Below are 56,269 nucleotides of genomic sequence, written 5' to 3' on the forward strand. Positions count from 1 at the left end.
TTCTCCCCCGCAGCCGTCTCAGGGCGCCGCGTTCCCTGCGGGGCCGCCCTTCGCTGCGCCCGGCGGGGCGGGGGCCCGGGCGCGGGCCCCCCCCCCCCGCCGGGGCCGCCTGCCGCCGGACGGCGGCCACCAGCGGCGAGTGGCGCAGCGCCAGCGAGATCCGTACGAGGTCACGCGGCCCGTCGGCGGTGACGAGCACCCGCTGACCGTCCGCTTCCTCCTCCTCGCCCCCGGCCGCCGCCTCCGGGTCGGCGGCGCAGACCAGCACCGCGGCCGCCACCATCGCCGCGTCCGCGACGGCGCGGGCCGTCTCCTCGTCCGCGCCGGCCTCCAGCGCGCTCGCGTAGGCGGTGTCGCGGTGACGGCGGTCGAAGCAGGGGCCCAGCCGCAGGAAGCCGTCGTGGATGTCGGACTCCCGCTGGATCACCCGGATGGCGGCCGGTGACCACCAGGACATCCGCACCCCCGGGGTGCCGCTCGGCGCGGTGCGCTGCACCTCGTGCCACAGCGCGCCCAGGCTCCGGTAGGTGCTCCAGGTCCGCCAGCTGTCCGACACCCGCTGGTAGAGCAGGGGCAGCACGAAGCCCGCCGAGCTGACCAGCGCGCCGGCGGAGGCCAGCGGCGGGGCGACGAGCGTGCTCAGGAAGTCCAGGTCGCGGCCCACCCAGCGGGCGGCGACGGCGGACATCTTCGCGGCGTCGTAGGCCAGGCTGATGGCGTAGCCGGAGACGATGATCAGCAGGCCGGCCCGGAGCCAGCCGCAGACCTGGAGCGACCACCGCCAGCACATCGACACCATCATCATCACGGCCACGTTGTGCGCCAGCAGGTAGGCGGCGATCATCAGCCGGATGTAGGGGGTGTTGGCGTAGTAGGTGTCGAAGTCGCGCAGCCGCTCGACGGGCGCCGAGCCGGCGGCGAACAGGACGACGATCGCCGCGATGACGACCGCGTACCCGGCGATCCAGCGCTGCGAGGTGTGCCGGATCTCCTCGGCCGGGCCGCCCCGCCAGTTGAACACCAGGACCAGGCAGGAGGCGCTGAAGGCGGTCATCAGGCAGTAGACCAGCGGGGCGGAGAAGTTGGGGACGCCGGTCCAGCGGTTGACGGCGGCGATGGTGGGCGGGGCGGCGAAGGTGAAGACCGAGCCGGCGAGGAAGAGCAGGAAACAGACCGACCGCAGGAGCGGATCGCGCCAGTTGGTGCGCAGGGCCGGCAGCTTGCAGACGAGGGAGATCGCCATCGCCGCTGCCGGGATGTAGTAGTCCGGTCCTTTCAACGGTCGTTCCTGTGCCCCCGGTAGCCGAGGGAGGTCTCGATCCGGCTCGCCAGCTCGTCGCGCCCGTCCGACGGCCGCCGGCCGGAGGAGCCGGCGAGCCAGGTCCGGCACCTGCTGCCGAGCAGGAGCCCGAAGGACTCGGCCTCCGTCTCCTCCTGGACGTCGGCGCGGGTGCGCGCCGCGACGCTGCGGACGGTCTCGCCGAGGTCGGCCTCGTCGCTCAGCAGCCGGGCGGCGACCGCGGCGCCGTCGACGTGGTGGCTGCAGTGGCCGGCCTTCATGTGCCAGAGCTCGTGGCCCAGGATGACCAGCTGGTGGTCCGGCGCGGTGCGCTCCTCGATCACGACCAGGTCCCGGTCCGCCATGTCGAGCCACAGGCCGCTCGCCGTCCCCTGCGGGAAGGCCGCCATCCGGAACTGCACCGGGCGGCCGCGGTGTCTGCTCATGCCGTCGCAGAGGGCGGTGTAGAGGTCCACGGGTTCCACGGGGGCGGCCAGCTTGATGCCGGACACCAGCTCCGCGCACAATCGCCGCTGCGCTCTGCCTATGCTCACCGTTCTCCCCGTCGACGCGGATCCGGATCAGGACTCAAGGATCAGATCCAGACTTTCGACTGGGTCATGATTCGTTCGGTTTGACGCTTTCGAGAAGCATGTCCAGCCATTCGGTCACCTTGTCCCGGTGCTTGTCGCTGGGCAGTTGGGCCGCCCGCCAGGCGATGCCCCGCACACCGTGGTTCTGCAGGAGCCGTGCGAGCGGATCGCCGGCCGCGGCGGCCTCCGCCGGTACGGTCTGCCGCTCGCGCCCCGCGAAGTCCTGGAGGAGCTGCTGCTCCGTGCGCTGGAGGGCGTCGGTGAGGGCGTCGGCGTCATGGGCGGTGAGGAAGCCCGCGTGGACCCCGAAGAAGCGCTGGATGGCGTCGCAGTGCTCCATGGTGGGCCGCCGGTCGCCGTTGATGAGGGCGCCGGCCTGCTGCCGCGACATCCCGGCGCCGTCCGCGATCTCCTGCTGGGTGTAGCGGCGGCCGTTGGGTTTCACCCGGGTCCGCCGGAGCAGGTCGAGGCGCTGGAGGAAACGCGCCTGGAGATCGGGTTCGCCGGCCCGCCTGCCGTCGAGCAGGGATCTGATCACGTCCGTGGGAACTCCCGAAGCCTCCGAGAGGCGGCGGAGGTCGAATACCTGGTTCGGGTCGCGGCCCATTTTGTTCGCCAGCTCGGCGACCCGCGTGACGGTTGCCGCCAGGGGCGCGTTGGCCACCGCGACGGGAGCCGGGAAGCCGTCTGTCACCAGTGGTTCTCCTAGATCGCGCGAGGTCAGTGGGCACGTGGTCGGCCTCAGGGAATCTATCCGGTTTGTTTTGGGAGAGCCAGAACTTGCCACAGCTGTGGCGCGAATGAGCTGTCGCCAGGCTGGAATTGCCACAATAGTTGACACTCGAATGAAGTCGGTAGCAGGATCGCCACACGGAAATGAAGATCCAGACCGTTGAGGAGGGGGAGCTCTCGGTGCCACATCTCGCAGCGGTGGGCCCGTCTGATGGCCTCGTCCGAGCCGGTGAGGAGCGCCTGGCGGGCGACGAGTCCGCCCGCGGCGCAGTGCGGTCGGAGCGGCGCAAGGAGATTTTGCGCCAACGCCGCGAAGAACTGGGCCTGAGTCAGGAAGACCTCGCGGCGCGCCTGCGCATCAGCGTACGCGCGTACGGGAACTGGGAGCGCGGGCTCGTCAAGGAGTGGACGGACCGCAAACTCCTCGCCCTGGCCGAGGCCCTGGAGATGAGCGAGCGGCAGTGCTTCTGGCTCTTCAGAATCATGGTCGACCGCGACCCGCCGCCCACCTGGCGCGCGGCCGAGGAGAACCGGCTGCCCCAGGACCCGGCCCAGCGGGACTACCTGGTCGACTACGCGGCCCTGATGGAGGCCGTGCCCTATCCGAGCTTCCTGGTGGACCACCGCTGGGACGTGGCGCTCACCAACTCGGCCTTCGACCGGCTCTTCCAGACGGTCCGGCCGCACCCCACGGCCCTGCCGGACGACAACTTCCTGCGCTTCGTGCTCTTCCACCCGGACGCCGCGGCCGTGCTGGAGGACCACGAACCGGCCTGGTGCGTACCGCTGCTGGCCCAGTTCGCCACCGCGCTGGCGGCGTCCCCGGAGGACGAGGGGCTGCGGAGCATCCGTCAGGAGGTGGCGCGCGACCCCTTCATGGAGGCGGCCTACCGCTATGGGGTCCCGCACTGGCTGACCACCCACGGGCAGGAGGCCGCCGAACAGGACGGCGCCGTACGGACGGTGCGCCACCCCGACCCGGGCTGGGGTCTGGTGCGCTGCCGGATGATGGCCGAAACCAGCCGGATGCTCGACGGGATGGGGCTCACCCGGATCACCCTGGTGCTCTCCGCCCCGCAGGGCCTGCCGGCCGGCCCGGTGCGCGGCGACGCGGGGTTCCCACAGGCGCCGGGGGCCCGTCTGCGGGCGGTTCCGGCGCTGGGCGACTGACGCGGCGGGGGGCACTACGCTCGTGGCGGCCGGATCCGGCGGGGCTCCGGTACGCCGCCGCCGGACTCCGAGGTCCGGGTGCCACGATCGGCGACATCGAGCGGATGTCGCCGATCGTGGCATTCGGGCCCCTGCCCGGGGCACGTGCCCCGGGCGGTGGCGGCGGTCGGTACCTCGAAAGGCCGGAAGGACGGTAGGGGCGTGCGGTTGACCATCCTCGGCGGGGGCGGATTCCGCGTCCCGCTCGTCTACGGAGCACTGCTCGGCGACCATGCCGAGGGCCGGGTGACCCGGGTGACCCTCTACGACGAGGACCCCGTACGGCTCTCCGCGATGGCCCGGGTCCTCGCCGGCCAGGCCGCCGCCTCCGGAGCGGCGGACGCCCCGGAGGTCACCGCCACCCGCGACCTGGACGAGGCCCTGCGCGGCGCCGACTTCGTCTTCTCCGCCATCCGCGTCGGCGGCCTGGAGGGGCGCGCGGCGGACGAGCGCATCGCCCTGGCCGAAGGGGTGCTGGGCCAGGAGACCGTCGGCGCGGGCGGGATCGCGTACGGGCTGCGGACCGTGCCCGTGGTCCGGGAGCTGGCGCGCCGGATCGCCCGTACCGCGCCCGGCGCGTGGGTCATCAACTTCACCAACCCGGCCGGGGTGGTCACCGAGGCGATGGCGGAGGAGCTCGGCGGCCGGGTCATCGGCATCTGCGACTCGCCCGTCGGCCTCGGCCGCCGTATCGCCCGGCTGCTCGGCGTCGCCCGCCCCGAGGAGGCGTGGATCGACTACGTCGGCCTCAACCACCTGGGCTGGCTGCGCGGGCTCCACGTCGGCGGGCGCGACGAGCTGCCCCGGCTGCTGGCCGATCCCGAGGCGCTGGAGTCCTTCGAGGAGGGACGGCTCTTCGGGGCCGAGTGGCTGCGCTCGCTGGGCGCGATCCCGAACGAGTACCTGCACTACTACTACTTCAACCGTGACACCGTACGGGCGTACCAGGAGGCGAAGCAGACGCGCGGGGCCTTCCTGCGCGACCAGCAGCGCGGCTTCTACGCCGAGGCCGGCCGGCCGGAGGAGCCCGCCGGGGCGGCGCTGGCCGCCTGGGAGCGGACCCGGGCCGAGCGTGAAGCCACGTACATGTCCGAGAACCGCGAGGTGGCGGGCGTCGGGGAGCGCGAGGCGAGCGACCTGGAGTCCGGCGGCTACGAGAAGGTCGCCCTCGCGCTGATGCGGGCCATCGCCCGGGACGAGCGGGCCACGCTGATCCTCAACGTCCGCAACGGCGCGACGCTCTCCGTGCTCGACGCGGAGGCGGTGATCGAGGTGCCCTGCCTGGTCGACGCGAACGGGGCCCACCCGGTGTCCGTGGCCCCGCTGCCGCTGCACGCGGTGGGGCTGGTGACCTCGGTGAAGGCGGCCGAGCGGGCGGTCCTGGCCGCCGCGGCGAGCGGCTCGCGGGCGGACGCGGTCAAGGCGTTCGCGCTGCATCCGCTGGTCGACTCGGTGTCCGTGGCCCGGCGGCTGCTGGACGGGTACGCGGCGGAGCACCCGGGGCTGGCCTACCTGCGCTGAGCGGGGGCGTCCGTTCACCCGTACGGCGGCTTGCGGCGTGCGGGGCGGGCGGGTGGCGGTGAGAGTGCGAGGGTGACCACTGCCCCCGTCGCGGCAGCGCCGCCCCCCGTGCTCGACCGGCGGCGGCGCAACCTCGTCTTCGGGACGGTCATGCTGGGCGTGCTGCTGGCCGCCCTCGACCAGACCATCGTGGGCACCGCGCTGCCCACGATCGTGGGGGACCTGGGCGGCGGGGACCACATGGCCTGGGTGGTGACCTCGTACCTGCTCGCGGAGACCGTCGCGACCGTGCTCGTCGGCAAGTTCGGCGACCTCTACGGCCGGAAGGTCATCTTCCAGACCTCCGCGGTGGTCTTCGTCACCGGCTCCTTCCTGTGCGGGCTCGCCGGGAACATGACCCTGCTGATCCTGTGGCGGGGCGTCCAGGGCTTCGGCGCCGGCGGTCTCATGGTCACCTCGATGGCGCTCATCGCGGACGTGGTGCCGCTGCGCGAGCGCGGCACCTACCAGGGTGCGATCGGCGCCGTCTTCGGCGTGGCCACCGTCGTGGGGCCGCTGCTCGGCGGGGTGTTCACCGACCACCTGAGCTGGCGCTGGGCCTTCTACGTCAACGTCCCCGTCGCGGTGCTGGTGGTCGCGGCCGCGGCCCGCACCATCCCCTCGGTACGGGCCGGCGGCCGGCCCCGCATCGACTACCTGGGCATCGCCCTCGTCGCGGTGGGGTCGAGCGCGCTGATCCTGGCCACCAGCTGGGGCGGGAACGAGTACCCCTGGACCTCCGGGGTGATCATCGGACTGCTGGTGGGCGGCGTGCTGGCGCTCGCGCTGTTCTGCCTGGCCGAGACGCGGGCCGCCGAACCGATGCTGCCGATGCGGCTCTTCCGCAACCCCGTCTTCACCGTGTGCTCGGTGCTCAGCTTCGTCGTCGGCTTCGCCATGCTCGGCGCGATGACCTTCCTGCCGAGCTACTTCCAGTACGTGGACGGGGACTCGGCCACCCTGTCGGGCGTACGGACCCTGCCGCTGGTCATCGGCCTGCTGATCGCGTCGGTGTTCAGCGGCAACGTGACCAGCCGGACCGGCCGCTACCGCGTCTTCCCCATCGTGGGCTGCGCGGTGATGGCCGTCGGCCTCTACCTGCTGTCACGGATGGACGCGGGCACCGGCGCGTGGCTGGAATCCCTCTCCACGTTCGTGCTCGGCGCCGGGATCGGCCTGTGCATGCAGGTGCTCACCATCGCGGTGCAGAACACCGTGGACTACGCCGACCTCGGCATGTCCACCTCCGGGGTCACCTTCTTCCGTACGCTGGGCAGCTCCTTCGGCACCGCCGTGTTCGGCACGATCTACGCCAACAGCCTCGGGCCCGCGCTCAAGAGCGCCGTGGCCGAAGCCGCCCGGGCCACGGGCCAGGACCCGGCCCGGCTCGCGGCCGCCGCGCAGAGCCCGGAGGGGGTGCACGCCCTGGACCCGGCGGCGGCCGCACCGGTCATCGGCGCGTACACCGAGGCCCTGCAGACGGTGTTCCTGTGGACCGTTCCGGTGGCGGCCGTCGGCTTCGTCGTCGGGCTGTTGCTCAAGGAGGTCCGGCTGCGCGACAGCGCCCGCGCCGGGTCCACGGACATGGGCGACGGCTTCGCCTCGCCGGTCACGGCCTCCGGTGACTCGGCCAAGCTGCTGGAGCTGGCGGTGGGCAAGCTGGTGCGCGGCATGGGGCCGCGGCAGGCGCGGGCCATCGTCGAGGGGTCCGACACCCGGCTGGACATCGCCGCCGCGTGGGCCGTCATGCAGGTGGACCTGCTCACGCGGACGGTCGGCCACGCCGGCCTGGGGCTGATCGCCTCGCGCCGGTCGCTGCCGCCGGAGGTGCTGCTGCCGGTGTTCGACCGGATGGTGGAGGAGGGCTACCTGACCCGGCAGAACGGTTTCTTCAGCCTGACCCGGGGCGGGCAGCGGGAGGCCGACGTCATCTCCGCCGCGTGGGCGCGGTGGCTGAGGGACCGGCTGGAACGGGACCGGGGGCGCCCGGGCAGCGGGGAGCTGAGGGCGGCGGCGGACGCGATCGCGAAGCGGCTGCTGGCCGAGGACCTGCGCGAGGGCACCTTCGCGCAGGCGGGGCGGGGGGCTTAGGGGCTGCTGGTGCCGCCGGTCGGGTAGTCGTGACGGGGGACGGCGGGGAGGGTGGGAAGGCCGGGGCGCCAGGCGTGCAGGACGGCCGCCGAGGGGGGGGTACAGGGCGCCGGGGATCTCCGCCGGGGCGAACCAGCGCCACTGGACGATCTTGTGCGGCTCGGTGACGGCCGGGGCGCCCTCGGCGGAGCGGGTCAGGGCGGCCGCCGTCAGGCGGGTGACGCCGGTGTCGAAAGTGATCTGGACGGCCAGCACCTCGACGGCCTCGGGCGCGGTGTGCAGGGACGTCTCCTCCGCGAGCTCGCGCGCGGCCGCCTGCTCGAAGCCCTCCCCGGGATCGACCTTGCCGCCGGGGAGCTCCCAGCGGCCGTCGTGCGCCTGGCCCAGCAGCACCCGGCCGTCGGGGCCGAGCACGACCAGCCCGACGCCGACGACGGCATTGGGCTGCGGGACGGCCCGTGGGGCGCCGGTGGCTTCGTGGTTCCGGTCGGTCACGCGGGCCGTCCTCTTCGCTCGTGCGGGCGGGGAAGGCCATTGTCCCAGCCGGCGAAGGGATGAGACAGGACGTCAACAGGCTCGCGGTCAATCCCTCGGACGGATGTACGAGTTTCGGCCAGGGTCCGCGTGTGCAGGCTCTGTCGGTCCGATCGTCGTACGTCACGTGGGCACGGGGGCGCGCTATGGCACATGTGCTGGTTATCGGCGGCGGGGTCGCGGGCCTGGCGACGGCCCTGCTCGCGGCCCGGCGCGGGCACACCGCCGAGGTCTTCGAACGGGACACCCGCGCCCCAGGCTCCACCCTCGACCAGGACTTCTTCGGCTGGCGGCGCCCGGGCGTACCCCAGGCGGCCCAGCCGCACGTGCTGCTCGGCGCCGCCCGGGCGGTGCTCCGGGACGAGCTGCCCGACGTGTACGCCGAGATGCTGCGCCTCGGCGCCCGCGAGCGGCACGAGCTGGACTGGTTCGACGTACGGCCGCCCGCGCGGCCCGGCGACGAGGACCTGGTGCTGCTCCAGGCCCGGCGCATCGTGCTGGAGAGCGCCCTGACCACCGCCCTGCGCGCCGAGCCGGGGGCGGTGGTGCGGTACGGGGAGCTGGTGACCGGGCTGACCACGGCCGGGGGCCCGTGGCCCGCCGTCACCGGGGTGACCACGCCGGGCGGCGGGTACGCGGGTGACCTCGTGGTGGACGCGGCCGGCCGGCGCGGGGGCTCGGCGCCGCTCCTGGCGCGGGCCGGCTGCCGCCCGGCGGCCGTCGAGCGCCACCGCACGGGCCTGGCGTACTTCTGCCGCTGGTACCGGCTGCCCCAGGGAGTGGACGAGGGGCCGCGCCGGCCCTGGACGGTGACCGGCGGAGCCTTCGCCGGCTGCGCGGTCTTCCCCTCCGACAACCGGGTCTTCGCCGTGACCGTCTTCGCCCACACCGGCGACCCCACCCGGGGCGCCCTGCGCGATCCGGCCGTCTTCGAGGCCGCCGCCCGGACCTTCCCGCCCGGCGCCGCCTGGCTCGGTCTGGGCGCGGAGCCGCTGTCGGGGGTGCTGGTCATGGCGGGGCTGGACAACCGCTGGAGCCCGCTGGCCGACGGGCGGGGCCCGGTGGTGAGCGGGATGGTGCCCGTCGGGGACGCCCTCACCCACACCAATCCGACCCTGGGCCAGGGCACCTCGCTCGCGCTGTGGGCGGCCGACCGGGTGGCGCGGACGGCCCACCGGGACCCGGGCTCCCCGGGCTTCGCCGCCGGCTACCACGGCTGGGCGCTGCGCACGCTGAAGCCGTGGTTCGACTTCCAGGCGGGCGCGGACGCCGCCGTGGGCGACCGCCTGGCGGCGGGAGTGGCGGGAGCGGCGGGGGTGCGGGAGGGCGGGCCGGGACGGGTGCGGGAGGCGGCCGCCCTCTTCGAGTGCGCCCTGGAGGACCCGGAGGTGATGCGGGCCCGCGCCCGGGTCCGGCACCTGACCGAAGCCCCCGGCCGCGCGTACGCGGACCCGCTGGTGCGGGCCCGGGTGGCCCGCTGGCTCGCGGCCCGCCCCGGCTGGGCCCCCCACGCGGTCGGCCCGGACCGCGCCCACTGGGAGCAGCTGACGGCGACCCCCGCGGCCCTGCCCCTTCAGCCGGTGCTGCCCAGCACCTCGGCCAGGTCGTAGCCGACGACCTCCTCCAACTGGGCGTACGTACAGCTCTCCGGAGTGCGGTCGGGGCGCCAGCGGACGAACTGGGCGGTGTGCCGGAAGCGGTCGCCCTCCATGTGGTCGTACCTCACCTCGCAGACCCGTTCGGGGCGCAGCGGCACCCAGGAGAGGTCCTTCTTGCCCGTCCAGCGGCTCTGCGCGCCGGGCAGCCGGGCGTTCTCGTGCGCCGCTTCCTCGGCCCAGGAGGCCCAGGGGTGGCCGGCGGCGTCCGGCATCCGCAGCGGTTCCAGCTCCTCGATCAGGTCGGCGCGGCGCTTCATGGGGAAGGCGGCGCAGACCCCCACGTGCTGGAGCTTGCCGTGGCCGTCGTACAGCCCCAGGAGGAGTGATCCGACAATCGGACCGCTCTTGTGGAAACGAAAACCCGCGAGGACGACGTCGGCCGTACGCTCGTGCTTGATCTTGAACATGAGGCGCGCGTCGGGCCGGTAGGGGAGATCGAGGGGTTTGGCGACGACCCCGTCGAGCCCGGCGCCTTCGAACTGCTCGAACCACTGCCGCGCGAGCGCGGGGTCGGTGGTGGCGGGCGCGAGATGCACGGGGGGCCGGGCTGTGGACAGGACGCGGAGCAGGGCGCTGCGGCGGTCGGTGAGCGGGGTGTCGAGGAGGGACTCGTCGCCGAGGGCGAGCAGGTCGAAGGCGACGAAGCTGGCCGGGGTGGTCTCGGCGAGCAGCTTCACACGGGAGGCGGCCGGGTGGATCCGCTCGGTCAGCCGGTCGAAGTCGAGCCGCCCGTCCTGGACGATCACGATCTCCCCGTCCACCACGCAGCGGGGCGGCAGGTTCTCCTTCAGGGCCGCCACCAGCTCGGGGAAGTACCGGTTCAGGCTCTTGCCGGTGCGGCTGCCGACCTCCATCTCGTCCCCGTCGCGGTGGACGATCGCGCGGAAGCCGTCCCATTTGGCCTCGTACTGCATGCCGGGCGGGATCTTCGCCACGGACTTGGCGAGCATCGGCTTCACGGGCGGCATCACCGGCAGGTCCATGCAGACGATTCTGCGGTGCCGCGTCCGGGCGCGCCCGGTGTGCGCGTCCGCCCGCGTCCGCCTACCGTGGCGCACATGGGCGCTGGCACGGGTGGTGCGATCGAGCTCGACGCGGGCGGACGGGCGGTACGCCTGTCCAGCCCCGACAAGGTGTACTTCCCGGAGCGCGGGCTCACCAAGAGGGACGTCGCCGAGTACTACCTGGCCGTGGCCGAGGGGATCACCCGCGCCCTGCGCGACCGCCCCACCACCCTGGAGCGCTACCCGGACGGGGTGGAGGGCGAGTCCTTCTTCCAGAAGCGGGCCCCGAAGAACCTGCCCGACTGGATCCCGACGGCCCACATCGCCTTCCCCAGCGGCCGTACGGCGGACGAGATCTGCCCCACGGAGCCGGCTGCCGTGCTCTGGGCGGCCAACCTGGGCTGCCTCACCTTCCACCCCTGGCCGGTGCGCCGGGGGGACACCGACCGGCCGGACGAACTGCGCATCGACCTGGACCCGCAGCCGGGCACCGACTACCACCACGCGGTGGCCGCCGCGCACGAGCTGCGCGCCCTGCTCGACGAGGTGGGCCTGCGCGGCTGGCCCAAGACCTCCGGCGGGCGCGGGCTGCACGTCTTCGTCCCGATCGCCCCCCGCTGGACGTTCACCGAGGTCCGCCGGTGCGCGATCACCCTGGGGCGCGAGCTGGAGCGGCGGATGCCGGGCAAGGTCACGACGGCCTGGTGGAAGGAGGAGCGCGGCGAGCGGATCTTCGTCGACTACAACCAGACCGCCCGCGACCGGACCATCGCCTCGGCCTACTCCGTCCGCCCCCGCCCGCACGCTCCGGTCTCGGCGCCCCTGCGCTGGGACGAGGTGGACGACGCGCAGCCGCGCGACTTCGACATCGTCACGATGCCGGCCCGTTTCGCCGAACTCGGCGACCTGCACGCCGACATGGACGACCACGCGTTCAGCCTGGAGCTCGTACTGGAACGCGCGGCCCGCGACGAACGCGACCACGGCCTGGGCGACATGCCCTACCCGCCGGACTACCCGAAGATGCCGGGCGAACCCAAACGCGTTCAGCCGAGCCGCGCGAAACGCGAGGCGTCCGAGGAGTGACCGGCCGTACTCGCGTGCTCGGCGGCCCGCGCGCCGCTGCCGGGCCGTTGGTCAGCCGGCGGTGAGGTGGCGGTAGAGGGTCTCGTGGCCTTCGGGGGTGGGGTGGATGCCGTCCGTGAGGAGGTCGGGGCGGCCGTGGAGGGCGTCCCACACGTCGATGTGGTCCACGTGGTGCTCCGCGCACCAGGCCCGCAGGGCCGCGCGCAGGGTCAGGGCGCGGGACTCGGTGAAGCGCAGGCCCTCGTAGTCGGCCGTGCGGGACTCGTCCAGCCACAGGGGGCCGAGGACGACCAGGCGGGCGTTGTGTTCCCGGGCAGCGGCCGACAGGGCGGCGAGGTGGGCCGCGACCTGCGCCTCCAGGTCACCCGACTCCGCGTGCGGGGCCGAGGCGGGGACGGCCGAGTCGTTGACGCCGGCCGCCACCACGAGGGTGTCGGGGCGGCGCGCGGAGAGCAGGGCCGGGGTCTGCTGGGCGACGTCGGCCAGGGTGCTGCCGGGGACGGCCAGGTTGAAGACGCGGTGGTCGAGCTCGTTCGCGGCGATGTGCCGGGCCGCCAGCCGTGCCGCCCAGCCGCCCTGCGGATCGCAGCGCCCGTAGGCGATGCTGTCACCGGCGATCACGATCCGCGCCGCCGGGCGCAGCGGGTCCGCGTCCAGGTAGGCCCAGGCGGCCTCCCCGGAGGAGAGCAGCACCCGCCGGCGGACGTAGTCGTCGACCTCGTAGGCGTCGGCGGCGGCCAGCTCCTCGTCGGTGAGGCGCAGTACGGCGCCCTCGACCACGGACCCGAGCCGGCACTCCAGGGCCAGGTGGACGTCGAGGCCGCTGGCGGCGATCACCTCGGGGTCGGTGATCTTCAGGGGCCGGGTCGTGTAGCCGGACAGCGCGGCCGGGGAGCTGGGCACGGGCTGCCCGAAGAGGGCCGTCTGGACGCGCTCGTCCATCAGCGTGCCGAAGGAGAACAGGGCGTGGGGGCGTGACACGGTCACCGTGAGGACCGGGGCCTTTCTTCAGCGGATGATCATCACTTCACCCTATCGGCCGCCGGACCGGTGTTGATCGGTCGTTGATCGGACGTCCATCGCCCCCCGCCAGGATCGCCGCATGCCGATGAACACCACCACCACCGCCCCCGCCTGGTACGACCTCGCCCTGTGCGCCCAGACGGGTCCGAGCTTCTTCTTCCCGGAGCCCGGCTCCTCCCACCAGGACGCGAAGCGGCTGTGCGGGGCCTGCGAGGGCAGGGCGGCCTGCCTGGAGTACGCCCTCGCCAACGACGAGCGCTTCGGCGTCTGGGGCGGCCTCTCCGAAACGGAGCGGCAGGCCCTGCGTCCCCGCGCCTGAACGCGGAGACGGAGGACCTGCCGGGGGAGAGTCTGCCGGGGGGCTCAGCCCTTGCGGGCGGCCAGGCGCGCGGCGCGCGCGGCCAGGCGCTCGTCGAACTTGCGGGCCTCGCTGTCCAGGCCGTTCATGAACAGCCCGAGCTCCTCCTGCGCCTGCTGGCCCTCCGGGCCCAGCCCGTCGATGTCCATGATCTTGAGGAAGCGGATCACGGGGCTGAGCACGTCGTCGTGGTGGATCCGCAGGTTGTAGACCCCGCCGATCGCCATCTGCGCGGCCATCCGCTCGAAGCCGGGCATGCCGTGTCCGGGCATCCGGAAGTTGACGACGACGTCGCGCACGGCCTGCATCGTCAGGTCGGGGGCGAGCTCGAAGGCCGCGCCCAGCAGGTTCCGGTAGAAGATCATGTGCAGGTTCTCGTCCTGCGCGATGCGCGCCAGCATCCGGTCGCAGACCGGGTCACCGGACTGGTGGCCGGTGTTGCGGTGCGAGATGCGGGTCGCGAGCTCCTGGAAGGCCACGTACGCCACCGAGTGCAGCATCGAGTGGCTGTTGTCGGACTCGAACCCCTCCGACATGTGCTGCATCCGGAAGGCTTCCAGCTTGTCCGGGTCCACGGCGCGCGAGGCGAGCAGGTAGTCGCGCATCACGATGCCGTGGCGCCCCTCCTCGGCCGTCCAGCGGTGCACCCAGGTGCCCCAGGCGCCGTTGCGGCCGAAGAGCGTCGCGATCTCGTGGTGGTAGCTGGGGAGGTTGTCCTCGGTCAGCAGGTTCACGACCAGGGCGATCTTGCCGATGTCGGTGACCTTCGACTGCTGCGGGTCCCACGCCTCGCCGTCCTCGAAGAAGCCCGGGAAGTTCCGGCCGTCGCTCCACGGGACGTACTCGTGGGGCATCCAGTCCTTGGTGACCTTCAGATGGCGGTTCAGTTCCTTCTCCACCACCTCTTCCAGCGCGTACAGCAGCTTGGCGTCGGTCCACGCCTCCGAGCTGCCGAGGTGGGGAGAGGTGATCGTCACGGGTACTCCTGGGGGACAAAGCGAATTACCTACGGTTCCGTAGCCTACGGTCTCGTAGGTTAAGCGCGACATTAAGCCCCGCCAAGCCCCAGTCGTAGGTCTGTCCGGCTACATCCGGTTATCTATGCAGTTGGAGGGGGTGCCGAGGGTCTCAGGAAGGGCCAGAATCACGCCAGAAGGTGGCCGGCCCCTCCGGCCTTGACGGCCGGAGGGGCTCGGAGGGGGTGCCGGCGCCTGGGAAAACCGGCGGCCGGCCGGTCAGTCCTGCCAGAGCGAGGCGCGGACCTCTTCGGCCGTGGTCGGCCGCAGCCCCAGCTCCCGGTCGAGCAGCAGCCACCGGGTGATCCCGACCGAATCCAGGAACGGCACGTCGTGGCTCGCCACGATCAGCGCGCCCTCGTACGACTCCAGGGCCTCGCCGAGCTGCCGCACGCTCGCCAGGTCCAGGCTGTTCGTCGGCTCGTCCAGCATCAGCAGCTGCGGAGCCGGCTCCGCCAGCAGCAGCGCCGCGAGCGTCGCCCGCAGCCGCTCGCCGCCCGACAGGGTGCCGGCCGCCCGGTCCGCCCGGCCGCCCCGGAACAGGAAGTGCGCGAGCCGCGCCCGGATCAGGTTGTTGGAGGCGTGCGGGGCGAACCGCGCCACGTTCTCCACCACCGAGCGCTCGTCGTCCAGGACGTCCAGCCGCTGGGGCAGGAACCGCGCCGGGACGTGCGTCACGGCCTCCCCCGACACCGGCGGCAGCAGCCCGGCGAGCGTGCGCAGCAGGGTCGTCTTGCCCGAGCCGTTCCCGCCGACCAGCGCGATCCGCTCCGGCCCGCGCACCTCCCACTCGCCCGCCGCCCCGGCCCCGTGGACCAGCCGCAGATCGCTGAGGGTCAGCACCCGCCGGCCGGGCGGCACCTGCGTGGCGGGCAGCTCGATGCGGATCTCGGCGTCGTCGCGTACCGCCTCCACCGCCTGGTCCAGCCGTTCGCGGGCGTCCGCCAGCTTCTCGGCGTGCAGGATGCGGTGCTTGCCCGCCGACTCCTGGGCGGCGCGCTTGCGGTTGTTCATGACGATCTTCGGCTCGCGCTTGGTGTCGTACATCTTCTGCGCGTACCGCTTGCGCCGGGCCAACTTGACCTGCGCCTCGGACAGTTCGCGCTTCTGACGCTGTACGTCGGCCTCGGCGACGCGGACCATCCGCTCGGCCGACTCCTGCTCGGCCGCGAGGAGTTGCTCGTACTCGGAGAAGTTCCCGCCGTACCAGCGGACTTCGCCGTCGCGCAGATCGGCGATCTGGTCGACCCGCTCCAGCAGCTCCCGGTCGTGGCTGACCAGCACCATCACCCCCGACCAGGACTCGACGGCCGCGTAGAGGCGGCGCCGGGCCCGGAGGTCCAGGTTGTTGGTGGGCTCGTCCAGCAGCAGCACGTCCGGACGGGCCAGCAGCAGGGCCGCCAGCCGCAGCAGGACGCACTCGCCGCCCGACAGCTCGCCGACGGTGCGGTCCAGCCCGATCCGGTCGAGCCCGAGCTCGCCGAGGACGGCCAGGGCCCGCTCCTCCACGTCCCAGTCGTCGCCCACGGCGGCGAAGTTGGCCTCGGTGGCCTCACCCGCCTCGATGGCGTGCAGGGCCGCGCGGGCGGAGCGGATGCCGAGCGCCTCGTCGACCCGCAGCGCGGTGTCGAGGGTGGCGTCCTGCGGAAGGTAGCCGATGGTGCCGGCCACGGAGACCTGGCCCCCGGACGGGGTCAGGGCGCCGGCGACCAGCTTCAACAGGGTGGACTTGCCACAGCCGTTGAGCCCGATCAGACCGGTACGGCCGGGGCCGACGGTCCACTGGAAATCCTCGAAGACGGGGGTTCCGTCGGGCCAGTCGAAGGACAGGGCGGAGCAGGTGACAAAGGTAGGGGCATGACTCATGGAGGCTCCAGGTTGCGTGAAGTGGTGCGTGCAACGCGGGGAGACAGCCGACTGTCACAAGGATGTGGGCGTGGTGGCCGGTGTCTCGGACCTCAGAAGAGCAATGTCCTACTCCGTTTCGACGGCAATGGTGCGTGAACGAAGTTACGGGCGGCCGGAGCCGTCCGCAACGGATTAACGGACGCCCCGGCCCGCTCTCAGCAGGAGCCGCGCATCAGCTGGTCCAGACCGTGGTCCAGGTCCAGGTAGCGGTGCTCCAGCCCCGGCGGGACGAGCTCCCGGGAGCGCTCCAGGAATCTCCGGATCTCGGCCGTGGTCATCAGCACGATCGCCACGCCCTCCGGCGCGTGGAACTCGACCGTCGTGCGGTCCCCGTCGTACGGGCGCACGCGGACGTCCCCGCAGCCGGCCGGGTGCTGGACGCCGGACATCAGCAGTTCACGCGCGAAGGTCCACGAGACCTCCACCCCCTCCAGCGTGGCCAGGGCGGGGAAGGCCATGCGGACGGCGAAGGGATCCGAGCGGTCGTAGCAGAGGGTGACGGGGACGGTCTCGACCTTCGGGGCGGTGGCGACCAGTCGTGCCTGTACGGCCTGCTCGATGACAGTGATCAAGGCTCGCTCCCTTGCGGCGGATCTGCTGCCGGGCTGGGGGTGGAGCCCGGCAACCGGATAGACGCCCGAATCGGCAAATCCGTGCAGGGTGGATGACGTGAGCTGCGTCACCGAATGGCTTGTTCTCGCCGGTGCGATCGCACAGAGTGATCGGCAGTGATCTGCGGTGAGGGGGGAGTCACTCCTTCGCGCGGGCGCGGCAGTGGCCGCAATTAGGCTGGTTAGCGCTCACTCCACAGGCGCAAAGCACCGCCTGGGACGCCCTGCGGCCGCTCCGCCGGGGGTGGTCACGCACCGTTCTCACCAGGACGAGAGTTGGCCGAGAGGCGACCGTGCGCCCCTCCTCGGCCGGCCGCGCCCGCTGCGCCGGCCCGGCCGGGAAGGCCCCCTGGACGACGCCCTACGGGTGCGTTGGCTTCCGCGCCATGAGGCTTCCGGGAGTTGGCATGTGCGCGGCGATCCTGCTGGCGGCGGTGACGGCGGCGCCGGCGCGGGCGGACACGGCGGACACCGCGGCGGGAGCCGGGACGGCGGACCTCTTCGCCTCCGGGCCGCACGGCGTGGGCTGGGCGCTCAAGGACACCGGCCCGGCGGCCGCACAGGGGGTCCGCTTCCGCGGGCTGTCCGCCGTCGGGCGGAACGCCGCATGGGTGGCCGGCTCCCGGGGAACCGTCCTGCGCACCGGCGACGGCGGCCGCAGCTGGCAGGACGTGTCCCCGCCCGGCGCGGTCGCGGAGGGGCTGGAACTGCGCGATATCGAGGCGTTCGACGCGCGGCGGGCGGTGGCCCTGTCCATCGGGGAGGGCGCCGCCTCGCGCATCCTGCGGACCGAGGACAGCGGAGCCACCTGGACCGAAGCCTTCCGCAACCCCGACCCCCGGGCCTTCTACGACTGCCTGGCCTTCTTCGACTCCCGCCACGGGCTGGCCGTGAGCGACCCGGTGGACGGCAGGTTCCGCGTCCTGGCCACCGACGGCGGCGGCCGCGCCTGGCGGGTGCTGCCCGACGCCGGGATGCCGCAGGCGCTGCCCGGGGAGGCCGGTTTCGCCGCCGGCGGGCAGTGCCTGGTGACCTCCGGGCCCCGGGACGTCTGGCTGGCCACCGGGGGCGGCCCGGCCGCGCGGGTGCTGCACTCCGCCGACCGGGGGCTGACCTGGCGGGCGGCCGACTCCACCGTCCCCGCCGGGGATCCGGCCCGGGGGGGCGTTCGCCCTGGCCTTCCGCGACCGTACGACCGGCCTCGCGGTCGGCGGCGACTACCGTACGGGCCTGCCCTCGCCCCTGGCGGCGGCCCGCTCCGCCGACGGCGGCCGAACGTGGACCCAGGCGGCCGCCCCGCCGCCGGCGTACCGCTCGGGCGTGGCCTGGTACCCGTACGGGCGCACGGTCGCGCCGGCCGTGGGGCCGACGGGTACCGACGTCACGCCGGACGCGGGGCGCAGCCGGCGGCCGCTGGACGGGGGCTCGTTCGACACCGTCGGCTGCGCGCCGGACGGGGGCTGCTGGGCGGCGGGGGAGAAGGGGCGGGTGGCCCGCCTGGAGCCCCGCCGCTGAGCCGCCCGGCTACGACGGCAGGGTCTCGCGGACCGGGTCGAGGGCGGCGGAGGTCTTCGTCGCGATGAACTCGGTGATCCGGTAGGTGCACACGCCCGCCACCGTGAACGGGTCCTCGGCCGCGATCCGCTCGGCCTCGGCCCGGGAGATCCCGGCGGCCAGGATGACCCCGCCCTCACGCGGGACCTTGCGCCCCGAGGCCAGGAAGGTCCCGGACGCGTAGTACCCGTCCAGCCAGGCGATGTGCGCGGCCATCCGCTCATCGACGGCTTCGACGGGCGCGGTGTAGGTGAGCTCCATGACGAACATGATCGCCAGGCTACGCTCGCTGCCCATGACACGAGTGACCACCCCCTCCGACGAGGCCGAGGCCCGGGCGATACAGGACGCACTGCGCGAGAGCCTGGTGCTCGACGAGCCCGGCCCCCCGCCCGGCAGCGGCCTGGTCGCCGGGGTGGACGTGGCCTACGACGACGAGCGCGACCTGGTCGCGGCCGCCGCGGTCGTCCTCGACGCCGCCACCCTCGACGTCGTGGCCGAGTCCACCGCCGTAGGCCACGTGAGCTTCCCCTACGTGCCGGGCCTGCTCGCCTTCCGCGAGCTGCCGACCGTCCTCGCCGCCCTTGAGGCCCTCCCCGTCACCCCCGGCCTCGTCGTCTGCGACGGCTACGGCCTCGCCCACCCGCGCCGCTTCGGCCTCGCCTGCCACCTCGGCGTGGTGACGGGCCTGCCCAGCATCGGCGTCGCCAAGAACCCCTTCACCTTCACCCACGAGGAACCCGGCGCCCCCCGCGGGGAGAGCTCGCCGCTGCTCGCCGCCGACGGCTCCGTCGTCGGCCGGGCGCTGCGCACCCAGCACGGCGTCAAGCCGGTGTACGTGTCCGTCGGCCACCGCGTCTCCCTGGACAACGCCTGCGCCCACACCCTCGCCCTCAGCCCCAGGTTCCGGCTCCCCGAGACCACCCGGCGCGCCGACTCCCTGTGCCGGCGCGCCCTGCGCGAGGCCGTGGGCGAACAGGCGCCCTGACCGGGGCCGCCCCGCGAACTCGTTGATCGACAAGGGGCGTTGTGCGAAGCTGCCGCTGCGGGGGAGGGGGCGGTGATGGGACGGCAGCGTACGGCCGGCGGCCCGCGGCGGCGCGGCACAACCGGCGCCGCGCGGGCGGCGACGGGCGCCCTGGCCGTGGGCGCGGCCGCGCTGGGAGCACTGCTGCTGCGCCCGGAAGGGAGCCTGCTGGACCAGGGGCGGGGCCCGCTCGGCGGGAGTTTCGTCCTGGTGACCGGCCTCGCCCTGCTGGCCCTCCTCGGCGGCCTCGCCCTGTACGGGAAGTACGGGGAACAGCTCGGCGGGGAGCGGACCCTCGACCCGGTGGAACAGCGGCTGGCGGACGGGGTGCGCCGCGTGCTCCTGACCGCACCGCCGGCCCTCCCGCTGCTGATCGTGGTCCTGCACCGGTTCGGCCCGTCCGGCACCACCCCCAGCGGCGGCAGCGGCGCGCCGACGCCGCTGCCGTCCGCGCCGGAACACCCGGTACCGGTGCCCGCTCCCGGCGCGGGCACCCCCGCCCCCCAGGACCCCGGCGCGCACCTCGGGCCGGCGGACCTCCTGCCCGCGCTCGGCATCGCCCTGCTCGCGCTGGCCCTCGTCCTCGCCGGAACGCGCTTGTGGCGGCACCTGACCCGCCCGCCGGCGCCCGAGGGGCACCCGGCGTACACGAGGTCCGAGGACGAGAGCGGCCTGCTGGCCCGGGCCGTGGACGTGGGGCAGCGCGCCCTGCTGGACCGTACCGACGCCCGCACGGCCGTGATCGCCTGCTACCTCGCCATGGAGGAGTCCCTCGCCGGCTCCGGCGTGGCCCGGCGTGCCTCCGACAGCCCGCAGGACCTCCTGGAGCGGGCCCTCGCCGGCGGCCTGCCCGCGGGCGGGGCCGCAGCCGAACTCACCGCCCTGTTCCGGGAGGCCCGCTACTCCACGCACCCGATGCACGAGGGCCACCGCGACCGGGCGGCGGCCGCCCTCGCCGGGATCGCCCGGGCCCTGAGCCCGCTGACCGGCGGCGCCGGGGCGGGCGCCGTATGAGGGCGGGCTCCGGGATCCGGGCCCTGACCGGCTCCGTACTGCGGGCACCCGGCTCGGTACGGCACTCGCTGGCCGTACTGGCGGCCCTCGCCCTCGGAGCCGAAGTGCTGCTCGCCCTGGCCGACGGCGCCGCCGCGGCCGCCACCGGCGCCGCCCTCCTCACCTGCGTCGCCCTGGTCCTGGGGCGCTACGCCGTGGGCGGCGGCGCCCAGGACGCGGGCCTGCGCCGGCCGATGCGCCTGCTGGGCAGCCGGGCCCCGGCGCTCGGCCGGTGGCGGCGCGTGGTGGCCGACACCCTCGCGGACGAGGAGGGGGAGCACTTCCGCACCGTCATGCGGCCCCAGCTGCAACGGCTGTTCGCGGCCCGGCTGGCCGAACGGCACGGCGTGGCGCTGCACCGGGACCCGGGGCGGGCCCGGGCCCTGGTCGGCGCCGAGCTGTGGCCGTGGATCGATCCCGCGGCGCCCGCACCCCGGCCCGCGCTCCCCGAACCCGTCCTGCGTTCCCTGCTGGACCGCCTGGAAGCCCTGTGACCGCCCCAGCCCCCCGCCCGACCCCGCCACGTGAGGACCCGTCCGTGACCAGCCCCCACCCCCCGGCACAGCCGCCCGTCCTGACGCCGCGACAGGCGGGCGAGCGGGCCGCCGCCGTGCTGGACGAGATCCGCACCGCCGTGATCGGCACGGCCGAACCGCTGGCGCTCGTCATGCTCGGCGTCCTCGCCGGGGGCCACGTCCTCATCGAGGACCTGCCCGGCCTCGGCAAGACGCTGCTCGCCCGTTCCTTCGCCACCACCCTCGGACTGGACTTCTCCCGCGTCCAGTTCACCCCCGACCTGCTGCCCTCCGATGTCACCGGCGCCCCCTTCTACGACCAGCGGACCGGCGACATGGTCTTCCGGCCCGGCCCGGTCTTCACCCACCTGCTGCTCGCCGACGAGATCAACCGCACCCCGCCCAAGACCCAGGCCGCCCTGCTGGAGGCCATGGCCGAGTCCCAGGTCTCCGTCGACGGCAGCACCCGGCCCCTGCCGGACCCCTTCGTGGTGATCGCCACCGCCAACCCCATCGAGTACGAGGGCACCTACAGCCTGCCCGAGGCCCAGCTCGACCGGTTCCTGCTCCGGGTGCGCATGGGCTACCTCCCGGCCTCCCAGGAGGCCGCGATGCTGCGCGCACGCGTCGACCGGGCGGCGCCCGAGGCCGTACTGCGCACGCTCAGCGGGCCGGACGAGGTCCTGGCGATGCGGGCCGCGGTGGAGCGCGTCGAGGTGGACGACGACCTGCTCGATTACGCCGTCGCCCTCGTCGGCGCCACCCGCGCCCACCCGCACGTCCAGGTCGGAGCCTCCCCGCGCGGCGGCCTGGCCCTGGTGCAGCTCGCCCGCGCCCGCGCCGTACTGGAACTGCGGGACTACGTGACCCCGGAGGACGTCAAATCCGTGGCGGTGCCGGCCCTCGCCCACCGCGTCACCCTCAAGCCGGAACTGTGGGTCCGGCAGATCGACGCCGACGACGTCCTCCAGGAGATCACCCGGTCGGTGGCCGCCCCCCGGACCCTGCCGCGCACCCCGGTCGCACCGTGACGCGGCCGGAGCCCGCCCGTAGCGCGGCGGCCGCCGTCCGGCGGGCCCTGGACGGCCGCCAGGACGGCACCGCCGAACCCCCGCCGCCGCCCCCGACCGGCCGGCGCCCCGGCGAACGCGCCCTGCGCCTGGGCACGGTGGCCGTGGCCGCCCTGGCCGCCGCGCTGGTCACCGGGCGGCCGTGGGCGCTCGCCCTCGCCGCCGTCCCCCTGGTGTTCCTCGTCCTCGCCCTGCCGGACGGGACGGGCCCCGGCGAGGTGACGGCCGAGGCCACGGCCGAGCCGCGGCGGTGCTTCGCGGGCGAGCAGGTGCGGGTACGGATCGCGGTGGCGTACGACGCGGGCCCCGGCCGCCTGGACCCCTGGGTCACCCTGGGCCACGGGGTGCGGCTCGACCACCTCGCGGTCGGCCCGAACCACGTCGAGCTCCTGCTGACGGTCCAGCGCTGGGGCCGCTGGACCCTCGGCACGGTGGACGTCGACGTCTACGACCGGGGCGGTGTCGCCCGTCGCACCGTACGGGCGGAACTCGGCGAGGCCGCCGTCTTCCCGGTGCCCGGACACGCCGGCCTCACCCCCGTCCCGGTCCGGCTGCCGCACCGCCTCGGCGAGCACACGGCGGCGCAGCGCGGCGAGGGCGTCGAGGTCACCGGCGTGCACCCGTACGCGCGCGGCGAACGGCAACGCCGGATCCACTGGCCGGCCACCACCCGCCGGGGCACGGTGCAGGTCCACCAGTTCGCCGCGGAGTCCGCCGCCGACACGGTGGTGCTGCTGGACGCGCTCACCGACGTGGCCGACCCGGTCACCGGCGCGTCCTCGCTCGACGAGACCTTCCGGGCCGCCGCCGGCGTGGTCCGCGCCTACCTGCGCACCCACGACCGGGTCGGCGTCGTGTCGGTCGGCGGGACGACCCGCTGGCTCCGGCCGGGCAGCGGCCAGGGCTACTTCCACCGCATCACCGAGAGCGTGCTGGAGGTCCGCAAGGACCTCGCCCACCGCTCGGAGGGGCTCGCACCGCTGCCTCCGCCCGCCCTGCCCGGCCACGCCCTGGTGTACGTCATCACCTCGCTGACGGACCATCGGATCTTCGACGTCCTGCACCAGGTGCGCGGCCGGGCCAACCCGGTGGTCGTGGTCGAGATCCCCACCGGCGACCCGGTCGTGGATCCCGGCGACACCGAGGGCTCCCTCGCCCTGCGGCTGTGGCGCGCCGACCGCGAGGCCATGCGCTTCGGGCTCGTCGAACACGGGATCCCGGTCGTCACCCACCGGCCCGGCGAGAGCCTCGACCTCGCCCTCGCGCCGCTGCTGCGGACCCGCGTCCGCGGAGGAACCCGATGACCACGTCGCCCGCCGCGCACCCCGCCGGCGGCCGGGCCGCCCTGATCCTCACCCGGCTCACCTCCCGTGTCACCGACCGGCTGCTGGGAACGGCCCTGGCCGTCGCCGCCTGCGATCCGCCGGCCGTCCTGCACGCGACCGCGCCGGTGCAGGTGCTGGTGGCCGGGGCGGCTGCGGCCGCCTGGTGGGCCGCCCCGATGGTCGACGCGCGGCCCGTCCACACCTCCCTGCGCTGGTACGCCGTCATGGGCCGCCGCCGCACGACCGTGCTCCCGGCCACCGCCGTGGTGGTCGCCGCGGCCACCGGCCCAGCGCTCTGGCTCGCTGCCTGCGTCGCGGCCCTGCTGCTCGCCTACCTGCTCGTCACCGACGCCTGGACGGCCGGTGTGACCGCCCCGCGAGGCCGCCCGCAGGCGACGCCCGCGCTCGCGGCCGCCGCCGCGGCCGCCGTGGTCCTGCTCGCCGCCCAGGCCCCGGTCGCGAGCACCCCGTACGCCCGGTTCCCCGCGGCCCTCGCCGTCGCCGCGACGGCGCTCTGCCCGCTCCTGGCGCTCCGCGTCCGCCGACGCTAGTCCTGGGCCGCCACCCGGAAGCGGATGCCGGACTTCTGGAGGCGGGCCAGCAGGGCGGCGCCCATGGCCACCGCCGTGGTGAGCTGCCCGGCGGTCTCCGGAAGGTCGTCGTACGCCAGGCACAGCGCGGACTCGGCCAGCATCTTCGCCGTCTCCCCGTAACCGGGGTCCCCGCCCGACACCTCGGTGAACACCCGCCGCCCGCCGCCCTCGCCGACGAAGCGGACGGTGAACCAGCTGCGGGCGCGCCGCTCCGCGTCCGGGCCGGAGCCCGGCTCCCAGCGGGCCATCAGCCACCGCCGCGCCGCCGGGACCTGGGCCAGCGCCGCCGCCGCGCCCACGGCCACCGCCCCGCCCACGGCGACGGGCAGGTGGCGCACCGAGGCGTAGTGCCGGTAGCGGAAGTCCGGCCCGTAGCGCTCCAGCGCGGCCGCCGACCGGGTCACGACGAGGGGGTCCAGCGTGGGCAGCGGCAGCGCCCAGGTCCCGGTCTCCCGGCTGAACCGGGGCGCCCCGACGGGGCCCCGCACCCGGCGCCCGGGCAGCCGGGGCTGGTACAGCCGGCGCTGCCGGGCGGCGGCCAGGGTCTGCGGACCGCGGCCCAGGGCCGTGAGGGCGGAGGCCAGGGTGCCGCCGGAGGCCAGCGCCGAGGAGCGAACGAATCCGTCCACCCGCAGCGGCACCCCGGCCGGCAGCAGCCCCACCGTGAAGTACGCCCCGAGGTCGGCCGGGACCGAGTCGAACCCGCACGCGTGCACCAGCCGCGCCCCCGTCTCCCGGGCCCGCGCGTCGTGCGCGACGTACATCCGGTCGACGAACTCCGGCTCGCCGGTGAGGTCCACGTAATCGGTGCCCGCCGCGGCGCAGGCCGCGACCAGCTCCGCCCCGTACCAGACGTACGGCCCGACGGTCGTGGCCAGCACCCGCGTCCGCCCGGCCACCTCCCGTACGGCCCGGCTGTCGCAGGCGTCGGCGCGCAGCAGCGGCAGCGCGGCGCAGGCGGGGTCCAGCCCGGCCAGCCGGGCGCGCAGCCGCTCCAGCTTCCCGAGGTCGCGTCCGGCCAGGGCCCAGCGGCAGCCGGCCGGGGCGTGGCGGGCCAGGTACTCGGCGGTGAGCGCCCCGACGAAGCCGGTCGCTCCGAAGAGCACGAGGTCGAAGTCCCGTCCGGGACGGCTGTGGTGGACGTGCTCGTTCATGGAACGTTCCTCCCGGCTGATGTGGGTGGCTGAGGCTAGCGTGGGAGCCGGCGGTCCGTACGGGCGGGGAGAGAGGGTGTGGACAAGGGCAGGGAGGAGGGCAGGGAGAAACGAGCCAATCGGCTAAGCGCTTGCTCTTGTGCTGAGAGGGGTCCGTTCCTAGCATCGCTGGTGTTACATCAGTTGTGTCACACACGCACCAGGGACGCCGGGAGCCCGGATGACAGTGGCGAAGACAGGGACCGGCCCGCTGGCCGGGGTGCGCGTCGTGGAGCTGGCGGGCATCGGGCCCGGTCCGTTCGCCGCGATGCTCCTCGCCGACCTCGGGGCCGACGTGGTGCGCGTCGACCGGCCCGGCGGCGGCGGTCTCGCCATCGATCCGGCGTACGACGTCACCAACCGCAACAAGCGCTCCGTCCTGGTCGACCTGAAGTCCGACGAGGGCCCCGCCCGGGTGCTGGACCTCGCCGAGCGGGCCGATGTGCTCATCGAGGGCTTCCGCCCCGGCGTCGCCGAGCGGCTCGGCGTCGGCCCCGAGGAGTGCCTGGCCCGCAATCCGAAGCTGGTCTACGGCCGGATGACCGGCTGGGGGCAGCGGGGCCCGCTCGCCCACACCGCCGGGCACGACATCGCGTACATCGCCGTCACCGGCGCCCTCGGCATGATCGGTGACCCGGCCGGACCCCCGGCCGTCCCCGCCAACCTGGTCGGGGACTACGCGGGCGGCTCGCTCTACCTGGTCATCGGCGTGCTCGCCGCCCTCCAGCACGCCCGCACCCCCGGCGGCGCCGGCCAGGTCGTGGACGCCGCGATCGTCGACGGCACCGCCCACCTCACCGCCATGATCCACGGGATGGTCGCGGCCGGCGGCTGGCAGGACCGGCGCGGGGCCAACCTCCTCGACGGCGGCTGCCCCTTCTACGGCACCTACGAGACCTCCGACGGGCAGTACATGGCCGTCGGCGCGCTGGAGCAGCAGTTCTACGACACCTTCGTCCGGCTCCTCGGCATCGCCGACGAGGCCCCCGCCCGCAAGGACCCGGCCCGCTGGGGCGAGCTGCGCGAAGCCGTCGCCGCCCGCTTCAGGGCCCGTACGCGCGCGGAATGGACGGAGGTCTTCGAGGGCACCGACGCCTGCGTGGCCCCCGTCCTCTCGCTGCGCGAGGCCCCGCACCACCCGCACCTGGCCGCCCGCGCCACCTTCACCGACTTCGGCGGGATCACCCAGCCCGCCCCCGCACCCCGCTTCTCCGCCACCCCGGCCACCCTCCACAGCGGCCCGGCGCAGCCGGGGGCGGACACCGCGTCCGTGGCCCTGGACTGGGACGTTCCGGGCCTGACCGGGAAGGGTGCCTGAGGGAACCGTCCCGCGCCGTGCCGAACGTGAGGCCCGTCGGCCCCGGACCGGCCCGGCTGACCGAAACCGTCAAGAGCTGGCTCCAGGGGGCCCCATGCAACGCCGCATCTACGACGCCGACCACGAGGCGTTCCGTGAGACCGTCCGCACCTTCCTCGCCAAGGAGGTCCTGCCGCACTACGAGCAGTGGGAGAAGGACGGCATCGTCAGCCGCGACGTCTGGCGCGCCGCCGGCCGGCAGGGCCTGCTCGGCCTCGCCGTGCCCGAGGAGTACGGGGGCGGCGGCAACCCGGACTTCCGTTACGCGGCCGTCCTCGCCGAGGAGTTCACCCGGGCCGGCGTCCCCGGCCTGGCCATCGGCCTGCACAACGACATCATCGGCCCCTACCTGACCTCCCTGGCCACCGAGGAGCAGAAGCGCCGCTGGCTGCCCGGCTTCTGCTCGGGCGAGACCATCACCGCCATCGCGATGACCGAGCCGGGCGCCGGCTCCGACCTCCAGGGCATCCGCACCAGTGCCGAGGACCGGGGCGACCACTGGCTGCTCAACGGCTCCAAGACCTTCATCTCCAACGGCATCCTCGCCGACCTGGTGGTCGTCGTCGCGAAGACCACCCCCGAGGGCGGCGCGCACGGGCTGTCGCTGCTCGTGGTCGAACGCGGCATGGACGGCTTCGAGCGCGGCCGCAACCTCGACAAGATCGGCCAGAAGTCCCAGGACACCGCCGAACTCTTCTTCCACGACGTACGCGTCCCCAAGGAGAACCTGCTCGGCGAGCTCGACGGGGCCTTCGTCCACCTGATGACCAACCTGGCGCAGGAGCGGCTGGCCATCGCCATGGCGGCCATCACCGCCGCCGAGCACCTCCTGGAGATCACCACCCGGTACGTCAAGGAGCGCGAGGCGTTCGGCCGCCCGCTCGCCAAGCTCCAGCACGTCCGCTTCGAGATAGCCGAGATGGCCACCGAATGCGCGGTCACCCGGACCTTCCTCGACCGCTGCATCACCGACCACGCGGACGGCGCACTGGACCACGTCCACGCCTCCATGGCCAAGTGGTGGGCCACCGAACTCCAGAAGCGGGTCGCCGACCGCTGCCTCCAGCTGCACGGCGGCTACGGCTACATGAGCGAGTACCCGGTGGCGCGGGCCTTCACCGACGGGCGTATCCAGACGATCTACGGAGGCACGACCGAAATCATGAAGGAGATCATCGGCCGCTCCCTCCTCGGCTGAACCCGCCCGCCCCCTCCCCGGCAGCCCCGCCGCACCCCGGACCTCCCCGAAAGGCAAGACCTGTGAGCACCGAAGCGTACGTGTACGACGCGATCCGCACCCCGCGCGGCCGCGGCAAGGCCAACGGCGCCCTGCACGGCACCAAGCCCATCGACCTGGTCGTCGGCCTCATCCACGCCCTGCGCGAGCGCAACCCCGGCCTCGACCCGGCCGCCATCGACGACATCGTGCTCGGCGTCGTCGGCCCCGTCGGCGACCAGGGCTCCGACATCGCCCGTATCGCCGCCATCGCCGCCGGACTGCCCGACACCGTCGCCGGCGTACAGGAGAACCGCTTCTGTGCCTCCGGCCTCGAAGCCGTCAACCTCGCCGCCGCCAAGGTGCGTTCCGGCTGGGAGGACCTGGTCCTGGCCGGCGGCGTCGAGTCCATGTCCCGCGTCCCCATGGCCTCCGACGGCGGCGCCTGGTTCGCCGATCCCATGACCAACTGGGACACCGGCTTCGTCCCCCAGGGCATCGGCGCCGACCTCATCGCCACCATCGAGGGCTTCACCCGCCGCGACGTCGACGAGTACGCCGCCCTGTCCCAGGAGCGGGCCACCACGGCCATCAAGGAAGGCCGCTTCGCCGGCTCCGTGGTCCCCGTCACCGACCGCAACGGCCTGGTCGTCCTGGACCACGAGGAGTTCGTCCGTCCCGGCACCACCGCCGACACCCTCGCCAAGCTCAAGCCCTCGTTCGCCGACATCGGCGACCTCGGCGGCTTCGACGCCGTCGCCCTGCAGAAGTACCACTGGATCGAGAAGATCGACCACGTCCACCACGCCGGCAACTCCTCCGGCATCGTCGACGGCGCCTCCCTCGTCGCCATCGGCACCCGCGAGGCCGGCGAACGGGGCGGCCTGCGCCCGCGCGCCCGGATCGTCTCGGCCGCCGTCTCCGGCTCCGAGCCCACCATCATGCTCACCGGCCCCGCCCCCGCCACCCGCAAGGCCCTCGCCAAGGCCGGCCTGACCATCGACGACATCGACCTCATCGAGATGAACGAGGCGTTCGCCGGCGTCGTCCTGCGCTTCGTCAAGGACATGGGCGTCTCCCTCGACAAGGTCAACGTCAACGGCGGCGCCATCGCCCTCGGCCACCCGCTCGGCGCCACCGGCGCCATGCTGCTGGGCACCGTCGTGGACGAGCTGGAGCGCCAGGACAAGCGCTACGGCCTCGTCACCCTCTGCGTCGGCGGCGGCATGGGCGTCGCCACCATCGTCGAACGCGTCTGACCCGTCCTGAACCCTGATCCCACCTCTGACACGGAAGTAGCGAACATGAGCGAGTCCACCACGATCCGCTGGGAACAGGACGAGACCGGCGTCGTCACCCTGGTCCTCGACGACCCGAACCAGTCCGCCAACACGATGAACCAGGCGTTCAAGGACTCCATCGCGGCCGTCGCCGACCGCGCCGAGGCCGAGAAGGACTCCATCCGCGGCATCATCTACACCTCCGCCAAGAAGACCTTCTTCGCCGGCGGCGACCTCAAGGACATGATCGGGCTGCGCCCCGAGCACGCGCGGCTGGCCTTCGACACCGGAACCGACATCAAGCGCTCGTTGCGCCGCATCGAGACCCTCGGCAAGCCCGTCGTCGCCGCCATCAACGGCGCCGCCCTCGGCGGTGGTTACGAGATCTGCCTCGCCTCCCACCACCGCGTCGCCCTCGACGCCCCCGGCTCCAGGATCGGCCTGCCCGAGGTCACCCTCGGCCTCCTCCCGGCCGGCGGCGGCGTCACCCGCACCGTCCGCCTGATGGGCATCGCCGACGCCCTCCTGAAGGTCCTCCTCCAGGGCACCCAGTACAGCCCCCGGCGCGCCCTGGACAACGGCCTGGTCCACGAACTGGCCGCCACCCCCGAGGAGATGCTCGCCAAGGCGCGCGCCTTCATCGACGCCAACCCGGAGTCGAAGCAGCCCTGGGACGTACCCGGCTACCGCATCCCGGGCGGCACGCCGTCGAACCCCAAGTTCGCCGCCAACCTGCCGGCCTTCCCGGCCAACCTCAAGAAGCAGCTGAACGGCGCCCCCTACCCGGCGCCGCGCAACATCCTGGCCTGCGCCGTCGAGGGCACCCAGGTGGACTTCGAGACCGCGCTGACCATCGAGGCCCGCTACTTCACCGAGCTGGTCACCGGGCAGACCGCGAAGAACATGATCCAGGCGTTCTTCTTCGACCTCCAGGCCGTCAACGCCGGCCGCAGCCGCCCCCAGGGCATCGCACCGCGCAAGGTCACCAAGGTCGCCGTCCTGGGCGCCGGGATGATGGGCGCCGGCATCGCCTACTCCTGCGCCCGGGCGGGCATCGAGGTGGTCCTCAAGGACGTCACCGCGGAAGCCGCCGCCAAGGGCAAGGCGTACTCGGAGAAGCTGCTCGACAAGGCCCTCGCCAAGGGCCGCACCACCGAGGCCGAGCGCGCCGAGCTGCTCGCCCGGATCACCCCCACCGCCGACGCGGCCGACCTCGCGGGCTGTGACGCCGTCATCGAGGCCGTCTTCGAGGACACCGCCCTCAAGCACAGGGTGTTCCAGGAGATCCAGGAGCTCGTCGCCCCCGACGCGCTGTTGTGCTCCAACACCTCCACACTGCCCATCACCGGGCTCGCCGAAGGCGTGGCCCGACCCGCCGACTTCATCGGCCTGCACTTCTTCTCGCCCGTCGACAAGATGCCGCTGGTGGAGATCATCAAGGGCGAGCGCACCGGCGACGAGGCCATCGCCCGTGCCTTCGACCTGGTCCGCCAGATCAACAAGACCCCGATCGTGGTCAACGACTCCCGCGGCTTCTTCACCTCGCGCGTCATCGGCCAGTTCATCAACGAGGGCGTCGCGATGGTCGGCGAGGGCATCGAGCCCGCCTCCATCGAGCAGGCCGCCGCCCAGGCCGGCTACCCGGCCAAGGTGCTCTCCCTGATGGACGAGCTCACCCTCACCCTCCCGCGCAAGATCCGCAACGAGACCCGCAAGGCCGTCGAGACCGAGGGCCGCACGTGGACCGAGCACCCGGCCGACACCGTCATCGACCGCATGGTCGACGAGTTCGCCCGCCCTGGCCGCAGCGGCGGCGCGGGCTTCTACGAGTACGACGAGACGGGCCGGCGGACCCGGATCTGGCCCGGCCTGCGCGAGCACTTCGCCAAGCCGGAGGCGCGGATCCCCTTCGAGGACATGAAGGAGCGCATGCTCTTCGCCGAGGCCGTGGACACCGTCCGCTGCCTGGACGAGGGCGTGCTCACCTCCGTCGCCGACGCCAACATCGGCTCCATCATGGGCATCGGCTTCCCCGCCTGGACCGGTGGCGTCCTCCAGTACATCAACGGCTACGAGGGCGGCCTGCCCGGCTTCGTAGCCCGCGCCCGCGAACTCGCCGCCACCTACGGCGAACGCTTCACCCCGCCCGCCTCCCTGGTGGCGAAGGCCGAGCGCGGGGAGACGTACGCCGACTAGCCGACGACCGGCCGCTCATCGCGGGCGGTGTGCGAGCCCGCGAGCGGAGCCCCCGCGGGCGGCGTTCAACCCTGTTCCGGGGCGAACGCCGCCCGCAGCTCCTCCTTCAGCGACCGCTGGAACGCCGTCACCAGGGCCTGCACCACCATCGGCTGCATGTGGGCCGACAGGGCCTTCATCGACTCGATCTGCTCCTGATCGCTCTCACCCTCGGTGAACGGCCCCCACACCTCGTCCCGGAACAGCGCCGTCAGCTCGTGCGCCGCGGTCCGCGCGTGCTCCAGCAGGATCCCGCGCGCCACCAGCAGCGTCTCGTGCGCGATCGGTACGTCGAGCAGCGCGACCCCCAGCCGCAGCAGCCCCACGTCCACCCGGAAGCCGCCGTCGGCCTCCGCCAGTACGTTCATCGCCGCCAGCCGGCGCAGGTCCTCCTCCGGCAGGCTCCGCCCGGCCCGCTTCTCCAGCTCCGCCCGCGACACCTCCAGCGCCGCGTCCGGTGACCAGGTCGCCACCAGCGCCCGGTGGATGGCCAGGTCGTGCGCGCTCAGGTCGGCGGGGAGGGCGTCCAGGTAGCGCTGGATCGCCGACAGGGTCATCCCCTGGTGCTGGAGCTCCTCGATCAGCGCCAGCCGCGACAGGTGCTCCGGGCCGTAGTGCCCCACGCGCCGGGGTCCGATCACGGGAGGGGGCAAAAGGCCGCGCGTGCTGTAGAACCGTACGGTGCGGACGGTGACTCCGGCCCTCGACGCCAGCTCGTCGACCGTGAGCATCGGCTCGGTGGGCATCGGCTCGGTCGCCCGGTCGGCCATCGTCTGCGCCTCGCTCTCTGCTGCACGGCTTGGGTTCAACAGTATTGCTGTCGCACCAACGATGTGAAACGGCCAGGAGCTGCCCATGACCACGAACCTGCGACTGCCCGGACGCCCCGAAGACCTCACCCTTCCGTCCCTGCTCGCCCGCAACGCCGCCGAGCACCCGGACCTGCCCGCCCTCTCCTGGCGCACCGGGGACGGCTGGCAGACCCTCACCTGGAGCGAGGCCCGCCACCGTGTCGCCGTCCTCGCCGCCGGATACACCGCCGTGGGCGTCACCCGGGGCGAACACGTCCTGCTGATGATGGGCAACCGGCCCGAGCACTGGCTCAGCGACCTCGCCCTCGTCCACCTCGGCGCCGTCCCCGTCACCGTCTACGGCACCTCCGCGCCCGAGCAGATCGCCCACATCGCCCGCCACAGCCGGGCCCGGCTGGCCGTGGTCGAGGGAGCCCGCGAACGCGACCGCTGGGCCCCGCTGCTGGACGACCCCGCCACCCCGCTGGAGCGGCTCGTCGTCGCGGAGACCGCCGAAGCCGGCCCGCACACCGGCTACGCCTCCCTCTACGCCGACGGCGCCCGCCTGCACCGCCCCGACGCCTTCGAGAAAGCCTGGCGGGAGGCCCGCGCCGAGGACCCCCTGACCGTCGTCTACACCTCCGGCACCACCGGCGACCCCAAGGGGGTCCGGCTCAGCCACCGCAACATCCTGCTCCAGTCGGTGCGCCTGGACCGGCACGTGGACCTGCCCGAGCACGCCGAGCACATCTGCTACCTCCCCTTCGCCCATATCGCCGAGCGCATCCTCGGCATCTACCTGCCGCTGCTGCGCGCCGCGCACGTCCGGCTGGTCGCCGACCCCGCCGCCGTCGCCGCGGCGGTGCGCGAGCTGCGGCCCGTGCAGTTCTTCGGCGTGCCCCGGGTATGGGAGAAGCTCGCCGCCGGCCTACGGGCGGCGCTGGCGGGGCTGCCCGAGGAGCGGCGGCGGGCCGTCGAGGCGGCCGGGGAGCTGGCCCGCGCCCGGGCCGGGCACCGGGAACGCGGCGAGGAGGTACCGCCCGCGCTGGAGGCGTCGTACGCGCGGGCCAAGGAGGGGGTGCTGGACCCGCTGCTACGGCTCGCGGGGCTGGACCGGCTCCAGTGGACGGGCAGCGCCACCGCGCCGATGCCGATCGAGGTCGTCCGCTTCTGGGCGGGCTGGGGCATCACCATCATGGACGCCTGGGGGCTGACCGAGACCTCCGGCGTGTGCACCGTCAACCGCAACACCGCCGGCGGCTTCCGGCTGGGGTCCGTGGGCCGGCCGATCGAGGGGCTGGAGCTGAGGATCGCCGAGGACGGGGAGGTCCTCGCGCGCGGAGCGACCGTCTTCGAGGGCTACCTGCGGCCCGACGGCACGGTGGAGGGCGCCGCCGACTCCGAGGGCTGGTTCCCCACGGGGGACATCGGACGGCTCGACGAGAACGGCTTCCTGTGGCTGACCGACCGCAAGAAGGAGCTGATCATCACCTCGAACGGCAAGAACGTGGCCCCGGCACTGGTGGAGAACACCGTCAAGGAGCACCCGCTGATAGGCCAGGCCCTGGTCCACGGCGACGGCCGCTCCTACCTGGTGGCCCTGCTCGTCCTGGACCCCGAGATGGCCCCCGCCTGGGCCGCCGCCCGGGGCATCGAGGCGGCCACCCTCACGGAACTGGCCGCGCACCCGGCGGTCCTGGAGGAGACCGCCCGGGCGGTGCGGGCCGCCAACGCCCGCCTCAACCGTACGGAACAGATCAAGCGCTACCGGCTCCTCGCGCAGGAGTGGAGCCCGGAGACCGGTGAACTCACCCCGACGCTGAAACTCCGCCGCAGGGTGGTCAGGGAGAAGTACGGACACCTCATCGAGGCTCTGTACGAGGAGGCGTGAACGGGCGCGGGCCGATGAGTTCTTCCATGATCGGCGGTCATAGGTCAGGGTGGACGCGCCACCGCCGCGCGAGCGGCCGCGGCGCCCCCCGCCCGACCCGCGGAACCGGACACGACACCGAGGAACCCACGATGCGCACCCTGATCAGCACGGCCTTCATCTCGCTCGACGGCGTGGTGGAGGCCCCGGGCGGCGAGCCCGGCTACCGCAACTCCGGCTGGACCTTCAAGGACGTGGCGTTCGTGCCCGAGGCGTTCGAGATCAAGGGCCGCGAGCAGCAGGAAGCCTCGGCGATGCTGCTGGGCCGGACCAGCTACCAGGCGTTCAGCCCGGTGTGGCCGGACATGGCGGACTTCGCCGGCTACAAGGAGATGCCCAAGTACGTCGTCTCCACCACCCTCACCGAGGACGACCTGGTGACCAACTGGGGCGAGACGGCGATCCTGCGCTCACTCGACGAGGTCGCCGCCCTCAAGGAGACCGACGGTGGCCCGATCATCGTGCACGGAAGCGCCACCCTGCACCAGGGCCTCTCCGACGCCGGCCTGGTCGACCGCTACCACCTGCTCGTCTTCCCGCTCCTGCTCGGCGCGGGCAAGCGCCTGTTCAGCGCCACGGACAAGGACGCCCAGAAGCTGAGGCTGGTCGAGCACGAGGCGTACGCCAACGGTCTGCAGAAGAACGTGTTCGACGTCGTCCGCTGACACCCGGCCGTCCCGGACGCCGCCCGCGGGGCGGGTCCGGGACGGCCGGTCCGCCCGGCCTACCGGCCCACCACCGGGTAGTGGTCCGAGAGGTCGGTGTAGGTGTAGGACGTGCCCCAGCTGGAGACCGTCCAGGGGGCGGACTCCTCCTTCACCACGTTGTTCTCCCAGCCCGACGGGCGGGCGTTGCCCTTGCGGTAGAGGACGTAGTCCAGGTCCTCGCGGGGGTCCGTGGGGTAGCGGTAGCGGGCGATCGAGTTGAGGGCCGTGTCGAAGGAGTACGGGTGGCCCGTGCGGGCGTCGGCGGGGGAGAGGTCCAGGTCCGTCAGCATCGAGGCGTACTCCGGGCTGCGGGAGTCGACGTTCATGTCGCCCGCCACGATGACCTGTTCGCCCGCCGGGATGTTCTTGGCGTCCAGGAAGGCGTCTATCGCCTTGAACTGGCGGCTGCGCATCTGGGCCGCCTCGCCCGCGCCGCAGCCGGGGTCGGTGGACTGGGCGTGGGTGCCGACCACGTGGACCTTGGTGCCGTTGACGTCCAGGACCACGTACGCGAAGCCCTTGTTGGACCACCAGTCGGCGCCGCAGGCGTCCTTGTAGACCACCTGCTCCTTGCGCACGATCGGCCACTTGCTGAGGACCATGACGCCGCCGTCCTCCGGGGTGGTGGAGGAGTACGAGCCGCCCGTGGCGTCCCAGCCGCTCTTGCTGCGCCCCACGACCGGGGTCTGGTACGGGTACTGCGCGGCGGCGTTCGCCTTCAGGGTGTCCGAGGCGCCGTTGTCGAAGGTCTCCTGGAGGACGACCACGTCGTGGCCCTGGAAGAAGGCGGCCTTCGGGATCGCGGTGGCCCGGTGCTCCTGGCCCCAGTTCGGGTAGAGGTTCGTGCTCATCAGGAACGTGTTGTAGGTAAGGACGCTCAGCCGGGGTGCCGCGGCGGCGCCCTCGGCGGCCGTGGCGGCGGGTGCGGAGGCGAGGGCGAGGGCTGCTGCGGCTGCGGTCGCGGCAACGGCCGTGGCGGCGGCGCGGCTGCGGGGCGAGGTCTGCGGCATGGAGGTCTCCATCAGTCCGGTGGAACCTGCGGGGGAAGATCGACGCCGTCATCCAAGCAGCCACGGTTACTTCGGGGTAACACCCGTGACAAGACTTTCTGTCCGGCCCACGACAACTCGCGCTCGCATAATGGAACTCATGAACCCCACAGGTCACAGCGGTCCCGATCCCGAGCCTCCGCCGCCGGGCGGGGTGCTGTGGACCACCGCCGGGGACATCCGCTCCCTGCTCCCCCTGCCCGCCGCCTTCACGCTCCAGGTGGCCCATCCGGCCGTGGGCGCCGGCGTCGACCGGTACTCGGTCTTCCGCACCGACCCCTGGGGGCGCGGCGAACGCTCCCTGCGCTCCGTGATGCTGTGGGTGTACGGCGGGGAGGAGGCCGTCGCCGAGGGCCGGCGGGTCCGCCGCCTGCACCGGGGCATCCAGGGCACCGACACCCGGGGCCGGCCCTACCACGCCCTGGACCCCGCCTGCTACGCCTGGGTGCACGCCACCGGCTTCCCCGTCGCCCGGTACGCCGGCCGGTACCTGTTCCGGGGCACCGGCCCCGAGCAGGACCGCCAGATGTACCGGGAGTGGCTCATGGTGGGCCGGATCCTGGGCCTGCGTGACCGGGACATGCCGCAGACCGTCGAGGAGTTCTGGCCGTACTACCACCGGATGCTGGCCGAGGAGATCGAGCCGACCGGGGTCGCCCGCGAACTGGTCGCGGCGGACGTGGACCTGCCCCGCCCCGAGCCCGCCTCCCGGGCGCTGCGGCTGCTGCTGCGCCCGGCCTGGCCGCTCCTGCGCGCGGGATACCTGCGGTTCCGGGCCTTCGTCACCGTCGGGTACATGCCGCCCGAGGCCCGGGCCGCCATCGGCCTGGAGTGGACCCCGGCCCAGGAGCGCCGGCTGCGGCGGTTCAGTGCCGTCGTACGGGTCCTCGTACCGCTCCTGCCCGAACGGCTGCGCTACCTTCCGCAGGCCCGCGCCGCCCGGGCACGCCGGCGCGCCGGGGCCCGCTGAGGGGACCCGGCGCGCGTCAGGTGACCGCGTCGCGGCTCAGTGGCCGTGGCCGCGGTCGTGGACGGAGTTCGTGGCGGCGATCTTCTTCCAGGACTTGGGCTCCGCCGCCGGCTTCGCCGGGGCCTGGAGGGACCGGGCGCCCGGCGCGGCGGCCTGGGCGCCGAAGGCCGGCTTTCCGGGGGTGTACAGCCAGGTCTCGAAGAGCTGGGCGAGCGGCTTGCCCGACACCTTCTCCGCGTACCGGACGAAGTCCCCGACCTTGGCGTTGCCGTAGGCCCGCTCGGTCGGCCAGCCCTTGAGGATCTGGAAGAACTTCTCGTCGCCGACCTCGTTGCGCAGCGCCTGGATGGCGATACCGCCCCGGTCGTAGACGGCCCCGTGGAACTGGTTCTCCGCACCCGGGTCACCCGGCTTGACCTGCCAGAACGGGTCGTCCGCCGGGCGGGTGTCGTACGCCCACTGGGCCAGCTCCTGGGCGGTGCCCTCGCCCTCCTTCTCCGACCACAGCCACTGCGCGTAGCGGGCGAAGCCCTCGTTGACCCAGATGTCCTTCCAGTTGTCCACGGACACGCTGTCGCCGTACCACTGGTGCGCCAGCTCGTGGACGACGACCGAGACGTTGGCGCCGTTCGAGAACTGGCGCGGGCTGTAGAACGGCCGGGTCTGGGTCTCCAGGGCGAAACCGCTGGGCACGTTCGGGACGTAGCCGCCCAGCGCGTTGAACGGGTACGGGCCGAACACCGACTCCAGCCACTCCGCGACCTCGCCGGTGCGCTCGACGCTCGCCCGCGCGGCGCCCGCGTTGTCGCCGAGGTCCTTGCTGTAGGCGTTGAGGATCGGCAGCCCGCTCGCGGTCTTGTCGGTGGTGATGTCGAACTTGCCGATGGCGAGGGTGGCCAGGTAGGTGGCCTGCGGCTTGTTGGAGCGCCAGTTGTAGCGGGTCCAGCCCAGCCGGGAGGTCTGCGACTGGAGCACGCCGTTGCTGATGGCCTGGGTGCCGTCCGGGACGTTGACCGAGATGTCGAAGGTCGCCTTGTCCAGGGGGTGGTCGTTGCTCGGGAACCACCAGACCGCCGAGTCGGGCTCCTGGGCCGCGACGCCGCCGTCCGGGGTGCGCTGCCAGGCGGACCAGCCGTCGATCTTGAACTCCGAGGGCTTTCCGGCGTACTTGACGACGACGGTGGCCTGCTTGCCCTTGGCGAGCGGCTGCGCGGGGGTGACCTCCAGCTCGTGCGCGCCGGAGGTGGCGAAGGCCGCCTTGACCCCGTTGACCCGGATCTCGCTCACCTTCAGGCCGAAGTCCAGGTTGAAGCGGGACAGGTCCTGCGTGGCGGTGGTCAGGAGGGTGGCCGTGCCCTCCAGCAGGTCCGTCTTCGGCTGGTACTGCAGGCGCAGGTCGTAGTGGGAGACGTCGTAGCCGCCGTTCCCGCTCTGCGGGTAGTAGCCGTCGCCGATGCCCGGCGCGCCCTGGACGGTGCTGGCCGCCGACGCCGGGATCACCAGCAGGAGGGAGGCGGCCAGGACGCTCGGGGCGATCACTTTGCGGTGCACGAAGAGCTCCAAGGGGTAGGGGAGACAGATCGGTTCGACGTTCGTCGTACGCCGTACGTCGTCCGACCGTATTCACCCGTGGGCCCTCTGGTCATGTCCATGGCCCCTGCTGTCACACGATCGCCATTCGGCCGTCACGATCACGGCCCCGCGTGGCGCCCCGCCCGTGGGGCGCGCGGCCCGGAAGGCCCTGGCGAGGCCCGCTCGCGCCTGCGGGGCGGCGCTCAGGTTGGCGCGAATGCGCCGTGTTCCAGGCCGAGTTGGGGCCGTAGTCGCGTCCGTGCCCGCGAGCGGGTCGGGGACGGGCCGGGGGTGGGCCGCATACCGGCTAGTCGGTAGGGTGCGGTCATGACCATCGATCTGCACGCCGCGCGCCGCTGTTGGCACACCGCCATCAATCCCTACCACTCCACCCTCTACTTCTCGCCCGAGATATTCGAAGAGCTCGGCGCGCTCGGCATCACCCACCGGGTCGCCGTCAACCTCGCCCACCGCTCCGCGGCCATGGGCGCCGTCGGCGCCGGCACGGTCACCGCGACCTTCTACAACTACCGGCACGACCACGTCGCCCAGCACCTGCCCGCCGTCTGGGACACCGCCGCCCCCGAGCAGGTCCTCGCCGCCCGGCTGCGCGCGGCCGACCGCGCCCTGCGCCGCCTCCTCGGCCCCGAGACCATCGCCTCACCCGAACTCGCCGAGGCCGCCGACCTCGCCCTGCGCGCCACCGAAGCCTGCACCCGGCACGGCCGGACCCTCTACTCCGCCCACGCCGACCTCCCCGTCCCCGAGGAACCGCACCTGCGGCTGTGGCACGCCACCACCCTCCTGCGCGAACACCGGGGCGACGGGCACCTCGCCGCCCTCCTCATCACCGGCCTCGACCCGCTGGAGGCGCTCGTCAGCCACACCGCCACCGGCCGCGGCATGACCGCGAAGTGGGTCAAGTCCATCCGCGGCTGGGAGCAGTCCGACCTCGACGCCGCCGCCGACCGCCTGCGCGCCCGCGGGGTCCTCGACGGCGACGGGGAGCTCACCGAGGAGGGCCACGCCCTGCGCGAGCGGCTCGAAACGGAGACCGACCGCCTCGACGCGGCCCCGTACGAGCACCTCGGCGCCCCCGGCGTCGCCCGCCTCCAGGCCCTCGGCGGGGCACTCGTCCAGCAGGCCATCGGCGCCGGCGCCTTCCCGGCCGACCTCTTCGGAAAGGACTGACGGGCTCCCCGCCGCCCCCGCCGGCACCTGCCACAATGGGCAGCCTTCCACGCACACGCACGAAGGCACCACGGCACGAAGGCAGGCGGGACCGCAGTGACGACGATGTCCATCGAAGGCAGGATCGCCGAGGAGCTCGGCGTACGGGAACGGCAGGTCAAGGCCGCCGTCGAGCTCCTCGACGGCGGCTCCACCGTGCCGTTCATCGCGCGCTACCGCAAGGAAGCGACCGAGATGCTCGACGACGCCCAGCTGCGCACCCTGGAGGAGCGGCTGCGCTACCTGCGCGAGCTGGAGGACCGCCGCTCGGCGATCCTCGACTCCGTGCGCGAGCAGGGCAAGCTGGACGCCGGCCTGGAGGCCCGGATCCGCGCGGCCGACACCAAGGCCCGGCTGGAGGACATCTACCTCCCCTTCAAGCCCAAGCGCCGCACCAAGGCGCAGATCGCCCGCGAGGCCGGCCTGGAGCCGCTCGCCGAACGGCTGCTGGCCGACCCGGCCGCCGAACCGGCCGCCGCCGCGGCCGCGTTCGTCGACGCCGGGAAGGGGGTGGCCGACGCGGCCGCCGCCCTGGAGGGGGCCCGCGCCATCCTCACCGAGAAGTTCGCCGAGGACGCCGACCTCATCGGCGACCTCCGCGAACGCATGTGGGGCCGCGGCCGCCTGGCCGCGAAGGTCCGCGAGGGCAAGGAGGAGGCGGGCGCCAAGTTCTCCGACTACTTCGACTTCACCGAGCCCTTCACCGCCCTCCCCTCCCACCGCGTCCTCGCCATGCTGCGGGGCGAGAAGGAGGAGGTGCTCAGCCTGGAGCTGGAGCCGGAGGAGCCCTCCGACACCCCCGGCCCCTCCACGTACGAGGGGCTCATCGCCCGCCGCTTCGGCATCGCCGACCGGGGCCGCCCCGGCGACAAATGGCTGGCCGACACCGTCCGCTGGGCCTGGCGCACCAAGATCCAGGTCCACCTCGGCATCGACCTGCGGACCCGGCTGCGCGCCGCCGCCGAGGACGAGGCCGTACGCGTCTTCGCGGCCAACCTCCGCGACCTGCTGCTCGCCGCCCCCGCCGGCACCCGCGCCACCCTCGGCCTCGACCCGGGCTTCCGCACCGGCGTGAAGGTCGCCGTCGTCGACGCCACCGGCAAGGTCGTCGCCACGGACGTGATCCACCCGCACGTTCCCGCCAACAAGTGGGACCAGTCCCTGGCCACCCTCGCCCGGCTGGCGAAGGAGCACGGCGTCGAGCTGATCGCCATCGGCAACGGCACCGCCTCCCGGGAGACCGACAAGCTCGCCGGGGACCTCATCGCCCGCCACCCCGAGCTCGGGCTGACCAAGGTGATGGTCTCCGAGGCCGGCGCCTCCGTGTACTCCGCCTCCGCCTTCGCCTCGCAGGAACTGCCCGGCATGGACGTGTCGTTGCGCGGGGCGGTCTCCATCGCCCGCCGCCTCCAGGACCCGCTCGCCGAACTCGTCAAGATCGACCCGAAGTCCATCGGCGTGGGCCAGTACCAGCACGACCTGTCCGAGCTGAAGCTCTCGCGCTCCCTCGACGCGGTCGTCGAGGACTGCGTCAACGGCGTCGGCGTGGACGTCAACACCGCCTCCACGCCGCTGCTGTCCCGGGTCTCGGGCATCAGCGCCACCCTCGCCGAGAACATCGTGGCCCACCGCGACGCCAACGGCCCCTTCCGCAGCCGCAAGGGCCTCAAGGACGTGGCCCGCCTCGGCCCGAAGGCGTACGAGCAGTGCGCGGGCTTCCTGCGCATCCGCGGCGGCGACGACCCGCTCGACGCCTCCGCCGTGCACCCCGAGGCGTACCCCGTGGTGCGGGCCATGGGCAAGAAGGCGGGCGGCGAGGTGGCCGCGCTGATCGGCAACACCTCGGTCCTGCGCTCGCTGCGCCCCGACGAGTTCGTCACCGACGCCTTCGGCCTGCCCACCGTCACCGACATCCTGCGGGAGCTGGAGAAGCCGGGCCGCGACCCGCGCCCCGCCTTCAGGACGGCGACCTTCAAGGAGGGCGTGGAGAAGATCGGCGACCTGGCCCCGGGGATGATCCTGGAGGGCGTCGTCACCAATGTGGCCGCCTTCGGCGCCTTCATCGACATCGGCGTCCACCAGGACGGCCTGGCGCACGTGTCCGCCCTGTCGAACACCTTCGTCAAGGACCCGCGGGACGTGGTCAAGCCGGGCGACATCGTCAGGGTCAAGGTCATGGACGTGGACATCCCGCGCAAGCGGATCTCGCTCACGCTGCGCCTGGAGGACGAGGCCGGGGCCGAGCGCGGAGCCGGCGCACCGCGCCAGCGCGACGAGCGCCGCGGCGGCGGCCGCCCCCCGCAGCAGCGCGGCGGCCAGAACCGGGGCGAGGGTCAGGGCCGCGGCGGCGAGGGCCAGGGCCAGGGCCGGGGTCAGGCCCAGCGGGGCGGCGGGCAGCGCCAGGGCGGCGGCGCCGGCCAGCGCTCCGGGGCCCCGGCTCCCGCCAACAGCGCCATGGCCGACGCCCTGCGCCGGGCCGGCCTCACCGGCGGTCAGGAGGACCGCCGCAAGCGGTAGCGGCAGGGGCCGGAGCACGGTCGGCAGCTTTGGCCGGATCAGGACCCCGCGGGGCAGCCGTCCTTGCCAACTGCCGCCGGTGATCGGTAGGCATGGTGGAACGCCCGTTCGTCTCGCGCGGACGGGCGTTCCGCGTTTCCCCTCAGGGACCGCACCACCCGAGGCCGCCTCAAGGCACAGGACGTTATGCCGATGCCCCCCCACGCCTACCGACGCTGCCCGAGAAAGGGTCCGAAGAGGGAACACATGCCCTACCGGAATCTCAGCCTGCGCAGACGCTGCGAGATGATTCTCGGTCATATGGATCTGACGCACCCGTTCTCCCTGGACACCCTGTGCGCCCGCATCGCCGACCGGCGCGGCCGTCCGATCCTGCTCCACCCCCTGCCCCGCGAGGCCGCCGAATCCGGCGTCTGCGGACTGTGGGTGGGCACCGAGACCGTCGACTACGTCTTCTACGAGGCGCACACCACCCCCCTGCACCGGGAGCACATCGTGCTCCACGAACTGGGGCACATCCTCTTCGGCCACCACTCCCTGGAGGGCGAGGAGACCGACGGCCGGGCCCCCGTGGTCCTCGGGCGCACCAACTACACCACCCGCCAGGAGCAGGAGGCGGAGATGCTCGCGAGCATGATCCGCACCCACACCTCGGGCACCGGCCGCTCCCGCCCCGCCGCCGGCCCCCGGGGGGCCCTCGCCCGGCTGGAGTCCGCCATGGGGTACGAGCGGGGCCACCACGATGGCAGCTGAACTCGCCGCCTTCGGTGACAGCCTGGCGGTCCCCAGCGTGGTGTGCCTGTGGATCGCGGTCCTGCTGCGCGCGCCCGGCGCCCTGCGCTCCCCGCAGCAGCGCGGGCTGTGGCTCGCCGTCGCCACGGCGGCCGCCGCGATGACCCTGAACCTGCCCGACGTCGTCGCGTACGCCATGGAACGCGAAGCCTCCTACGCGCACACCATCGGCCTCGTCCGCAACCTCATCGGCGTGCTCTCGGCGGGCGCCGTGCTCTACTTCGTGGCCGCCGCCACCCGGGGCCGCAGGCTCCAGCTCGCCTCCTGGGCCGGCACCCTGCTCTGGCTGACCGCCCTCGTCACCCTGGACGCCGCCCCCCCGGCCCACGGCACGCACACCATCCCGGCCTCCGGCGCCCCCGTGCCCTCCCTGCCGTACTGGCTCGTCCTGATCTCCGCCCACCTGATCGCCAACACCATCTGCGTGTACGTCTGCTGGCGCTACGGCCGCCGCACCGAGAGCCGCGCGCTGGCCGCCGGGCTGCGCCTGTTCGGCCTGGGCACGGGCCTGGCCTGGCTGTTCTGGTTCGCCTACCTGCTGAAGGCCCTGTTCGCCAGTACCTGGGCCGTGCCCGCCCTGCCGCTGCTGATGAACCTGCACGGGCTGCTGCGCGCCGCCGCGATCCTGGTGCCGACCCTGTTCACCCTGCGCCACACCCTGGCCGACACCGCCACCGCCTGGCGCCTGTGGCCGCTGTGGCGGGACCTGGTCCAGGCCGTCCCGCACGTGGTCCTCTCCAGACCCCGGGCGGGCCGGGTGCTGGAACTGCTCTGGCCGCCCGTCCCGCGCAACCTGCTCGTCTACCGCAAGGTCATCGAGACCCGCGACGCGATCCTGATCCTGGGGGAGTACGTGGCCCCCGGAGTCCCCGAACTGGCCCGCGGCCATGTCGTCGGCAGCCGGATCCCCGAGCAGCGGCACAGCGCCGCCGCCCTGGCCTGCGTACTGAAGGAGGCCCGCCGGGCCAAGCTCGCCGGACTGCCCGGGCAGCCGGGCCAGGCCCCCGCCCTGGAGCTCCCGGCCGCGATGCAGACCTCGGCGGAGGGCGGAGACCTGGGAGAGGAAGCCCGCTTCCTGGTCGACGTCGCCCAGGCGTACGCCTCCCCGACGACCTCGGCTTTCGCCCCGGCCGCCACCTGAACCACCCGCACCACCCGCACCACCCGTGCCACCGAGGAAGTGACCCCACCCCTTGACCACCACCGTTCTGATCACCGGCGCCAGCTCCGGCCTGGGCGCCGCCTTCGCCCGCGGCTTCGCCGCCAAGGGCTGCGACCTGGTCCTCGTCGCCCGGGACAAGGCCCGCCTGGAGGCGGTCGCCGCCGGGCTCGGCCGGGACTTCGGGACCGTCTGCGAGGTCCTGCCCGCCGACCTCCTCGACCCGGCCGGCCGCGCCGCCGTCGAGGGCCGCCTCGCCGAACGCGGACGGCCCGTCGACGTCCTGGTCAACAACGCCGGCTTCGGGCTGCCGGCGCCGTACCCGTACAACCCCGTCGAGGACGAGGAACGGATGCTCGACCTCCTCGTGAAGGTCCCGCTGCGCCTCACCCACGCCCTGCTGCCCGGGCTCCGCGAGCGCCGCCGGGGCGCGGTGCTCAACGTCTCCTCGGTCGCGGGCCTGCTGCCCACCGGCACCTACGGGGCGGCCAAGGCGTGGGTCACCGCCTTCAGCGAGTCCCTCCGGATCGACATGGCCCCGTACGGGGTCCGGGTCCTGGCGGTGGTGCCCGGCTTCACCCGTACCGAGTTCCAGCAACGTGCCGGGACGGACGTCAGCGCCCTGCGCGACGCCGTGTGGCTGGAGCCGGAGGCGGTCGTGGCCAAGGCCCTGCGCGATCTGGCCCTGCGCCGCCCGGTCAGCATCACCGGCCGCCACTACCAGGCGTACGCCTTCGCGGCCCGCCACCTCCCGCGCGCCTTCGTGGCCGCCCGGCTGCCCCGCAAGCGCCGGGCTCCGGCCGGGGCGGCGGACTGATCCCCTCCGGTTTGCCCGGGCCGCCGCCCGGGCAGCCGCCCGGCGAGGGGGCCGGCGGTACGGACGGAGGATGAGTCATGGACGACCAGGGCGGCGCGGGCGGCGTCCCGCTCCACGGCGACGACGAGAGCCAGCAGCAGCGCAGACCCCACACCGAGCGGCACGCGAAGGCCCCCGGCCCCGTCCGGCGCGAGGACACGGACGAGGCCAGCCGCCTCGACCACCCCGAGCCCCCCGAACCGGACGAACCCCGCAAGCACCGCGGCGGCGGCAAGGGCCCCGACGAGTGGTAGCCCCCCGGCCCGCGACACCCGGCCCGGCAGCGCTCAGGGCCGGGTGACCGCGCCGCTCAGAGCTCGGTGACCTTGCCGCCCGCGACCTCCAGGCGGCGGGTCACCCGCACCGCGTCCAGCATCCGCCGGTCATGGGTGACCAGGAGCAGGGTGCCCTCGTACGCCTCCAGGGCGGACTCCAGCTGCTCGATCGCCGGCAGGTCGAGGTGGTTCGTCGGCTCGTCCAGCACCAGCAGGTTCACCCCGCGCCCCTGGAGCAGCGCCAGCGCCGCCCGGGTGCGCTCCCCCGGGGACAGGGTCGCCGCCGGGCGCAGTACGTGCGCCGCCTTCAGGCCGAACTTGGCCAGCAGCGTACGGACCTCCGCGGGCTCGGTGTCCGGGACCGCCGCGCAGAACGCCTCCAGCAGCGGCTCCCCGCCCAGGAACAGCCCGCGCGCCTGGTCCACCTCACCGACCAGGACACCCGAGCCGAGCGTGGCGGAACCGGAGTCCGGCGCCAGCCGCCCCAGCAGCATCGCGAGGAGGGTGGACTTGCCGGCGCCGTTGGCCCCGGTGATCGCCACCCGGTCCGCCCAGTCGATCTGCAGGCTCGCCGGGCCGAAGGCGAAGTCCCCGCGCTTGACGGCCGCTTCGCGCAGGGTGGCGACGACGGAGCCGGAGCGCGGGGCCGCCGCGATCTCCATGCGCAGCTCCCACTCCTTGCGCGGCTCCTCGACGACGTCCAGCCGCTCGATCGCCCGCTGCGTCTGGCGTGCCTTGGCCGCCTGCTTCTCGCTGGACTCGCCCCGCAGCGACCGGCCGATCTTGTCGTTGTCCGAGGACTTGCGGCGGGCGTTGCGCACGCCCTTGTCCATCCAGTTGCGCTGCATCTGGGCGCGGCCCTCCAGCGCGGCCTTCTTGTCCGCGTACTCCTCGAACTCCTCGCGGGCGTGGCTGCGGGCCCGTGCGCGCTCCTCCAGGTAGGCGTCGTAGCCGCCGCCGTAGAGGTTGATCTGCTGCTGGACCAGGTCGAGTTCGAGGACCTTGGTGACCGTGCGGGCCAGGAACTCGCGGTCGTGGCTGATGACGACGGTGCCCGCGCGCAGCCCCGTCACGAACCGCTCCAGCCGCTCCAGACCGGCCAGGTCCAGGTCGTTGGTGGGCTCGTCGAGGAGGAACACGTCGTAGCGGGAGAGCAGGAGGGAGGCGAGGCCGGCGCGGGCGGCCTGGCCGCCGGACAGGGCCGTCATCGGCAGGTCCAGGCTCACCGCCAGCCCCAGCTCGTCCGCCGTCTCCTGGGCCCGCTCGTCCAGATCGGCCCCGCCGAGGTCCAGCCAGCGGTCCAGGGCGAGCGCGTAGGCGTCGTCGGCGCCCGGGGTGCCGTCCACGAGCCCCTGCGTGGCCTCGTCCAGCGCGGCCTGCGCCGCCGCGACCCCGGTACGGCGGGCCAGGAAGTCCCGTACCGTCTCGCCCTCCCGCCGCTCGGGCTCCTGCGGGAGGTGGCCGACGGCCGCACCGGGCGGGGAGAGCCGCAGCTCACCGGTCTCGGGGGTGTCCAGCCCGGCGAGCAGCCGCAGCAGGGTCGACTTCCCGGCGCCGTTGACGCCGACGAGGCCGATGACGTCGCCGGGCGCGACGACGAGGTCCAGACCGGAGAAGAGGGTGCGCTCGCCGTGCGCGGCGGTGAGGTTCTTGGCGACGAGGGTTGCAGTCATGATGTCCCGATCCTATCGGCGCGCCGCCCGCCCGGTGCCTAGCCGCCGGTCAGGCGCAGGCCCGCCCACAGGGCGGCCACGGCCGCGGCCAGGGCCGCGGGGGTGGTGAGCAGCCCGAGGCGGGTGAAGTCGCCCAGGCGGATCTCCTCGCCGTGCTCGTGCAGCATCCGCCGCCACAGCAGGGTGGCCAGGGAGCCCGCGTACGTGAGGTTGGGGCCGATGTTGACCCCGATCAGCACGGCGAGCACCACGCCCGGGCCGCCCGGCGCGGCCAGCGGGAGCAGGGCGAGCACGGCGGGCAGGTTGTTGATCAGGTTGGCGAGTACGGCGGCCACCGCGGCCACGGCCAGCAGGGCGGGCAGCGCGTCCCCGTCGGGCAGCAGCCACGCCAGCCCGTCCCCGAGCCCGTGGTCCACCACGGCCCGTACGACCACCCCCAGGGCGAGGACGAACAGGCAGAACGCGGGCGCCGTGGAGGCGGCCAGCCGCCGCGGGGTGGTCTCCCGGCGCCACAGGGCCCGTACGCCGAGCACCACCGCTCCCGCCAGGGCGGCCCACGCCGGGCTGGCCCCCGCCAGGGAGGCCACGGCGAAGCCGGCCAGCGTCAGCGCCAGTACGGCGGTGGCGAAACGCGGCAGCGGCGCGGGCTCGGCCGCCCCCGGGACGTGCTCGGGCTCGGCCCTCAGGTCGGCCCGGAAGAACCGGCGGAAGACCGCGTACTCCACCGCGATCGCCACCACCCAGGGCAGGGCCATCAGCCCCGCGAACCGGGTGAAGGTGAGCCCGCTGGCGGTGAAGGCCAGCAGGTTCGTCAGGTTGGAGACGGGCAGCAGCAGCGAGGCGGAGTTCGCCAGATGGGCGGTGGCGAACACGTGCGGGCGCGGGCGGGCGCCCAGCCGGGCGGAGGTGGCCAGCACCACCGGGGTGAGCAGCACCACGGTGGCGTCCAGGCTGAGGGAGGCCGTCACCGCCGAGGCCACCAGGAAGACCCCGCCCAGCAGCCCCGCCGCCCCCCGCCCGGCGGCCCGCCGGGCCACGGCGGCCCCCGCGGCCCGGAACAGCCCCTCGTCGGCGCAGAGCTGCGCGAGGGCCAGGATCACCGCGAGGAACCCCACCACGGGCAGCAGCCCGCGCACCTGCTCCCACGCGTCGGCCGGCGACACCACCCCGAGCGCGACGAGCAGCCCGGCGGCCGGTACGGCGGCGGCCGCCTCGGGCAGCCCGCGCGGGCGCAGCACGGCGAAGGCCAGCACGAGGAGCAGCAGGGCACAGGACAGGGACTCGGCGAGGACGGTGTTCAGGGCGGTGACTTCCATGGACAGGGCGAACGGGAACGGGCGCGGGGGACGAGGACGGAACGGGAACGGCCAAGGATCGCACGCGTGCCCGACCGGTGGCCGGATAGGTGGGATACCCGTCATTGCGGTCACCCCGACCCGGTCACACCATGGAGGCATGCCCCAGCGCACCGTGCTCGTCGTCCTCTACGACGGCGTCCAGAGCCTCGACGTGACGGGCCCCGTCGAGGTGTTCGACGGGGCCGGCCGCTGCCGCCCGGACGACGGCGGATACGCGGTCCGTACGGTCTCGCCGGGCGGCGCCCCCGTCCGCACCGGCAGCGGGCTGACCCTGGTCCCGGACGGGGACCTGGAGAGCGCCCGCCCCGGCCCGGACGCCACCCTGCTGGTGCCCGGCGGCCGGTACACCGGGGACTTCGAGCCGCGGATCACCGACTGGCTGCGCGCGTACGGGGGTCGCGCGGGGCGGCTGGTGTCCGTCTGCACGGGCGGGCTGCTGCTGGCGGAGGCCGGGCTGCTGGACGGGCGGCGGGCGACCACGCACTGGTCGGTGTGCGAGCGGATGGCACGGGACTACCCCCGGGTGGCGGTGGAACCGGACCCCATCTACGTCCGGGACGGCCCCGTCGCCACCTCCGCCGGGGTCACCGCCGGGATCGACCTGGCGCTGGCGCTAGTGGAGGAGGACCTCGGGCGGGACACGGCGCTGCTGATCGCCCGGCACCTGGTGGTGTTCCTGCGCCGGCCGGGGAACCAGGCGCAGTTCAGCGCCCAGCTCGCGGCGCAGACCGCACAGCGGGAGCCGCTGCGGGAGGTGCAGCACTGGATCACCCAGAACCCGGGCGGCGACCTGAGCGTGGAGGCCCTCGCGGCCCGGGCCGCCCTGTCGCCGCGGCACTTCGCGCGGGCCTTCCAGGCGGAGACGGGGGTGACGCCCGGGCGGTACGTCGAGCGGGTCCGGGTGGAGCACGCGCGGCGGCTGCTGGAGGAGTCGGGGGAGGCCGTCTCCCGTATCTCCCGCGCCTGTGGCTACGGCACCCCCGAGGCCCTCCGCCGCGCCTTCGTCAGGACCCTGGGCCAGTCCCCGGCCGAATACCGCCGCCGCTTCGGCACCGCCGCACGGCCGTAACCGCACAGATCCGGCCGTCCGCACCGGGCGGCCGGCCCCCCAGCGACCCCTCCGGAGGAGACATGCAGATCGCCGTCCTGCTCTACGACCGCTTCACCGCCCTCGACGCCATCGGCCCCTACGAGACCCTCAGCCGCCTCGACGGCGCCGAGACCGTCTTCGTCGCGGAGCACAAGGGACCGGTACGGACCGACAACGGCGCGGCCGTCCTCGTCGCCGAGAGGTCCCTCGACGAGGTGACCCGCCCCGACATCGTCATCGTCCCCGGCGGACCGCACCCCGAGACGGAGATGGACAACCCCGCCGTCCTGGACTGGCTGCGCTCCGTGGACGCCACCACCACCTGGACCACCTCCGTGTGCACCGGCTCCCTGCTCCTGGCCGCCGCCGGACTGCTCGACGGCCGCCGGGCCACCAGCCACTGGCTCTACCTCGACCGGCTCACCCCCTTCGGGGCCGAGCCCACCGGCGAGCGGGTGGTCTTCGACGGGAAGTACGTCACCGCCGCCGGGGTCTCCGCCGGCCTGGACATGGGGCTCGGCCTGCTCGGCCGGATCGCGGGGGACGCCTACGCCCAGACCGTGCAGCTGATGTGCGAGTACGACCCGCAGCCGCCCTACGACGCGGGCTCCCCCGACAAGGCGTCGGCCGAGATCGTCGCCCGGCTGCGCTCGGCTAACCCGCTGACGGGCCGGGGCGCCAGCTGAAGGCGGGGTCCCGGCGTTCCAGGAAGGCGGCGACCCCCTCCGCGGTGTCGCCGCTCGCGGCCGCCTGGCCGCTCCAGTACGCGTCCCGGTCCGTGCGCCCGTCCGCGAACTCCTTCGCGGCGGCCTGCGTCAGCCGGGAGCGCGTCGTCAGGATCCTGGTGAACTCCGCCACCCGCCCGTCCAGCTCCCCGGCCGGCAGCAGCTCGTTGAGGAACCCGGCCCGCAGCGCGGTCCGCGCCCCGATCAGCTCCGCGGAGTAGAGGAGGTACTTGGCCCAGGCTGGCCCCACCAGCGAGGCCAGCCGCCGGGTGGAGGACGCCGGGTAGACGATGCCCAGCTTCGCCGGGGTCACCCCGAACCGGGCCCCCTCCTCCGCGAACCGCAGGTCGCAGGCGGCCGCCAGCTGGCTGCCGCCGCCCACGCAGAAGCCGCGCACCGCCGCCAGGGTCGGCTTGGGGAACGCGGCCAGGGCCTCCTCCGCCGCCACCGCGAGGGCCTGCGGGTCCTCGCCGCCGGTGAGGGAGGAGATGTCGGCGCCCGCGCAGAAGGTGGCGCCGGAGCCGGTCAGCACCAGCACCCGGACGGCCGGATCGGCGGCCAGCCCTTCCAGCAGCTCCGGCAGGGCGCGCCACATCGCGGCCGTCATGGCGTTGCGCTTCGCGGGGTGGCAGAGGGTGACCGTGGCCACCCCGTCGGCGACCGTGTGGTGGAGGGCTGCGTCCCCGGCGTGGTCCATGCGCCGGATGCTATCCCGGGGTGACGATCCTATGATCAAGGGGACCGTCGTCCTGGGGGGTGCGAGGAGGTGGCATGCCCATGGGAGCCGAGCGGAAGCGGCAGCGGCAGCAGGAGAAGAAGACGCTCAACCGCAGCTTCGGACTGCTGGTGCTGCTCGGGGTGGTCCTGGTCCTGGCCGGTCTGGTGGGTCTGGTCTACGCCGGTGTGGCCACCCTGACGTCGATGTTCCTCTTCGGCTGGCTGCTGCTGGTCGGCGGCGTGATCGGCCTGGTCCACGCCGTCCAGTCGCGCGGGAGCAGCTACTTCTGGCTGGCCGTCATCGTCGCCGCGGTCAACCTCGCCGCCGGCTTCGTGATCCTGCGCCGCCCCGAGGCGAGCGCCGAGGCACTGACGATGTTCGCCGCGCTGCTGTTCCTCACCGGCGGCGTCTTCCGTCTCGCGGGCTCCCTGGTGGTGCGCGGGAGCAACTTCGGGCTGGCCCTGGTACAGGGGGCCTTCGGCATCCTGCTCGGACTCCTGATCCTGGCCGGCTGGCCCGGCAACAGCCTGTACGTGATCGGGACCTTCTTCTCCCTCGCCCTGCTGTTCGACGGGCTGAGCCTGATCGTCGTGGGGCTGGGCGCCCGGCGGGTCCTCGGGATGGTCAGCGACGACAGGGGCCCGCAGGCCGGGCCGGACGCGGCAGACACTGCCAAGCGGAGCCCGATGGATCAGGAACAGTCCCACATCTGACTCTGTCATACGCCAGTGGTCAGAAAGTGTCCGAATGCTGCTGACTTCTGGTCAGTGGCGCGGTCCGGACCAGGCTGCTCGCCACTCTTGACGCGTGGAGACGATCGAGCGCGAAGACGGGGGCCTGAACATGGACGACGGCGGGAGCATCCCGCAGGCCAGGGGAGGTGAGACGTCGGCTCCGGCCGACCCCCTCGCGTACGAGGGAGTGTGGCGCTTCACCGCGCCGGCGGTAGAAGAATCCGTTCCGCAGGCCCGCCGGGCCGTCCGCGACCTGCTCGGCCGCCAGGGGGTACCGGCCACGCCGGACCTGGTCTACTCCCTGCTGCTGATCGTCTCCGAGCTGGTGACGAACTCGGTCCGGCACGCCGCCCTGCTCTCCCCTGAAGTGGCCGTCGAGGTGGCGGTCGGCCGGGAGTGGGTCCGGGTGGCCGTGGAGGACGACCACCCCTACCGGCCCAAGGCGCTGGAAGCCGACTTCGGCCAGACCGGCGGCCGGGGCCTGCTCCTGGTCCGCGAGGTCACGCGGGAAGCCGGCGGGGTGTGCGACGTCGAGCACACCTCCACCGGCGGAAAGGTGATCTGGGCCGCGCTCCCGATCCAGGCCCCGGCCACCCGGCCCCTCTGACCCCAGCCGCCCCCGAGCCCCGGACGGCGCGGCGGCTACCAGCCGGCTGCCTCGCCCGTCAGCTCGCGGATCGCGGGACGCGCCGCGTCGAGCACCGTCATGAACCAGGCCGAGAACGGCACCTGCGCGTGCCGCTTCGCCAGCTCCTGCGCCGTGACGAACGCGGTGTCCCCGACCTCCTCCGGATCCGGGTGCAGCGACGCCTGGGCCAGTCCCACGAACAGGTGGTTGTACTCCTGCTCCACCAGCCCCGACGCCGGGTCCGGGTGGTTGTAGCGCACCGTCCCCGCCTCGGCGAGCAGCGAGGGCGACAGGCCAAGCTCCTCATGGGTGCGCCGGGCCGCCGCCGCGAAGGGGGACTCGCCGGGATAGGGGTGGCCGCAGCACGTGTTCGACCAGACGCCGGGGGAGTGGTACTTCCCGAGGGCGCGCTGCTGGAGCAGCAGGCGGCCCTGCTCGTCGAAGAGGAACACGGAGAACGCCCGGTGCAGCAGGCCGGGGGCCTGGTGGGCGGAGAGCTTCTCCGCCGTGCCGATGGTGTTGCCGGACTCGTCGACCAGTTCGAGCATGATCGGTTCTTGAGCACCGGTGCCGGCGGACGCGCTGCTGTGGGCGTCAGTGGCTGATGTGGTCGGCATACCCATCCTTCGCTTCGGACTTCGGTCTTCAGTCTGCCGTACAAAAGAGGCTTGTCCCCACTTCGGCGATCCGCGCATGTCCGCCCCCCGGCGCGTGGTACACGGCGGGGGGCGGACGGTCCGCCGGGACCTTCCGGGTCTTCGGATCCCGAGCGGGGACGGAAACCTGATCGTGCCCACCGCCGCCCCGGCGGAACCGTCCGTCACCCGGGCCGTCGCCCCGCTGGGCCGAACGGCTGATGAATGCCGTCTTCCATTCATCCGATAGCCTCTGGCGACAGCCGCAGCCGCAGCCCAGCCGCCGTGCCGCCGCGCTTGCGCCGCCGCCGACGAGGGGGCCGCCCGGAACGTTCGTTGCAAGGAGTGAGTTCGTCTGCCGACCGTCATCCTCACCGGTGCGCCGGTCCCCGGATCACCGCTCGAAGACGAGCTCCGTTCGCTCGGGTTCGATGTCCGCCCGGTTCCCGCGCCCGAAGACACCGCCGCCGCCCTGGCCGGCATACCGGCCGGACAGCGGGTGGCCGTCGTCGACAGCGGCTTCGTCGGGCACCGGCACGCGCTGCGCCTCGCGCTGACCGACCCGCGGTTCGACGCCTGCGCCGTGACCGGCGCCTTCGCCGTCCAGGCCGGGGCCCGCGCGGCCCTGGAGCGGGCCGTGAGCCTCTCCCCGGGCGGCGGGGGACCCTACGCCGACCGGCTCGCCGCCGCTGTCGAGGCCGCCGGGACCATCGTCCAGCGGCCCGAGCTCGGCACCCTGGTCGCCGCCGTGCCGGCCGGCGCGGCGGAGCGCGCGGAGGCCCAGGCCGCGGTGGCCGCCGTGGACGACGAGGCCGTGCGGCTGCGCAGCGCCGTCAAGGCCCGCGACGGGTTCTTCACCACCTTCTTCATCAGCCCGTACTCGCGCTACATCGCCCGCTGGTGCGCGCGCCGCGGCCTGACCCCCAACCAGGTCACCACCGCCTCCCTGCTCACCGCCCTGCTCGCGGCGGGCTGCGCGGCCACCGGTGAACGCTGGGGCTACGTGGTGGCGGGCGTGCTGCTGCTCGTCTCCTTCGTCCTGGACTGCACCGACGGGCAGCTCGCCCGCTACTCGCTCCAGTACTCGACGATGGGCGCCTGGCTGGACGCCACCTTCGACCGGGTGAAGGAGTACGCCTTCTACGCGGGCCTCGCGCTCGGCGCGGCCCGGGGCGGCGACGACGTCTGGGCGCTGGCGCTCGGCTCGATGATCCTGATGACCTGCCGGCACGTGGTGGACTTCTCCTTCAACGAGGCCAACCACGACGCCACCGCCAACACGAGCCCCACCGCGGCCCTCTCCGGCCGGCTCGACAGCGTCGGCTGGACCGTCTGGGTCCGGCGGATGATCATCCTGCCGATCGGTGAGCGCTGGGCGATGATCGCGGTCCTGACCGCCCTCACCAGCCCCCGCGTCGTCTTCTCCGCCCTGCTGATCGGCTGCGCCTTCGGCGCCCTGTACACCACCGCCGGACGCGTCCTGCGCTCGGTGACCCGTAAGGCGAAGCGCACCGACCGGGCCGCGCGGGCGCTGGCGGACCTCACCGACTCGGGCCCGTTCGCCGAGCTCGCCGCCCGGGCCGTCCGCGCCGCGGCCCTGCCGGCGCGCTCCCCGCACCTGCCGTTCGCGGTGCTCGGCGCGGTGGCCCTGCTCGGGACCGCCTGGTACGAGCCGTTCGGCGCCGTGACCGCGGTGGGCGCCGCCGCGCTGTACGCCGTCCTCGCCGGCGCCGCCGTGGCCCGGCCCCTCAAGGGCCCCCTCGACTGGCTGCTGCCGCCGCTGTTCCGGGCCGCCGAATACACCACCGTGCTCGTCCTCGCCGTCAAGGCGGACGTCCCCGGAGCCCTTCCGGCCGCATTCGGACTGGTCGCGGCGGTCGCCTACCATCACTACGACACGGTCTACCGCATCCGCGGTGGCTCGGGCGCTCCCCCGCACTGGCTGGTGCGGACGACGGGCGGACACGAGGGCAGGGTCCTGCTGACCGTGGTCCTGGCAGCCGTCCTCGCCCGTGACGCGTTCCCCCTCGCGCTCACGGCCGTGGCCGTGTTCGTGGCTCTGGTGGTCCTCGCGGAGAGCATCCGCTTCTGGGTCTCCGCCGGAGCACCCGCCGTACACGACGAAGGAGAACCAGCATGATCGGCCTTGTCCTCGCTGCCGGTGCCGGACGCCGTCTGCGTCCCTACACCGACACCCTCCCCAAGGCCCTCGTGCCCGTCGGCCCGGAGGGCCAGGAGGACAGCCTGACCGTCCTCGACCTGACCCTCGGCAACTTCGCCGAGGTCGGCCTCACCGAGGTCGCGATCGTCGTGGGCTACCGCAAGGAGGCCGTGTACGAGCGCCGCGAGGCCCTGGAGGCCAAGTACGGCGTCACGATCACGCTGATCGACAACGACAAGGCAGAGGAGTGGAACAACGCCTACTCCCTGTGGTGCGCGCGTGAGGTCCTCAAGCAGGGCGTGATCCTCGCCAACGGCGACACCGTCCACCCGGTCTCCGTCGAGAAGACCCTCCTCGCCGCCCGCGGCAATGGCCAGAAGATCATCCTCGCCCTCGACACGGTCAAGAGCCTGGCCGACGAGGAGATGAAGGTCGTGGCCGACGGCGCGCGGGGGGTGCGGAAGATCACCAAGCTGATGGAGCCGTCCGACGCCACCGGCGAGTACATCGGTGTCACCCTCATCGAGCCCGAGGCCGCCGAGGAACTCGCCGAGGCCCTGAAGACCACCTTCGAGCGCGACCCCGACCTCTACTACGAGGACGGCTACCAGCAGCTCGTCGACGACGGCTTCGTGATCGACGTGGCCCCCATCGGCGACGTCAAGTGGGTCGAGATCGACAACCACGACGACCTCGCCAAGGGCCGGACGATCGCATGCCAGTACTGACCCGGCTCATCCCCTCCCCGGTCGTCGTCGACATCAGCTGCGGGGCGATGGACAAGCTGGACGGCATCCTCGCCGACCAGCGGATCTCCGCCGCCGGCCGGCTCGCGATCGCGATCAGCGGGGGCTCCGGGCAGGCGCTGCGCGCCCGCCTGGAGCAGGCCCTGCCGCACGCCGACTGGTACCCGGTCGTGGACGGCACCATCGACTCGGCCGTCAAGCTGGCCGACGACATAAAGGGCCGCCGCTACGACGCCGTCGTGGGCCTGGGCGGCGGCAAGATCATCGACGTGGCCAAGTACGCCGCGGCGCGGGTCGGGCTGCCCATGGTGGCCATCGCCACCAACCTCTCGCACGACGGCATCTGCTCCCCGGTGTCCATCCTGGACAACGACAACGGCCGGGGCTCCTACGGCGTGCCCACGCCGATCGCCATGGTCATCGACCTCGACGTGATCCGCGAGGCGCCCACGCGCTTCGTCCGCGCCGGCATCGGCGACGTGATCTCCAACATCTCGGCCATCGCCGACTGGGAGCTCTCGCACAAGATCACCGGCGAGGCCGTGGACGGACTGGCCGCGGCCATGGCCCGCACCGCGGGGGAGTCCGTGCTGCGCCACCCCGGCGGCTGCGGCGACGACGAGTTCCTCACCGTGCTCGCCGAGGCGCTCGTCCTCTCCGGCATCGCCATGTCGATCAGCGGCGACACCCGCCCCTCCTCCGGCGCCTGCCACGAGATCAGCCACGCCTTCGACCTGCTCCACCCCGGGCGCTCCGCGCTCCACGGCGAGCAGGTCGGCCTCGGCGCCGCCTTCGCCATGCACCTGCGCGGCGCCCGCGAGCAGTCCGGGCTCTTCGTGGAGGTGCTGCGCCGCCACGGCCTGCCGGTGCTGC

The 56,269-nt window shown here is 73.7% G+C and carries 49 protein-coding genes and 2 pseudogenes (1 of these 51 cut by a window edge); 33 read left to right on the plus strand and 18 right to left on the minus strand.

Annotated elements, in window-relative coordinates; translation table 11 throughout:
- From ABZ716_RS22310 to ABZ716_RS22320, 3 genes are all read right to left on the minus strand, one after another.
- Positions 1–1,279: MAB_1171c family putative transporter (locus tag ABZ716_RS22310; RefSeq protein ID WP_358961078.1), on the minus strand; the 1,279-nt coding region annotated here is incomplete at its 3' end.
- Positions 1,276–1,833: a toxin-antitoxin system, toxin component gene (locus ABZ716_RS22315; protein WP_351880027.1), complete on the minus strand. Its 558-nt coding sequence runs from the start codon at positions 1,831–1,833 to the stop codon at positions 1,276–1,278. The genes ABZ716_RS22310 and ABZ716_RS22315, both read right to left, overlap by 4 nt.
- Positions 1,834–1,897: 64 nt before the next feature.
- Positions 1,898–2,566 carry a helix-turn-helix transcriptional regulator gene (locus ABZ716_RS22320; RefSeq protein WP_042817517.1) on the minus strand — a complete coding sequence of 223 codons (669 nt, stop codon included), beginning with the start codon at positions 2,564–2,566 and terminating at the stop codon, positions 1,898–1,900.
- 335 nt (positions 2,567–2,901) lie between these two features.
- Between ABZ716_RS22320 and ABZ716_RS22325 the strand changes: the two genes are divergently transcribed.
- From ABZ716_RS22325 to ABZ716_RS22335, 3 genes are all read left to right on the plus strand, one after another.
- Complete coding sequence (locus ABZ716_RS22325; RefSeq protein WP_358813940.1) at positions 2,902–3,774, plus strand: helix-turn-helix domain-containing protein; 873 nt, start codon at positions 2,902–2,904, stop codon at positions 3,772–3,774.
- Between the two features lie 201 nt (positions 3,775–3,975).
- Complete coding sequence (locus tag ABZ716_RS22330) at positions 3,976–5,334, plus strand: 6-phospho-beta-glucosidase (RefSeq protein WP_358961080.1); 1,359 nt, start codon at positions 3,976–3,978, stop codon at positions 5,332–5,334.
- A gap of 72 nt (positions 5,335–5,406) precedes the next feature.
- On the plus strand, positions 5,407–7,464 hold the full coding sequence (locus ABZ716_RS22335; RefSeq protein WP_358961083.1) for a DHA2 family efflux MFS transporter permease subunit: 2,058 nt from the start codon (positions 5,407–5,409) through the stop codon (positions 7,462–7,464).
- On the opposite strand, the pseudogene ABZ716_RS22340 reads toward ABZ716_RS22335, so the two are convergent.
- A pseudogene (locus ABZ716_RS22340) lies at positions 7,461–7,959 on the minus strand (NUDIX domain-containing protein). The gene ABZ716_RS22335 and the pseudogene ABZ716_RS22340 sit on opposite strands and share 4 nt — an antisense overlap.
- 185 nt (positions 7,960–8,144) lie before the next feature.
- Between ABZ716_RS22340 and ABZ716_RS22345 the strand changes: the two are divergent.
- Positions 8,145–9,608 carry an FAD-dependent oxidoreductase gene (locus tag ABZ716_RS22345; protein ID WP_358961086.1) on the plus strand — a complete coding sequence of 488 codons (1,464 nt, stop codon included), beginning with the start codon at positions 8,145–8,147 and terminating at the stop codon, positions 9,606–9,608.
- Here the strand turns inward: ABZ716_RS22345 and ABZ716_RS22350 are convergent.
- Positions 9,572–10,639: an ATP-dependent DNA ligase gene (locus tag ABZ716_RS22350; RefSeq protein ID WP_358961089.1), complete on the minus strand. Its 1,068-nt coding sequence runs from the start codon at positions 10,637–10,639 to the stop codon at positions 9,572–9,574. The genes ABZ716_RS22345 and ABZ716_RS22350 overlap by 37 nt on opposite strands.
- A gap of 75 nt (positions 10,640–10,714) precedes the next feature.
- On the opposite strand from ABZ716_RS22350, the gene ligD reads away from it, so the two are divergent.
- A complete protein-coding gene (gene ligD, locus ABZ716_RS22355) occupies positions 10,715–11,746 on the plus strand; it encodes a non-homologous end-joining DNA ligase (protein ID WP_358961092.1) in 1,032 nt (343 codons plus the stop codon).
- Between the two features lie 51 nt (positions 11,747–11,797).
- Here ligD and ABZ716_RS22360 read toward each other — a convergent pair whose 3' ends face one another.
- Entirely contained in the window at positions 11,798–12,727 is a 930-nt protein-coding gene (locus ABZ716_RS22360; RefSeq protein ID WP_358961095.1) for a GDSL-type esterase/lipase family protein, read from the minus strand.
- Positions 12,728–12,848: 121 nt separating this feature from the next.
- Here ABZ716_RS22360 and ABZ716_RS22365 point away from each other — a divergent pair, with 121 nt between their 5' ends.
- Positions 12,849–13,088 carry a WhiB family transcriptional regulator gene (locus tag ABZ716_RS22365; RefSeq protein ID WP_351880055.1) on the plus strand — a complete coding sequence of 80 codons (240 nt, stop codon included), beginning with the start codon at positions 12,849–12,851 and terminating at the stop codon, positions 13,086–13,088.
- A 44-nt stretch (positions 13,089–13,132) separates the two neighbouring features.
- On the opposite strand, the gene ABZ716_RS22370 is transcribed toward ABZ716_RS22365, so the two are convergent.
- The 3 genes from ABZ716_RS22370 to ABZ716_RS22380 all read right to left on the minus strand — a co-directional run bounded on the left by ABZ716_RS22370 (position 13,133) and on the right by ABZ716_RS22380 (position 16,623).
- Positions 13,133–14,104: an acyl-ACP desaturase gene (locus ABZ716_RS22370; protein WP_351880058.1), complete on the minus strand. Its 972-nt coding sequence runs from the start codon at positions 14,102–14,104 to the stop codon at positions 13,133–13,135.
- A 258-nt stretch (positions 14,105–14,362) separates the two neighbouring features.
- Positions 14,363–16,009 carry an ATP-binding cassette domain-containing protein gene (locus tag ABZ716_RS22375; RefSeq protein WP_358961098.1) on the minus strand — a complete coding sequence of 549 codons (1,647 nt, stop codon included), beginning with the start codon at positions 16,007–16,009 and terminating at the stop codon, positions 14,363–14,365.
- 197 nt (positions 16,010–16,206) lie between these two features.
- The gene (locus ABZ716_RS22380) at positions 16,207–16,623 is read right to left on the minus strand and encodes an SsgA family sporulation/cell division regulator (RefSeq protein ID WP_358813948.1); all 417 of its coding nucleotides are present in this window, start codon (positions 16,621–16,623) and stop codon (positions 16,207–16,209) included.
- A 446-nt stretch (positions 16,624–17,069) separates the two neighbouring features.
- Here ABZ716_RS22380 and ABZ716_RS22385 point away from each other — a divergent pair.
- Positions 17,070–18,177, plus strand: a pseudogene (locus ABZ716_RS22385) (oxidoreductase).
- 9 nt (positions 18,178–18,186) lie between these two features.
- On the opposite strand, the gene ABZ716_RS22390 reads toward ABZ716_RS22385, so the two are convergent.
- A complete protein-coding gene (locus ABZ716_RS22390; RefSeq protein ID WP_358961180.1) occupies positions 18,187–18,486 on the minus strand; it encodes a YciI family protein in 300 nt (99 codons plus the stop codon).
- A gap of 25 nt (positions 18,487–18,511) precedes the next feature.
- On the opposite strand from ABZ716_RS22390, the gene ABZ716_RS22395 reads away from it, so the two are divergent.
- The 6 genes from ABZ716_RS22395 (at position 18,512) to ABZ716_RS22420 (ending at position 23,757) form a co-directional block, all read left to right on the plus strand.
- Positions 18,512–19,204 carry an endonuclease V gene (locus ABZ716_RS22395; protein WP_358961101.1) on the plus strand — a complete coding sequence of 231 codons (693 nt, stop codon included), beginning with the start codon at positions 18,512–18,514 and terminating at the stop codon, positions 19,202–19,204.
- A gap of 75 nt (positions 19,205–19,279) precedes the next feature.
- Positions 19,280–20,257, plus strand: a complete 978-nt coding sequence (locus ABZ716_RS22400) for a DUF4129 domain-containing protein (protein WP_358961104.1) — start codon at positions 19,280–19,282, stop codon at positions 20,255–20,257.
- Positions 20,254–20,790, plus strand: coding sequence for a hypothetical protein (locus ABZ716_RS22405; RefSeq protein ID WP_358961107.1), 537 nt, complete (start codon positions 20,254–20,256; stop codon positions 20,788–20,790). The genes ABZ716_RS22400 and ABZ716_RS22405 overlap by 4 nt, the downstream gene beginning before the upstream one ends.
- A gap of 44 nt (positions 20,791–20,834) precedes the next feature.
- Positions 20,835–21,842 carry a MoxR family ATPase gene (locus tag ABZ716_RS22410; protein WP_358813953.1) on the plus strand — a complete coding sequence of 336 codons (1,008 nt, stop codon included), beginning with the start codon at positions 20,835–20,837 and terminating at the stop codon, positions 21,840–21,842.
- A complete protein-coding gene (locus tag ABZ716_RS22415; protein WP_358961110.1) occupies positions 21,839–23,185 on the plus strand; it encodes a DUF58 domain-containing protein in 1,347 nt (448 codons plus the stop codon). The genes ABZ716_RS22410 and ABZ716_RS22415 overlap by 4 nt, the downstream gene beginning before the upstream one ends.
- On the plus strand, positions 23,182–23,757 hold the full coding sequence (locus tag ABZ716_RS22420; RefSeq protein WP_358961113.1) for a hypothetical protein: 576 nt from the start codon (positions 23,182–23,184) through the stop codon (positions 23,755–23,757). Before ABZ716_RS22415 ends, ABZ716_RS22420 begins: the two co-directional genes overlap by 4 nt.
- Here ABZ716_RS22420 and ABZ716_RS22425 read toward each other — a convergent pair.
- The gene (locus ABZ716_RS22425) at positions 23,754–24,953 is read right to left on the minus strand and encodes a saccharopine dehydrogenase NADP-binding domain-containing protein (protein WP_358961116.1); all 1,200 of its coding nucleotides are present in this window, start codon (positions 24,951–24,953) and stop codon (positions 23,754–23,756) included. The genes ABZ716_RS22420 and ABZ716_RS22425 overlap by 4 nt on opposite strands.
- Before the next feature lie 220 nt (positions 24,954–25,173).
- On the opposite strand from ABZ716_RS22425, the gene ABZ716_RS22430 reads away from it, so the two are divergent.
- The 4 genes from ABZ716_RS22430 to ABZ716_RS22445 all read left to right on the plus strand — a co-directional run bounded on the left by ABZ716_RS22430 (position 25,174) and on the right by ABZ716_RS22445 (position 31,041).
- Positions 25,174–26,310: a CaiB/BaiF CoA-transferase family protein gene (locus tag ABZ716_RS22430; protein WP_358961118.1), complete on the plus strand. Its 1,137-nt coding sequence runs from the start codon at positions 25,174–25,176 to the stop codon at positions 26,308–26,310.
- A gap of 94 nt (positions 26,311–26,404) precedes the next feature.
- Positions 26,405–27,547: an acyl-CoA dehydrogenase family protein gene (locus tag ABZ716_RS22435; RefSeq protein WP_358961120.1), complete on the plus strand. Its 1,143-nt coding sequence runs from the start codon at positions 26,405–26,407 to the stop codon at positions 27,545–27,547.
- 62 nt (positions 27,548–27,609) lie between these two features.
- Positions 27,610–28,824, plus strand: a complete 1,215-nt coding sequence (locus tag ABZ716_RS22440) for an acetyl-CoA C-acetyltransferase (RefSeq protein ID WP_358813959.1) — start codon at positions 27,610–27,612, stop codon at positions 28,822–28,824.
- A 45-nt stretch (positions 28,825–28,869) separates the two neighbouring features.
- Positions 28,870–31,041: a 3-hydroxyacyl-CoA dehydrogenase NAD-binding domain-containing protein gene (locus tag ABZ716_RS22445; protein WP_358961122.1), complete on the plus strand. Its 2,172-nt coding sequence runs from the start codon at positions 28,870–28,872 to the stop codon at positions 31,039–31,041.
- A 65-nt stretch (positions 31,042–31,106) separates the two neighbouring features.
- Here the strand turns inward: ABZ716_RS22445 and ABZ716_RS22450 are convergent, their stop codons facing one another.
- A complete protein-coding gene (locus ABZ716_RS22450; protein WP_358813961.1) occupies positions 31,107–31,850 on the minus strand; it encodes a MerR family transcriptional regulator in 744 nt (247 codons plus the stop codon).
- Positions 31,851–31,935: 85 nt separating this feature from the next.
- Between ABZ716_RS22450 and ABZ716_RS22455 the strand changes: the two genes are divergently transcribed.
- Positions 31,936–33,762, plus strand: coding sequence for an AMP-dependent synthetase/ligase (locus tag ABZ716_RS22455; RefSeq protein ID WP_358961125.1), 1,827 nt, complete (start codon positions 31,936–31,938; stop codon positions 33,760–33,762).
- A gap of 131 nt (positions 33,763–33,893) precedes the next feature.
- Entirely contained in the window at positions 33,894–34,466 is a 573-nt protein-coding gene (locus tag ABZ716_RS22460; protein ID WP_351880105.1) for a dihydrofolate reductase family protein, read from the plus strand.
- 59 nt (positions 34,467–34,525) lie between these two features.
- Here ABZ716_RS22460 and sph read toward each other — a convergent pair whose 3' ends face one another.
- Complete coding sequence (gene sph / locus ABZ716_RS22465; protein WP_358961127.1) at positions 34,526–35,518, minus strand: sphingomyelin phosphodiesterase; 993 nt, start codon at positions 35,516–35,518, stop codon at positions 34,526–34,528.
- Between the two features lie 139 nt (positions 35,519–35,657).
- On the opposite strand from sph, the gene ABZ716_RS22470 reads away from it, so the two are divergent.
- The gene (locus ABZ716_RS22470; protein ID WP_358961131.1) at positions 35,658–36,527 is read left to right on the plus strand and encodes an oxygenase MpaB family protein; all 870 of its coding nucleotides are present in this window, start codon (positions 35,658–35,660) and stop codon (positions 36,525–36,527) included.
- A gap of 36 nt (positions 36,528–36,563) precedes the next feature.
- Here ABZ716_RS22470 and ABZ716_RS22475 read toward each other — a convergent pair whose 3' ends face one another.
- Complete coding sequence (locus tag ABZ716_RS22475) at positions 36,564–38,078, minus strand: M1 family metallopeptidase (RefSeq protein WP_358961134.1); 1,515 nt, start codon at positions 38,076–38,078, stop codon at positions 36,564–36,566.
- Positions 38,079–38,426: 348 nt separating this feature from the next.
- Between ABZ716_RS22475 and ABZ716_RS22480 the strand changes: the two genes are divergently transcribed.
- The 6 genes from ABZ716_RS22480 to ABZ716_RS22505 all read left to right on the plus strand — a co-directional run bounded on the left by ABZ716_RS22480 (position 38,427) and on the right by ABZ716_RS22505 (position 44,907).
- Positions 38,427–39,290 (plus strand): hypothetical protein, encoded by an 864-nt coding sequence (locus ABZ716_RS22480; protein WP_358961137.1) that lies wholly within the window; start codon positions 38,427–38,429, stop codon positions 39,288–39,290.
- Positions 39,291–39,395: 105 nt separating this feature from the next.
- Positions 39,396–41,846, plus strand: coding sequence for a Tex family protein (locus ABZ716_RS22485; RefSeq protein ID WP_358961182.1), 2,451 nt, complete (start codon positions 39,396–39,398; stop codon positions 41,844–41,846).
- Between the two features lie 300 nt (positions 41,847–42,146).
- A complete protein-coding gene (locus ABZ716_RS22490; protein ID WP_355967561.1) occupies positions 42,147–42,599 on the plus strand; it encodes a hypothetical protein in 453 nt (150 codons plus the stop codon).
- On the plus strand, positions 42,589–43,779 hold the full coding sequence (locus tag ABZ716_RS22495) for an MAB_1171c family putative transporter (RefSeq protein WP_358961140.1): 1,191 nt from the start codon (positions 42,589–42,591) through the stop codon (positions 43,777–43,779). The genes ABZ716_RS22490 and ABZ716_RS22495 overlap by 11 nt, the downstream gene beginning before the upstream one ends.
- 52 nt (positions 43,780–43,831) lie before the next feature.
- Entirely contained in the window at positions 43,832–44,614 is a 783-nt protein-coding gene (locus ABZ716_RS22500; RefSeq protein ID WP_358961146.1) for an SDR family oxidoreductase, read from the plus strand.
- Between the two features lie 77 nt (positions 44,615–44,691).
- Positions 44,692–44,907: a hypothetical protein gene (locus ABZ716_RS22505; protein ID WP_351880128.1), complete on the plus strand. Its 216-nt coding sequence runs from the start codon at positions 44,692–44,694 to the stop codon at positions 44,905–44,907.
- 56 nt (positions 44,908–44,963) lie between these two features.
- On the opposite strand, the gene ABZ716_RS22510 is transcribed toward ABZ716_RS22505, so the two are convergent.
- Positions 44,964–46,601: an ABC-F family ATP-binding cassette domain-containing protein gene (locus ABZ716_RS22510; RefSeq protein WP_358813970.1), complete on the minus strand. Its 1,638-nt coding sequence runs from the start codon at positions 46,599–46,601 to the stop codon at positions 44,964–44,966.
- Between the two features lie 38 nt (positions 46,602–46,639).
- Positions 46,640–47,917, minus strand: coding sequence for an SLC13 family permease (locus tag ABZ716_RS22515; RefSeq protein ID WP_358961149.1), 1,278 nt, complete (start codon positions 47,915–47,917; stop codon positions 46,640–46,642).
- A 139-nt stretch (positions 47,918–48,056) separates the two neighbouring features.
- Here ABZ716_RS22515 and ABZ716_RS22520 point away from each other — a divergent pair, with 139 nt between their 5' ends.
- Together ABZ716_RS22520 and ABZ716_RS22525 are read left to right on the plus strand one after the other, a co-directional pair.
- A complete protein-coding gene (locus ABZ716_RS22520; RefSeq protein WP_358813972.1) occupies positions 48,057–49,028 on the plus strand; it encodes a DJ-1/PfpI family protein in 972 nt (323 codons plus the stop codon).
- A gap of 62 nt (positions 49,029–49,090) precedes the next feature.
- Positions 49,091–49,735, plus strand: coding sequence for a DJ-1/PfpI family protein (locus ABZ716_RS22525; RefSeq protein WP_358961152.1), 645 nt, complete (start codon positions 49,091–49,093; stop codon positions 49,733–49,735).
- Here ABZ716_RS22525 and ABZ716_RS22530 read toward each other — a convergent pair.
- Positions 49,704–50,471 (minus strand): enoyl-CoA hydratase/isomerase family protein, encoded by a 768-nt coding sequence (locus ABZ716_RS22530; RefSeq protein ID WP_358961154.1) that lies wholly within the window; start codon positions 50,469–50,471, stop codon positions 49,704–49,706. The genes ABZ716_RS22525 and ABZ716_RS22530 overlap by 32 nt on opposite strands.
- Before the next feature lie 80 nt (positions 50,472–50,551).
- Between ABZ716_RS22530 and ABZ716_RS22535 the strand changes: the two genes are divergently transcribed.
- Both ABZ716_RS22535 and ABZ716_RS22540 read left to right on the plus strand, forming a co-directional pair.
- Positions 50,552–51,205: a DUF308 domain-containing protein gene (locus tag ABZ716_RS22535; protein ID WP_358961185.1), complete on the plus strand. Its 654-nt coding sequence runs from the start codon at positions 50,552–50,554 to the stop codon at positions 51,203–51,205.
- A gap of 94 nt (positions 51,206–51,299) precedes the next feature.
- A complete protein-coding gene (locus ABZ716_RS22540; protein ID WP_358961158.1) occupies positions 51,300–51,833 on the plus strand; it encodes an ATP-binding protein in 534 nt (177 codons plus the stop codon).
- Between the two features lie 35 nt (positions 51,834–51,868).
- Here the strand turns inward: ABZ716_RS22540 and idi are convergent, their stop codons facing one another.
- Entirely contained in the window at positions 51,869–52,471 is a 603-nt protein-coding gene (gene idi, locus ABZ716_RS22545; protein ID WP_358813975.1) for an isopentenyl-diphosphate Delta-isomerase, read from the minus strand.
- Between the two features lie 373 nt (positions 52,472–52,844).
- Between idi and ABZ716_RS22550 the strand changes: the two genes are divergently transcribed.
- The 3 genes in view from ABZ716_RS22550 to ABZ716_RS22560 are tightly spaced (each overlapping or abutting the next) and all read left to right on the plus strand, a layout consistent with a single transcriptional unit that may run on beyond the window.
- Positions 52,845–54,629, plus strand: a complete 1,785-nt coding sequence (locus ABZ716_RS22550) for a DUF5941 domain-containing protein (protein ID WP_358961188.1) — start codon at positions 52,845–52,847, stop codon at positions 54,627–54,629.
- Positions 54,626–55,378 carry a phosphocholine cytidylyltransferase family protein gene (locus tag ABZ716_RS22555; RefSeq protein WP_358813976.1) on the plus strand — a complete coding sequence of 251 codons (753 nt, stop codon included), beginning with the start codon at positions 54,626–54,628 and terminating at the stop codon, positions 55,376–55,378. Before ABZ716_RS22550 ends, ABZ716_RS22555 begins: the two co-directional genes overlap by 4 nt.
- Positions 55,366–56,269, plus strand: partial view of an iron-containing alcohol dehydrogenase family protein gene (locus ABZ716_RS22560; RefSeq protein WP_358813977.1) — the 5' portion only. The gene runs 158 nt beyond the window's last position; 904 of the gene's 1,062 nt are visible here — the first part of the coding sequence; it begins with the start codon at positions 55,366–55,368; its stop codon lies beyond the right edge, outside the window. The genes ABZ716_RS22555 and ABZ716_RS22560 overlap by 13 nt, the downstream gene beginning before the upstream one ends.

This window comes from Streptomyces sp. NPDC006687, assembly GCF_040636215.1.
Taxonomy (GTDB): domain Bacteria; phylum Actinomycetota; class Actinomycetes; order Streptomycetales; family Streptomycetaceae; genus Streptomyces.

Bases quoted from the DNA above. Each gene is read 5' to 3' on its own strand.
- ABZ716_RS22345 (WP_358961086.1), top strand. From the start codon at position 8,145: ATGGCACATGTGCTGGTTATCGGCGGCGGGGTCGCGGGCCTGGCGACG.
- ABZ716_RS22350 (WP_358961089.1), bottom strand. From the start codon at position 10,639: ATGGACCTGCCGGTGATGCCGCCCGTGAAGCCGATGCTCGCCAAGTCC.
- ligD (WP_358961092.1), top strand. From the start codon at position 10,715: ATGGGCGCTGGCACGGGTGGTGCGATCGAGCTCGACGCGGGCGGACGG.
- ABZ716_RS22365 (WP_351880055.1), top strand. From the start codon at position 12,849: ATGCCGATGAACACCACCACCACCGCCCCCGCCTGGTACGACCTCGCC.
- ABZ716_RS22375 (WP_358961098.1), bottom strand. From the start codon at position 16,009: ATGAGTCATGCCCCTACCTTTGTCACCTGCTCCGCCCTGTCCTTCGAC.
- ABZ716_RS22390 (WP_358961180.1), bottom strand. From the start codon at position 18,486: ATGTTCGTCATGGAGCTCACCTACACCGCGCCCGTCGAAGCCGTCGAT.
- ABZ716_RS22395 (WP_358961101.1), top strand. From the start codon at position 18,512: ATGACACGAGTGACCACCCCCTCCGACGAGGCCGAGGCCCGGGCGATA.
- ABZ716_RS22400 (WP_358961104.1), top strand. From the start codon at position 19,280: ATGGGACGGCAGCGTACGGCCGGCGGCCCGCGGCGGCGCGGCACAACC.
- ABZ716_RS22405 (WP_358961107.1), top strand. From the start codon at position 20,254: ATGAGGGCGGGCTCCGGGATCCGGGCCCTGACCGGCTCCGTACTGCGG.
- ABZ716_RS22420 (WP_358961113.1), top strand. From the start codon at position 23,182: ATGACCACGTCGCCCGCCGCGCACCCCGCCGGCGGCCGGGCCGCCCTG.
- ABZ716_RS22425 (WP_358961116.1), bottom strand. From the start codon at position 24,953: ATGAACGAGCACGTCCACCACAGCCGTCCCGGACGGGACTTCGACCTC.
- ABZ716_RS22430 (WP_358961118.1), top strand. From the start codon at position 25,174: ATGACAGTGGCGAAGACAGGGACCGGCCCGCTGGCCGGGGTGCGCGTC.
- ABZ716_RS22435 (WP_358961120.1), top strand. From the start codon at position 26,405: ATGCAACGCCGCATCTACGACGCCGACCACGAGGCGTTCCGTGAGACC.
- ABZ716_RS22445 (WP_358961122.1), top strand. From the start codon at position 28,870: ATGAGCGAGTCCACCACGATCCGCTGGGAACAGGACGAGACCGGCGTC.
- ABZ716_RS22450 (WP_358813961.1), bottom strand. From the start codon at position 31,850: ATGGCCGACCGGGCGACCGAGCCGATGCCCACCGAGCCGATGCTCACG.
- ABZ716_RS22455 (WP_358961125.1), top strand. From the start codon at position 31,936: ATGACCACGAACCTGCGACTGCCCGGACGCCCCGAAGACCTCACCCTT.
- ABZ716_RS22460 (WP_351880105.1), top strand. From the start codon at position 33,894: ATGCGCACCCTGATCAGCACGGCCTTCATCTCGCTCGACGGCGTGGTG.
- sph (WP_358961127.1), bottom strand. From the start codon at position 35,518: ATGCCGCAGACCTCGCCCCGCAGCCGCGCCGCCGCCACGGCCGTTGCC.
- ABZ716_RS22470 (WP_358961131.1), top strand. From the start codon at position 35,658: ATGAACCCCACAGGTCACAGCGGTCCCGATCCCGAGCCTCCGCCGCCG.
- ABZ716_RS22480 (WP_358961137.1), top strand. From the start codon at position 38,427: ATGACCATCGATCTGCACGCCGCGCGCCGCTGTTGGCACACCGCCATC.
- ABZ716_RS22485 (WP_358961182.1), top strand. From the start codon at position 39,396: ATGTCCATCGAAGGCAGGATCGCCGAGGAGCTCGGCGTACGGGAACGG.
- ABZ716_RS22490 (WP_355967561.1), top strand. From the start codon at position 42,147: ATGGATCTGACGCACCCGTTCTCCCTGGACACCCTGTGCGCCCGCATC.
- ABZ716_RS22495 (WP_358961140.1), top strand. From the start codon at position 42,589: ATGGCAGCTGAACTCGCCGCCTTCGGTGACAGCCTGGCGGTCCCCAGC.
- ABZ716_RS22505 (WP_351880128.1), top strand. From the start codon at position 44,692: ATGGACGACCAGGGCGGCGCGGGCGGCGTCCCGCTCCACGGCGACGAC.
- ABZ716_RS22510 (WP_358813970.1), bottom strand. From the start codon at position 46,601: ATGACTGCAACCCTCGTCGCCAAGAACCTCACCGCCGCGCACGGCGAG.
- ABZ716_RS22515 (WP_358961149.1), bottom strand. From the start codon at position 47,917: ATGGAAGTCACCGCCCTGAACACCGTCCTCGCCGAGTCCCTGTCCTGT.
- ABZ716_RS22520 (WP_358813972.1), top strand. From the start codon at position 48,057: ATGCCCCAGCGCACCGTGCTCGTCGTCCTCTACGACGGCGTCCAGAGC.
- ABZ716_RS22525 (WP_358961152.1), top strand. From the start codon at position 49,091: ATGCAGATCGCCGTCCTGCTCTACGACCGCTTCACCGCCCTCGACGCC.
- ABZ716_RS22530 (WP_358961154.1), bottom strand. From the start codon at position 50,471: ATGGACCACGCCGGGGACGCAGCCCTCCACCACACGGTCGCCGACGGG.
- ABZ716_RS22535 (WP_358961185.1), top strand. From the start codon at position 50,552: ATGGGAGCCGAGCGGAAGCGGCAGCGGCAGCAGGAGAAGAAGACGCTC.
- idi (WP_358813975.1), bottom strand. From the start codon at position 52,471: ATGCCGACCACATCAGCCACTGACGCCCACAGCAGCGCGTCCGCCGGC.
- ABZ716_RS22555 (WP_358813976.1), top strand. From the start codon at position 54,626: ATGATCGGCCTTGTCCTCGCTGCCGGTGCCGGACGCCGTCTGCGTCCC.